The organism is Staphylococcus caledonicus (assembly GCF_016238465.1).
GTDB classification, from domain to species: Bacteria; Bacillota; Bacilli; order Staphylococcales; family Staphylococcaceae; genus Staphylococcus; species Staphylococcus caledonicus.
Genome location: NZ_JABTXV010000002.1, coordinates 1 through 57,671, shown reverse-complemented (window position 1 = coordinate 57,671; position 57,671 = coordinate 1). Strand labels below are relative to the sequence as shown.

General features: G+C 32.1%; 62 protein-coding genes and 11 pseudogenes (1 of these 73 running past the window's edge). 30 read left to right on the top strand and 43 right to left on the bottom strand.

Features of this window, described 5'->3' with window-relative positions; genetic code table 11:
* Positions 1 to 157 carry the end of a CPBP family intramembrane glutamic endopeptidase gene (locus HS848_RS06980; RefSeq protein WP_198611748.1) on the top strand. The gene continues 662 nt to the left of window position 1, outside the view, so the window shows 157 of its 819 coding nt (coding positions 663-819); the start codon falls outside the window, past its left edge; its stop codon occupies positions 155 to 157.
* A 171-nt stretch (positions 158 to 328) separates the two neighbouring features.
* Here HS848_RS06980 and HS848_RS06975 read toward each other — a convergent pair whose 3' ends face one another.
* From HS848_RS06975 to HS848_RS06960, 4 genes are all read right to left on the bottom strand, one after another.
* The gene (locus HS848_RS06975; RefSeq protein ID WP_198611747.1) at positions 329 to 949 is read right to left on the bottom strand and encodes an NDxxF motif lipoprotein; all 621 of its coding nucleotides are present in this window, start codon (positions 947 to 949) and stop codon (positions 329 to 331) included.
* Positions 950 to 1,007: 58 nt separating this feature from the next.
* Positions 1,008 to 1,841, bottom strand: a complete 834-nt coding sequence (locus HS848_RS06970; protein ID WP_198611746.1) for a CPBP family intramembrane glutamic endopeptidase — start codon at positions 1,839 to 1,841, stop codon at positions 1,008 to 1,010.
* A 159-nt stretch (positions 1,842 to 2,000) separates the two neighbouring features.
* On the bottom strand, positions 2,001 to 3,533 hold the full coding sequence (locus tag HS848_RS06965; protein ID WP_107507250.1) for a sodium:solute symporter: 1,533 nt from the start codon (positions 3,531 to 3,533) through the stop codon (positions 2,001 to 2,003).
* Between the two features lie 49 nt (positions 3,534 to 3,582).
* On the bottom strand, positions 3,583 to 4,464 hold the full coding sequence (locus HS848_RS06960; RefSeq protein ID WP_198611745.1) for an N-acetylneuraminate lyase: 882 nt from the start codon (positions 4,462 to 4,464) through the stop codon (positions 3,583 to 3,585).
* Between the two features lie 245 nt (positions 4,465 to 4,709).
* Between HS848_RS06960 and HS848_RS06955 the strand changes: the two genes are divergently transcribed.
* On the top strand, positions 4,710 to 5,573 hold the full coding sequence (locus tag HS848_RS06955; RefSeq protein ID WP_198611744.1) for an ROK family protein: 864 nt from the start codon (positions 4,710 to 4,712) through the stop codon (positions 5,571 to 5,573).
* 89 nt (positions 5,574 to 5,662) lie between these two features.
* Here HS848_RS06955 and HS848_RS06950 read toward each other — a convergent pair whose 3' ends face one another.
* Positions 5,663 to 6,469 carry a MurR/RpiR family transcriptional regulator gene (locus HS848_RS06950; RefSeq protein WP_107507247.1) on the bottom strand — a complete coding sequence of 269 codons (807 nt, stop codon included), beginning with the start codon at positions 6,467 to 6,469 and terminating at the stop codon, positions 5,663 to 5,665.
* A 206-nt stretch (positions 6,470 to 6,675) separates the two neighbouring features.
* Here HS848_RS06950 and HS848_RS06945 point away from each other — a divergent pair, with 206 nt between their 5' ends.
* The gene (locus tag HS848_RS06945; RefSeq protein ID WP_198612165.1) at positions 6,676 to 7,362 is read left to right on the top strand and encodes an N-acetylmannosamine-6-phosphate 2-epimerase; all 687 of its coding nucleotides are present in this window, start codon (positions 6,676 to 6,678) and stop codon (positions 7,360 to 7,362) included.
* A 29-nt stretch (positions 7,363 to 7,391) separates the two neighbouring features.
* Entirely contained in the window at positions 7,392 to 8,120 is a 729-nt protein-coding gene (gene nagB, locus HS848_RS06940; RefSeq protein WP_198611743.1) for a glucosamine-6-phosphate deaminase, read from the top strand.
* A 135-nt stretch (positions 8,121 to 8,255) separates the two neighbouring features.
* Here nagB and HS848_RS06935 read toward each other — a convergent pair whose 3' ends face one another.
* The 9 genes and pseudogenes from HS848_RS06935 to HS848_RS06895 form a co-directional block, all read right to left on the bottom strand.
* Positions 8,256 to 8,912 (bottom strand): SMI1/KNR4 family protein, encoded by a 657-nt coding sequence (locus HS848_RS06935; RefSeq protein WP_198611742.1) that lies wholly within the window; start codon positions 8,910 to 8,912, stop codon positions 8,256 to 8,258.
* Positions 8,913 to 9,441: 529 nt separating this feature from the next.
* On the bottom strand, positions 9,442 to 9,936 hold the full coding sequence (locus HS848_RS06930; RefSeq protein ID WP_198611741.1) for an immunity protein YezG family protein: 495 nt from the start codon (positions 9,934 to 9,936) through the stop codon (positions 9,442 to 9,444).
* Positions 9,926 to 10,380: pseudogene (locus HS848_RS06925) on the bottom strand (DNA/RNA non-specific endonuclease); the annotation flags it as partial. The pseudogene HS848_RS06925 and the gene HS848_RS06930, both read right to left, overlap by 11 nt.
* A gap of 116 nt (positions 10,381 to 10,496) precedes the next feature.
* Positions 10,497 to 10,991 (bottom strand): TIGR01741 family protein, encoded by a 495-nt coding sequence (locus tag HS848_RS06920; RefSeq protein ID WP_198611740.1) that lies wholly within the window; start codon positions 10,989 to 10,991, stop codon positions 10,497 to 10,499.
* 11 nt (positions 10,992 to 11,002) lie between these two features.
* Positions 11,003 to 11,442 (bottom strand): annotated as a pseudogene (locus HS848_RS06915) (DNA/RNA non-specific endonuclease); the annotation flags it as partial.
* A 104-nt stretch (positions 11,443 to 11,546) separates the two neighbouring features.
* A pseudogene (locus HS848_RS06910) lies at positions 11,547 to 12,040 on the bottom strand (TIGR01741 family protein).
* 11 nt (positions 12,041 to 12,051) lie between these two features.
* Positions 12,052 to 12,485, bottom strand: a pseudogene (locus tag HS848_RS06905) (DNA/RNA non-specific endonuclease); the annotation flags it as partial.
* 114 nt (positions 12,486 to 12,599) lie between these two features.
* Positions 12,600 to 13,090: pseudogene (locus tag HS848_RS06900) on the bottom strand (TIGR01741 family protein).
* A 362-nt stretch (positions 13,091 to 13,452) separates the two neighbouring features.
* Entirely contained in the window at positions 13,453 to 14,109 is a 657-nt protein-coding gene (locus HS848_RS06895) for an SMI1/KNR4 family protein (RefSeq protein ID WP_198611739.1), read from the bottom strand.
* A gap of 572 nt (positions 14,110 to 14,681) precedes the next feature.
* Here HS848_RS06895 and HS848_RS06890 point away from each other — a divergent pair.
* The 8 genes and pseudogenes from HS848_RS06890 to HS848_RS06855 form a co-directional block, all read left to right on the top strand.
* Positions 14,682 to 14,795: pseudogene (locus HS848_RS06890) on the top strand (helix-turn-helix domain-containing protein); the annotation flags it as partial.
* A 199-nt stretch (positions 14,796 to 14,994) separates the two neighbouring features.
* Positions 14,995 to 15,402: a hypothetical protein gene (locus HS848_RS06885; RefSeq protein WP_232806117.1), complete on the top strand. Its 408-nt coding sequence runs from the start codon at positions 14,995 to 14,997 to the stop codon at positions 15,400 to 15,402.
* Between the two features lie 30 nt (positions 15,403 to 15,432).
* Positions 15,433 to 15,990, top strand: coding sequence for a preprotein translocase subunit SecE (locus HS848_RS06880; protein WP_332871293.1), 558 nt, complete (start codon positions 15,433 to 15,435; stop codon positions 15,988 to 15,990).
* Between the two features lie 76 nt (positions 15,991 to 16,066).
* Positions 16,067 to 16,227 (top strand): annotated as a pseudogene (locus HS848_RS06875) (DUF4176 domain-containing protein); the annotation flags it as partial.
* Between the two features lie 78 nt (positions 16,228 to 16,305).
* Positions 16,306 to 16,971, top strand: a complete 666-nt coding sequence (locus HS848_RS06870) for a DUF443 family protein (RefSeq protein WP_198611738.1) — start codon at positions 16,306 to 16,308, stop codon at positions 16,969 to 16,971.
* A gap of 81 nt (positions 16,972 to 17,052) precedes the next feature.
* Positions 17,053 to 17,211 (top strand): hypothetical protein, encoded by a 159-nt coding sequence (locus HS848_RS06865; RefSeq protein WP_198611737.1) that lies wholly within the window; start codon positions 17,053 to 17,055, stop codon positions 17,209 to 17,211.
* Positions 17,212 to 17,217: 6 nt separating this feature from the next.
* Positions 17,218 to 17,853 carry a DUF443 family protein gene (locus HS848_RS06860; RefSeq protein WP_198611736.1) on the top strand — a complete coding sequence of 212 codons (636 nt, stop codon included), beginning with the start codon at positions 17,218 to 17,220 and terminating at the stop codon, positions 17,851 to 17,853.
* A gap of 10 nt (positions 17,854 to 17,863) precedes the next feature.
* Positions 17,864 to 18,046, top strand: a pseudogene (locus HS848_RS06855) (DUF4176 domain-containing protein); the annotation flags it as partial.
* Between the two features lie 169 nt (positions 18,047 to 18,215).
* On the opposite strand, the gene HS848_RS06850 reads toward HS848_RS06855, so the two are convergent.
* The 6 genes from HS848_RS06850 to HS848_RS06830 all read right to left on the bottom strand — a co-directional run bounded on the left by HS848_RS06850 (position 18,216) and on the right by HS848_RS06830 (position 20,343).
* On the bottom strand, positions 18,216 to 18,830 hold the full coding sequence (locus tag HS848_RS06850; RefSeq protein WP_198611734.1) for a DUF5080 family protein: 615 nt from the start codon (positions 18,828 to 18,830) through the stop codon (positions 18,216 to 18,218).
* Complete coding sequence (locus tag HS848_RS12820; protein WP_269814426.1) at positions 18,830 to 18,988, bottom strand: DUF5085 family protein; 159 nt, start codon at positions 18,986 to 18,988, stop codon at positions 18,830 to 18,832. Before HS848_RS12820 ends, HS848_RS06850 begins: the two co-directional genes overlap by 1 nt.
* Before the next feature lie 10 nt (positions 18,989 to 18,998).
* Entirely contained in the window at positions 18,999 to 19,406 is a 408-nt protein-coding gene (locus HS848_RS12920) for a DUF5079 family protein (RefSeq protein ID WP_332871292.1), read from the bottom strand.
* Between the two features lie 29 nt (positions 19,407 to 19,435).
* On the bottom strand, positions 19,436 to 19,648 hold the full coding sequence (locus HS848_RS12915; protein ID WP_332871286.1) for a DUF5079 family protein: 213 nt from the start codon (positions 19,646 to 19,648) through the stop codon (positions 19,436 to 19,438).
* 61 nt (positions 19,649 to 19,709) lie between these two features.
* The gene (locus tag HS848_RS06835; RefSeq protein ID WP_232806116.1) at positions 19,710 to 20,132 is read right to left on the bottom strand and encodes a hypothetical protein; all 423 of its coding nucleotides are present in this window, start codon (positions 20,130 to 20,132) and stop codon (positions 19,710 to 19,712) included.
* On the bottom strand, positions 20,104 to 20,343 hold the full coding sequence (locus tag HS848_RS06830; RefSeq protein ID WP_232806115.1) for a hypothetical protein: 240 nt from the start codon (positions 20,341 to 20,343) through the stop codon (positions 20,104 to 20,106). The genes HS848_RS06835 and HS848_RS06830 overlap by 29 nt, the downstream gene beginning before the upstream one ends.
* Before the next feature lie 105 nt (positions 20,344 to 20,448).
* Between HS848_RS06830 and HS848_RS06825 the strand changes: the two are divergent.
* The 4 genes and pseudogenes from HS848_RS06825 to HS848_RS06810 form a co-directional block, all read left to right on the top strand.
* Positions 20,449 to 20,562, top strand: a pseudogene (locus tag HS848_RS06825) (helix-turn-helix domain-containing protein); the annotation flags it as partial.
* A 113-nt stretch (positions 20,563 to 20,675) separates the two neighbouring features.
* A complete protein-coding gene (locus tag HS848_RS06820) occupies positions 20,676 to 21,332 on the top strand; it encodes a DUF443 family protein (RefSeq protein WP_332871291.1) in 657 nt (218 codons plus the stop codon).
* A gap of 229 nt (positions 21,333 to 21,561) precedes the next feature.
* Positions 21,562 to 22,194: a DUF443 family protein gene (locus HS848_RS06815; RefSeq protein WP_198611732.1), complete on the top strand. Its 633-nt coding sequence runs from the start codon at positions 21,562 to 21,564 to the stop codon at positions 22,192 to 22,194.
* A gap of 1 nt (position 22,195) precedes the next feature.
* Positions 22,196 to 22,540 carry a DUF4176 domain-containing protein gene (locus HS848_RS06810; protein ID WP_198611731.1) on the top strand — a complete coding sequence of 115 codons (345 nt, stop codon included), beginning with the start codon at positions 22,196 to 22,198 and terminating at the stop codon, positions 22,538 to 22,540.
* A 67-nt stretch (positions 22,541 to 22,607) separates the two neighbouring features.
* On the opposite strand, the gene HS848_RS06805 is transcribed toward HS848_RS06810, so the two are convergent.
* Both HS848_RS06805 and nagA read right to left on the bottom strand, forming a co-directional pair.
* Positions 22,608 to 22,850, bottom strand: a complete 243-nt coding sequence (locus tag HS848_RS06805) for a hypothetical protein (RefSeq protein WP_198611730.1) — start codon at positions 22,848 to 22,850, stop codon at positions 22,608 to 22,610.
* A gap of 201 nt (positions 22,851 to 23,051) precedes the next feature.
* Entirely contained in the window at positions 23,052 to 24,206 is a 1,155-nt protein-coding gene (gene nagA / locus HS848_RS06800; RefSeq protein WP_198611729.1) for an N-acetylglucosamine-6-phosphate deacetylase, read from the bottom strand.
* A gap of 210 nt (positions 24,207 to 24,416) precedes the next feature.
* On the opposite strand from nagA, the gene HS848_RS06795 reads away from it, so the two are divergent.
* The 7 genes from HS848_RS06795 (at position 24,417) to HS848_RS06765 (ending at position 31,937) form a co-directional block, all read left to right on the top strand.
* A complete protein-coding gene (locus tag HS848_RS06795; protein ID WP_198611728.1) occupies positions 24,417 to 26,030 on the top strand; it encodes a BCCT family transporter in 1,614 nt (537 codons plus the stop codon).
* Positions 26,031 to 26,323: 293 nt separating this feature from the next.
* A complete protein-coding gene (locus tag HS848_RS06790; RefSeq protein ID WP_198611727.1) occupies positions 26,324 to 27,109 on the top strand; it encodes a putative hydro-lyase in 786 nt (261 codons plus the stop codon).
* Between the two features lie 223 nt (positions 27,110 to 27,332).
* Positions 27,333 to 28,751, top strand: a complete 1,419-nt coding sequence (locus tag HS848_RS06785; RefSeq protein ID WP_198611726.1) for an anion permease — start codon at positions 27,333 to 27,335, stop codon at positions 28,749 to 28,751.
* A 633-nt stretch (positions 28,752 to 29,384) separates the two neighbouring features.
* Positions 29,385 to 29,642, top strand: coding sequence for a hypothetical protein (locus tag HS848_RS06780; protein ID WP_198611725.1), 258 nt, complete (start codon positions 29,385 to 29,387; stop codon positions 29,640 to 29,642).
* Between the two features lie 164 nt (positions 29,643 to 29,806).
* Positions 29,807 to 30,304 (top strand): HTH domain-containing protein, encoded by a 498-nt coding sequence (locus HS848_RS06775; RefSeq protein WP_107507232.1) that lies wholly within the window; start codon positions 29,807 to 29,809, stop codon positions 30,302 to 30,304.
* A gap of 119 nt (positions 30,305 to 30,423) precedes the next feature.
* Entirely contained in the window at positions 30,424 to 31,137 is a 714-nt protein-coding gene (locus HS848_RS06770; RefSeq protein WP_198611724.1) for a hypothetical protein, read from the top strand.
* A gap of 14 nt (positions 31,138 to 31,151) precedes the next feature.
* Positions 31,152 to 31,937 carry a hypothetical protein gene (locus HS848_RS06765; RefSeq protein ID WP_198611723.1) on the top strand — a complete coding sequence of 262 codons (786 nt, stop codon included), beginning with the start codon at positions 31,152 to 31,154 and terminating at the stop codon, positions 31,935 to 31,937.
* Positions 31,938 to 32,014: 77 nt separating this feature from the next.
* Here HS848_RS06765 and HS848_RS06760 read toward each other — a convergent pair whose 3' ends face one another.
* The 3 genes from HS848_RS06760 to HS848_RS06750 all read right to left on the bottom strand — a co-directional run bounded on the left by HS848_RS06760 (position 32,015) and on the right by HS848_RS06750 (position 34,927).
* Positions 32,015 to 32,392 carry a hypothetical protein gene (locus tag HS848_RS06760; RefSeq protein WP_198611722.1) on the bottom strand — a complete coding sequence of 126 codons (378 nt, stop codon included), beginning with the start codon at positions 32,390 to 32,392 and terminating at the stop codon, positions 32,015 to 32,017.
* Positions 32,393 to 32,429: 37 nt separating this feature from the next.
* A complete protein-coding gene (gene bioB, locus HS848_RS06755) occupies positions 32,430 to 33,395 on the bottom strand; it encodes a biotin synthase BioB (protein WP_198611721.1) in 966 nt (321 codons plus the stop codon).
* Positions 33,396 to 33,733: 338 nt separating this feature from the next.
* Complete coding sequence (locus tag HS848_RS06750) at positions 33,734 to 34,927, bottom strand: NADH-dependent flavin oxidoreductase (RefSeq protein WP_198611720.1); 1,194 nt, start codon at positions 34,925 to 34,927, stop codon at positions 33,734 to 33,736.
* 222 nt (positions 34,928 to 35,149) lie between these two features.
* Here HS848_RS06750 and HS848_RS06745 point away from each other — a divergent pair, with 222 nt between their 5' ends.
* From HS848_RS06745 to HS848_RS06725, 5 genes are read left to right on the top strand one after another with little or no spacing between them, the layout of a single operon-like run.
* Positions 35,150 to 36,151 (top strand): LLM class flavin-dependent oxidoreductase, encoded by a 1,002-nt coding sequence (locus tag HS848_RS06745; RefSeq protein ID WP_198612162.1) that lies wholly within the window; start codon positions 35,150 to 35,152, stop codon positions 36,149 to 36,151.
* A 21-nt stretch (positions 36,152 to 36,172) separates the two neighbouring features.
* Positions 36,173 to 36,514 carry a glycine cleavage system protein H gene (locus tag HS848_RS06740; protein WP_198611719.1) on the top strand — a complete coding sequence of 114 codons (342 nt, stop codon included), beginning with the start codon at positions 36,173 to 36,175 and terminating at the stop codon, positions 36,512 to 36,514.
* Entirely contained in the window at positions 36,515 to 37,312 is a 798-nt protein-coding gene (locus HS848_RS06735) for a protein-ADP-ribose hydrolase (protein ID WP_198611718.1), read from the top strand.
* Positions 37,302 to 38,198 carry an SIR2 family NAD-dependent protein deacylase gene (locus HS848_RS06730; protein WP_198611717.1) on the top strand — a complete coding sequence of 299 codons (897 nt, stop codon included), beginning with the start codon at positions 37,302 to 37,304 and terminating at the stop codon, positions 38,196 to 38,198. The genes HS848_RS06735 and HS848_RS06730 overlap by 11 nt, the downstream gene beginning before the upstream one ends.
* 12 nt (positions 38,199 to 38,210) lie before the next feature.
* Positions 38,211 to 39,233, top strand: a complete 1,023-nt coding sequence (locus tag HS848_RS06725; RefSeq protein ID WP_198611716.1) for a lipoate--protein ligase — start codon at positions 38,211 to 38,213, stop codon at positions 39,231 to 39,233.
* Positions 39,234 to 39,498: 265 nt separating this feature from the next.
* Here the strand turns inward: HS848_RS06725 and HS848_RS06720 are convergent, their stop codons facing one another.
* The 7 genes and pseudogenes from HS848_RS06720 to HS848_RS06690 all read right to left on the bottom strand — a co-directional run.
* Complete coding sequence (locus HS848_RS06720; protein WP_198611715.1) at positions 39,499 to 39,588, bottom strand: type I toxin-antitoxin system Fst family toxin; 90 nt, start codon at positions 39,586 to 39,588, stop codon at positions 39,499 to 39,501.
* Positions 39,589 to 40,069: 481 nt separating this feature from the next.
* Positions 40,070 to 40,171 (bottom strand): type I toxin-antitoxin system Fst family toxin, encoded by a 102-nt coding sequence (locus HS848_RS06715; protein ID WP_198611714.1) that lies wholly within the window; start codon positions 40,169 to 40,171, stop codon positions 40,070 to 40,072.
* A 96-nt stretch (positions 40,172 to 40,267) separates the two neighbouring features.
* Complete coding sequence (locus tag HS848_RS06710; RefSeq protein WP_198611713.1) at positions 40,268 to 40,582, bottom strand: DUF4176 domain-containing protein; 315 nt, start codon at positions 40,580 to 40,582, stop codon at positions 40,268 to 40,270.
* The gene (locus tag HS848_RS06705; RefSeq protein ID WP_198611712.1) at positions 40,570 to 41,241 is read right to left on the bottom strand and encodes a DUF443 family protein; all 672 of its coding nucleotides are present in this window, start codon (positions 41,239 to 41,241) and stop codon (positions 40,570 to 40,572) included. Before HS848_RS06705 ends, HS848_RS06710 begins: the two co-directional genes overlap by 13 nt.
* Before the next feature lie 22 nt (positions 41,242 to 41,263).
* The gene (locus HS848_RS12710; protein WP_232806114.1) at positions 41,264 to 41,632 is read right to left on the bottom strand and encodes a hypothetical protein; all 369 of its coding nucleotides are present in this window, start codon (positions 41,630 to 41,632) and stop codon (positions 41,264 to 41,266) included.
* Positions 41,633 to 41,649: 17 nt separating this feature from the next.
* On the bottom strand, positions 41,650 to 42,252 hold the full coding sequence (locus HS848_RS06695) for a hypothetical protein (protein WP_198611711.1): 603 nt from the start codon (positions 42,250 to 42,252) through the stop codon (positions 41,650 to 41,652).
* A gap of 83 nt (positions 42,253 to 42,335) precedes the next feature.
* Positions 42,336 to 42,626: pseudogene (locus tag HS848_RS06690) on the bottom strand (ATP-binding cassette domain-containing protein); the annotation flags it as partial.
* A 356-nt stretch (positions 42,627 to 42,982) separates the two neighbouring features.
* On the opposite strand from HS848_RS06690, the gene HS848_RS13030 reads away from it, so the two are divergent.
* Complete coding sequence (locus tag HS848_RS13030) at positions 42,983 to 43,297, top strand: CPBP family intramembrane glutamic endopeptidase (RefSeq protein ID WP_408642066.1); 315 nt, start codon at positions 42,983 to 42,985, stop codon at positions 43,295 to 43,297.
* Positions 43,298 to 43,713: 416 nt separating this feature from the next.
* On the opposite strand, the gene HS848_RS06680 is transcribed toward HS848_RS13030, so the two are convergent.
* From HS848_RS06680 to argF, 4 genes are all read right to left on the bottom strand, one after another.
* Positions 43,714 to 43,809, bottom strand: a complete 96-nt coding sequence (locus tag HS848_RS06680; protein ID WP_198611709.1) for a type I toxin-antitoxin system Fst family toxin — start codon at positions 43,807 to 43,809, stop codon at positions 43,714 to 43,716.
* Positions 43,810 to 44,130: 321 nt separating this feature from the next.
* Complete coding sequence (locus HS848_RS06675; protein WP_198611708.1) at positions 44,131 to 45,075, bottom strand: cation diffusion facilitator family transporter; 945 nt, start codon at positions 45,073 to 45,075, stop codon at positions 44,131 to 44,133.
* A 360-nt stretch (positions 45,076 to 45,435) separates the two neighbouring features.
* Entirely contained in the window at positions 45,436 to 46,368 is a 933-nt protein-coding gene (gene arcC, locus HS848_RS06670; protein WP_198611707.1) for a carbamate kinase, read from the bottom strand.
* A gap of 17 nt (positions 46,369 to 46,385) precedes the next feature.
* On the bottom strand, positions 46,386 to 47,384 hold the full coding sequence (gene argF, locus HS848_RS06665; protein WP_198611706.1) for an ornithine carbamoyltransferase: 999 nt from the start codon (positions 47,382 to 47,384) through the stop codon (positions 46,386 to 46,388).
* A gap of 756 nt (positions 47,385 to 48,140) precedes the next feature.
* On the opposite strand from argF, the gene HS848_RS06660 reads away from it, so the two are divergent.
* Positions 48,141 to 48,953 (top strand): CPBP family intramembrane glutamic endopeptidase, encoded by an 813-nt coding sequence (locus tag HS848_RS06660; RefSeq protein WP_198611705.1) that lies wholly within the window; start codon positions 48,141 to 48,143, stop codon positions 48,951 to 48,953.
* A 413-nt stretch (positions 48,954 to 49,366) separates the two neighbouring features.
* Here the strand turns inward: HS848_RS06660 and HS848_RS06655 are convergent, their stop codons facing one another.
* The 7 genes and pseudogenes from HS848_RS06655 to HS848_RS06625 all read right to left on the bottom strand — a co-directional run.
* Complete coding sequence (locus HS848_RS06655; protein WP_198611704.1) at positions 49,367 to 50,242, bottom strand: CPBP family intramembrane glutamic endopeptidase; 876 nt, start codon at positions 50,240 to 50,242, stop codon at positions 49,367 to 49,369.
* Between the two features lie 67 nt (positions 50,243 to 50,309).
* Positions 50,310 to 50,648, bottom strand: coding sequence for a nucleotide pyrophosphohydrolase (locus tag HS848_RS06650; RefSeq protein WP_198611703.1), 339 nt, complete (start codon positions 50,646 to 50,648; stop codon positions 50,310 to 50,312).
* Entirely contained in the window at positions 50,641 to 52,371 is a 1,731-nt protein-coding gene (locus tag HS848_RS06645; RefSeq protein WP_198611702.1) for a DUF2075 domain-containing protein, read from the bottom strand. Before HS848_RS06645 ends, HS848_RS06650 begins: the two co-directional genes overlap by 8 nt.
* Before the next feature lie 174 nt (positions 52,372 to 52,545).
* Positions 52,546 to 53,450, bottom strand: a pseudogene (gene rarD, locus HS848_RS06640) (EamA family transporter RarD).
* 252 nt (positions 53,451 to 53,702) lie between these two features.
* Positions 53,703 to 55,406 carry a DUF2357 domain-containing protein gene (locus HS848_RS06635; RefSeq protein ID WP_198611701.1) on the bottom strand — a complete coding sequence of 568 codons (1,704 nt, stop codon included), beginning with the start codon at positions 55,404 to 55,406 and terminating at the stop codon, positions 53,703 to 53,705.
* Positions 55,390 to 57,306 (bottom strand): McrB family protein, encoded by a 1,917-nt coding sequence (locus tag HS848_RS06630; RefSeq protein WP_232806113.1) that lies wholly within the window; start codon positions 57,304 to 57,306, stop codon positions 55,390 to 55,392. Before HS848_RS06630 ends, HS848_RS06635 begins: the two co-directional genes overlap by 17 nt.
* A partial coding sequence (locus HS848_RS06625; protein WP_198611699.1) for a hypothetical protein occupies positions 57,299 to 57,671 on the bottom strand: 373 nt, incomplete at its 5' end. The genes HS848_RS06630 and HS848_RS06625, both read right to left, overlap by 8 nt.

The following is a 57,671-nucleotide window of genomic DNA, read 5'->3' as shown; positions in this document are numbered from 1 at the left end:
GGTGGCAATTATTATGTACACTCTCATGGGCATGATTTTCTACCTTGCTTATCATCGTCGTGGTAATGTGCGAGATAGCATGATGGTTCACATGATTCATAACGGTGTGACAGGCGTCATTATGCTAGTGAGTTATTTTGTTTTATTATTTGGTTAAGTTGAAAATGTTTAATAATAGGATAGCTAAAATGAACGCACCTCCTATTAATAACTTAACAAACTTTTGTTCAATCCAACCTTAAAGGTTTCTTAAAAAACTAGTGCAATATAAAAGTGGTATTTCTATCTAATTTCAAATAGAAATAGCCACTTTTATTTAAGGTATTATTTATTCATCATAAGCAATGGTTTTAATATTTTTATCTTTTAAGAACTTTTCAATTTTTTCTTGTTCGCGTCCATTTACCACATCTTTATTTTTGTTAAAATCTTTCAACTCTGATAAAACGCCAGATTCTTGTGCTTTCTTAGAAGCGTCTAAGCCTAATTTTAAAGTATTTGTAACTGCAATCGTATAGTTACTGATTTTTTTAGTATACGTCGCATACTTTTTATCTGGCATCTTATTATTTTCTATGTATTGCGCGAAATTTTCATTATTTTGATCCTTTAAATCCTTAATATGATCATATTTTTTTTGTTGTTTTTTAGAAAGTTTCTCCTCTGAATAAAGTTTATCTCGATAAGGTTCTTGCGCATCGTTCAACTTCCTATCAGTATCTAAATATGTCTTAATATCTTCTTTGATAGTTTTTTCCGGAATCGTTTGGTTTGTTGTTGTTTTATCGAAAATGTGTTTCGGTACTTTTGCGTTATGTTTTGAACTCTGTTGAGTATCCTTACTGTCAGAAACGTTATCTTTCGTGTTGCTTTCACTTTTTGACGATGAACAACCTACAAGTGCTACGGATAAAGCAAATGTTGATAATAAAACGATTAGCTTTTTCATATCAAATCTCCTTTTATCTTTTTAAGAGCTTGCACTTTGAGTATATCGAACTTTCTGGTTATTTAAAAACTCGCTTTGTAATCATAACTTTAGGTTGTTTTAGCAAAATAAATATCACAATTAAATAACCTATAATCGATATCAATGAAACTTCATAACCGAATTGTCCACCTGTAATAGCCATATTATGGTTACGAACCACATATTCCCAAATATTGTAATGGCTTTGCTTTTCAGTAATATGTAAAACCTGGAAAATATTCCAAAAGAAATGTAACGTGATACTGGCCCATATTGTATTTGCTTTATAGGTTGCTAGACCAAACATAATCCCTACTAATGAACCGCTAATAAGTAACAAGAAAAAGCTACTTATATTTAAGCCACCGTTAAACAAGTGAATCACCGCAAAGAATATAGCCGTAGATAAGATAGCTACTTTAATATTTGTTTTCTTCTCGATATATCCCATTAAAAGTCCTCTACATACGAGTTCTTCCACAAACGCTCCAGCTATGGCTTGTACGAAAATCGGCCAAAAAAGTATGTGTAAGGTCTCATGGATAGAATTAAAGTGATGCACTTTAAAGTCTCCAGGTACAAATATTAAATAAATAGCATATACAAAGACAGATAACCCTAACCCTAGTAAGATGAATTTTGTTTGAATTCTTGGGGGTGTAATACGATAAGATATTAAATTCTCTTTCAATATTTTTTTAATAAAAAAGCGGACGATCACGAAGGCTAAAGCGATATAAACGATGGCCATTACTATAACTCCTAATCCTAGAAATGGAATAAGCGCATCAAATAGCGAAGCAATTCCGTTAGCTAGTCCCATAATTACGATAGCTAACATCAACATACCTATAATTTTCAAAAGTTTCATTGTCATTCTCCCGACTTAATTGAAATAGTATTCATTCATTATCTTAGCACAGTCCTTCGCACAAAAATGAAGAGGTTAGGAAACAAATTCCCAACCCCTTCTATTATTTAACGTAAAATATTATGATAATACGAAGTATATATAACGCTTACTTCCATTTTATTTTTTATTTACTACTTTTGAAATATAGGTTGATGCTTTATTTTTATCGTAAATTGTAAGACCAGTAATGTCTTTTGATTTATTCGCCGGTACAACTAAACTTACTAAGTAACCGAAGATGAAAGCAACTGCGAATGAAATAATTGAAACGTAGAATGGTGAGTTACCTCCACCGATACCATTTAATAGATACGCAATAATGACACCCGCAATTAAACCTACTAACACGCCAAATGTATTGGCACGTTTCGTAAAGATACCTACCGCAAAGATACCAGCTAATGGTACACCAAATAATCCTGTGATAAGTAAGAATAAATCCCATAGATTATTAGAATCTGCGGCAATTAGGTAGATTGAAATACCATAACTTAATAGTCCTGCTACGACGATAACTAATCTAGCAAAGTTAACTTCAGACTTGTCGGCCCCTTTTCCAAAGAAGCGGTGTTTAATATCTTCTGAAATACAGGCTGAAATTGAGTTTAAGCTAGATGAAATAGTAGATTGTGCAGCTGCGAAAATAGCTGCGATAAGTAAACCGCCTACAAATGGAGGCATCTGAGTAAGAATGAAGTACGGTACAACTGATGATGTGTTAAAACCTTTAGGTAATGCTTGTTCATGTTGATAGAATGAGTACATCATCGTCCCCATGCCATAGAAGATAGGCGCAGACACTAACGCTAACACCCCGTTTGTCCAAAGTGATTTTTTAGTTTCACTCAATGAATCTGACGCTTGGTAACGTTGAACGACGTCCTGACTAGCTGTATATTGATGTAAGTTATTAAAGATATTTCCCAGGAAAATAATTGGAATCGCTGCAGCAGCTGAATTTAACTTCCAATTGTCGGCGCTAATAATCTTTTTGTTTGCAATGGCATCACTAACGATTGTGCCAAAGCCACCTTTAATTTCAAAAGCACCAATAATAATAATTAATAACGCGCCTCCAAGTAAGATTACACCTTGAATAAAGTCACTCCATACCACGCCTTCAAAGCCGCCTAAGAAAGTATAAAGAATACATAAAATACCGACTAAACTTGCGACGATATATGGATTAATATCTGACACAGCTGTGATTGCTAATGTTGGTAAATAAATAACAATCGCGATACGTCCTAAGTGGAAAATAACAAATAATAACGACCCAATAACTCGAATACTTGGTCCAAATCTAGCTTCTAAATATTCATATGCTGACGTAACACGTAGCTTTTTAAAGAATGGTACATAGAACGCAATTAAGATTGGAATAATTGCCACAATCGCAATATTTCCAGCAATGTATGCCCAGTCAGTTAAAAATGCTTTTTCTGGTGTAGACATAAATGTGATAGCACTTAACGTAGTGGCATAAATTGAGAATCCAATGGCCCACGAAGGCAGACGCCCGCTCGCAGTGAAAAAACTATCCGTATCTTTCCCCGCTCGCTTCGTAAAGTAAGCACCGATGATTAACATAATTACGAGATATCCAATGACGGCAATCCAGTTCCAAGTCCCAAAACCTACTTGTTGCATAACTAACACCTCTTGTTTTACATATTCTGTTGTTTGATTTCTTTAATATCTATAAGTCGTATTTTTTAATTAAGTTGTCTAAAGTTTCACGGTTAGCTTCATTAAATGGTGTAAATGGGCGTTTAGGTAAACCGCCATCGATACCACGTGATTTCAATATTTCTTTTAATGTTGAGTAAATGCCCATACCTAGTACGGTTTCAATGATGTCGTTGGTTTCATGTTGAAGTCGATACGCGTCCTCAATCTTACCTTCACGCGCTAAATCAAAAATTTGACGTGCACGACGGCCATTCACGTTGTATGTTGATCCAATAGCACCATCGACACCAGAAATTGCTGCTTGTACTAACATTTCGTCAAAGCCAGATAAAATTAATTTGTCTGGATACGCTTTTCTAATACGTTCTAATAAGAAGAAATTAGGTGCAGTGTATTTCACCCCTACAACCTTTTCATGGTTAAAGAGTTCGCCAAACTGTTCGATGCTAATATTTACTCCCGTTAAGTCTGGGATGGCATAGATAATCATGTTATTTTGAGTCGCTTCAATAATGTCGAAATAGTATTGTTTTATTTCTTCAAATGAGAATGGATAATAGAATGGTGTCACGGCTGACAACGCATCATATCCTAATTCTGTTGCGTATTTCCCTAACTCTATCGCTTCATTTAAATCTAATGATCCGATTTGAGCGATTAAATTAGTTTGGTCGCCTACTGTTTCTTTAACTACTCTAAAGATTTGTTTCTTCTGTTCTTTACTAATTAAAAAGTTTTCACCAGAACTTCCATTCACATATAGGCCATCTAGTTTTTCAGTTTCAATCGCATTCTTAGCAATTTGTTTTAATCCTTCTTCTTTCACTTGGCCTTGTTCATCGAATGGCACTAATAACGCTGCATATAAGCCTTTTAATTTATCTTCCACGTTGTATTCCTCCGTTTATTTATTTTATGAAAACTCACTTTTATAATTTTTGAGATAAATTGAACAACAACAATTCCTATTTACATTTCGAATTGTAAACGCTATCATTTTGTTAAACAACTACTTTTGAAAAGTTTTAACAAAATATACTAAATTTAATGAAAATTATTTTCAAAATTAAATATTAAAATATATGTAAGTGTAGAGAGTGTTTATAATAAATGTGAAATGAGGAGGGACTCGACATGTATAAAATTGCAGTGGATATTGGAGGAACAAATATTAAAGTGGCCGTAATTGACGATAATTTGGAGATTGTTGATTATCAAAAAATTGCAACGCCAGATAACACTAATGTATTAATCGTAGATGAAACACATCAATTAATTGAAATGTTCATTCAAAAATATAGTTTGGAAAATCCACACATCGGCATATCAAGCGCAGGCGTGGTGAATTCAGAATTAGGCCAAATCATCTATACTGGACCGACTATTCCAAATTTTGACGGTACTAACTTTTTCGAAGCCTTTAGTGACTTGTCTTCAGAAATCACTTTATATAACGATGTAGACGCTGCCTTATTAGGAGAACTTACTTTTCATGAATATAAAGAAGATAATATTTTTTGTTTAACACTAGGAACAGGCATTGGAGGCGCGTTCTATAGTACGAGCGTTGGGATTTATCAAGGTGCACGCCATCGCGCAAATGAAATAGGCTATCTACTATATCGCGCATCGGACGAAACAACCTTTGAACAACGCGCATCGACTTCGGCATTGAAAAATTTGATGTTAAAGAGAAAGTTTGAATATGACACGGATGTGCCAAAACTATTTGAATTAGCTGAAGATGGCAATCAAGAAGCATTAGACATTTTACATGAATGGAGCGACTTGGTAGCAGAAGGTTTAGCACAAATTCAAATCGTCTATGATCCAGGGCTCATTTTAATCGGCGGAGGCATTTCATCACAAGGCAACACACTTTTAAAATATATTGAGCCTAAGATTCATAACTATCTGCCAAATGATTACGGCATCGCGCGACTTCAAACTACTCAACTTGAAAATCACGCTGCCCTATTTGGTGCGATACAACAATAAATAAGTTGGAACATGGTTGATAAGGATTCGAGCATCTCATTACTCGGTTGCTCATTCCATAACTCTTCCATGTCCCAACTTTTATATATCTATTCTTTTTCATTGCCTAAGATAAGATCACGCGTTTGTTGATACACTTGATGCATATGCGCATCCCCTAGTAATAGATAGCTTACAATATCTAATAAGAAATGCGTGGCGATTTGTGAGTTAATGAATCTTGAATCATTGTTACTGGATTGTGCCGTCGTTATTAATACTAAGTCTGCATTTTTAGTTAATGCACTACCCTCGAAGTTGGTAATTACCACTACATAAGCACCTTGAGCTCGGGCAATTTTAGTCGCTTCAATTAATTCTATCGTTTCTCCACTATTTGAAATGGCGACAAACATATCTTGTCCCGATAATAGTGATGCAGAAATTTTCATCAGATGGGCATCGGTAGATACAGAACCTTTAACGCCCATTCGCATCGTGCGATAGTAGAATTCAGTCGCGGTTAAACCCGAACTCCCTAAGCCGGCAAAGTTAACTTGTCGACATGTCTTTAAATTATGTGCTAGCCTTTTAACCTTTTCCTCGGAAATAAATTCGCCCGTTTGTTGAATAATATTTTGGTGATAGCGATGGATTAGTTGAACAAGTGGCGCATTTTCAACTACTTTTTCTGACTTTTCATGTTGCAGACTAAATTTCATATCTTGAAAATTATCATAATTCAACTTGTCACTAAAGCGCGTTATGGTTGCAGGTGATGTACCTATCGCATGGGCTAATGAACTAATTGTAGAAAAATTATCATCTAATTCATGTGTTTGAATGTACTCAATAATTTTTTTATCCATTTTCGTTAATAAATGACGGCAACGCTGAATACGATTTTCAAATTTCATCTTCTCACCTCGGTATTTGATGACTTCAACTTTAATATAAATGAAAATATTTTTCAAATTATAAATTTAAATTGATAAATATTTTCTTGATGTTATGATATGAATGAATAAATTAAACTACAACCATTTCTACCAACGTAGTAACTCTTCGATCTTAATTAGAATATGTGCTACGAGGTAATGAACTATTTACAAATTCAAAGAATATGGAGAGTGTCGATATGTTACCGCAAGGATTAATTGTTTCATGCCAAGCTTTAGAAGATGAGCCACTACATTCATCATTTATTATGTCAAAAATAGCGTTAGCTGCTTACCAAGGCGGTGCAGTAGGTATACGCGCTAATTCAAAAGAAGATATTTTAGCGATACGTGAAGAAGTATCCCTACCAGTGATTGGTATCGTTAAACGGAATTATGACAATTCTAATGTCTTTATTACTGCTACCTCTAAAGAAGTAGATGAACTGATTGAAAGTGGCTGCGAAGTGATTGCGTTAGATGCAACGACACAAACACGCCCTCAGGAATCATTAGAAGGTTTAGTTAAATATATCCGTGAAAAAGCACCAAATGTTGAAATTATGGCTGATATTTCTACCGTGGAAGAAGCCATTCAAGCTGATAATTTAAACTTTGATTACATTGGCACAACATTACGTGGGTATACTTCATATACAAAGGGCCACATTCTTTATGAGAATGACTTTGAATTTTTAAAAGAAATATTACAGAAAGTGAATGCGAAAGTGATTGCAGAAGGAAATGTCATCACTCCTGAAATGTTCAAGCAAGTCAGTGACCTTGGCGTTCATTGTACCGTTGTGGGAGGAGCTATCACGCGTCCTAAACAAATTACTGAACGTTTTATTGAAGCTATTCAATCTGAATAATGTAGTATGAGGATGGAGGCGTTAAAGCTATGAAACTAATCAACTTGAAAGATAAATCACTAGCGAGTGATTATGTCGCTATAGAATGTTTAAAATTGATTCAAGCGCAACCTAAGACAATTTTAGGATTAGCTACTGGTAACACTATGACAGAAGTGTATCCACGATTTTCTGAATTACTGAACGTAAACCATACCGATTTAAGTCAGGTTCAAACATTCAATTTAGATGAATACGTTGGCTTAGAACCAGAGCATTCACAAAGTTATTACACGTATATGCATCAACGCTTATTTGATCACAACGAGAGCTGGCAAACTTCAAATATTCATATTCCTCAAGGCCATGTGGATGATTTAGATGCAGAAGCACAACGTTATGAAGACCATTTAAAACGCATCGGCCAACCAGACCTTCAATTATTAGGGATTGGGGAAAATGGCCATATCGGTTTTAACGAGCCAGGAACATCTTTCGATAGTGAAACACGCGTGGTTGATTTAACTGAATCCACAATTAAAGCCAATAGCGTCAATTTCGACAATATCGAAGACGTACCTAAACAAGCCGTATCTATGGGATTGAACTCTATTATGCGCGCTAAACGTATTATTTTACTAGCATTTGGCGAACGTAAACGTGATGCGATTAAACGACTATTAAATGAAGAAGTTTCAGAAAATCTGCCCGCTTCAATCCTACACAACCACCCAAATGTAGAAGTAATCGTTGACGATACAATTTATAATCATCTATAAATATACTAATGAGTCCGGGACATGAACATCTGGATTAAAGAAAAAATGGTAATTTCTATTGAAATAAGATAGAAATTACCATTTTCTTCATATTTATAACATTAAGAAGTAAAAGCTAATTTATAAGCATATTAATCATTCTGTAAACCCTAAATATAACCATTCATCTAATATATCCCATATATTTTCGTCATATATTGGTTCGTCATCATCAAACCAGATAATAGCATTAGAATGCTCATTATATGCTTTTACAATTATGTATCCACCCATTCCTGTAGCAAAAACAATGATATAATCATCTAAATTAAAATCTATATGAATGTCTAAATCTGAGATGACACCCCAATCATATTCACTCATTACGTTAACATCTTTAATTTCTTGCACCCCCATAAAATTCCCAGGAAAGAAGTAAAATCCATTATGAACTTCTTGATAAAATTCCTTTAAATCATTAGGTAACATTTCTAAATTTGTATTATTGCTATCTAGTCCTCCTAGATAATAAATAGTCTCACTAGTAGGGTGTTGTAAAATATATACAATATAATACTGGTCTTTATTTTTTATCAATTCACAATCTATTAAATTTCTAGACATATAATTCAATACATTTGATAATTTTTTGCTAAATCCATTTTTCCATATATCAATAGTTAAATTGACTTTTTGTGTTTTATCTTTAGTTGAAAGTACTCTTTTCCACTTGTCTGGTATATTAGCTTTCTCATAATTTTCTACGTAAACAAATGTGGGATCAAATTGTTGAAATTCTCCTAAGTACCCCATTTTTATCTTCCTTTCGTTAATTTATTAATTTTTTGTTGTATTTCATCGTAACTTAATTTTTCAATGTTATCCATTTTAGTTATTTTCTTTAAAGGAACTATGTGATCCACCTCTAACGTTTCAGTTATAAATTTTCCAGGAATTGCTGAATCAGGTTCCCAAGTTTATTTTTTAAGTCTTTATTTATCTCTTTTCTTATTTCAACAGATGGTGTTGTTCTTCTTAGCTTTTTTAAAGTTTTTTGTGACATTTTTTGAACTTTATTTTGTATTCCCTTTTCTAACATACTGTTTGTTGCGCATATGGATTACGTCCGCCATCTTGAGGTGTTAGGTCTCCCACATATACTTCTTCAATCTTTGTGATTCATTCAATACACATGTTCATGCGGGGTTGTATATTCGAGAGTAGCTTTCCCTATAAAACATTTTATATGTATTTATTAGTAATAAAATAAAAATTTGCTATGCTTTTTAATCTAAAGAAAACTAAGCAACTTTTACATTGCTTAGTCATTCTTCACTTCATTTTACTCTTCTTCTTGTTCTTTAATGAACTGTTCTAATTGTTTTACTTCGTCTATTAATCGTTGTTGCTCTGGAAGTTCTCCAAAATACTTGTATTTAAAATAATCTATTCGAGTACCTAACGTAAAATCATTATCCAACCAATTAATATAACCAAATGAAATATTCGCTTTCCCATCATCATTCAAAATAAATGTACATGTAGTCCATACTTCTTGATTATTCTTTTTAAATTCTTTTCTCAATTCCTTAAAACATTCGTATAATTCATTTAGAATGTCTTTATAAATATGCTTTGAAACGTTAAATTTTATCGGAATATCATGAGAATAAAATATACCTTCCTCTTTTTTTAATGTATAAAAGAAATACACACTACCTCCTTCTTCTGTTACTTCACTTTCCATAAAAATATCTTTCCATTCATCTGGAATTATTTGATTGGCATTATTTGCAATTTTTTGATAAATATTATTAAGCTTATCTTCAAAGTTCATATTCAATCTCCCATCTATTTTCAATTATTTTTTCTAACAGGCTTCCATCGTGTTCATAAGACACTTCAAACTTCCATGGTCTATGACTAACATCGTCATATCTAATTACCATTTTTATTTTTTAATAGTTCCACCTTTTTCTATTATTAATCGCCATTCTTTTTCCATGTTATACCATTCACCATTCGCTTTAAATGGTCAGTTAATGTTTTTACTTAGGGGTACGAGATTATCTATATCTTTAGAACCTCCAAATGTGCGCGCAATTAAATGATCACCGTCATCATCTAGTAAACGCTTTTCTATTCCAACTGTTCGTTGCGCATATGGATTACGTCCACCATCTTAAAATGATAAATCTACTGCATAGACTTCTTTAATACGACCTTTGTGATCCGTGCGATACACATGACCATGCGGTGTTGTATATTCGATGTTTGCCTTCCCTCTAAAATGTTTTATATGTATTTATTTAATAATAAAATTAAAATTTGCTATACTTTGTAATCAAAAAAATGACTGAGCAATGTAAAAGTTGCTTAGTCATTCTTCACTTCATTTTACTTTTCTTCTTGTTCTTTAATGAACTGTTCTATTTCTTTAATTTCTTCTCTTTCATATTCAAATGCTGGTAAAATACCGAATTTTTTGTATCTATAATAATTAAATCTAGCAACTTGTCCAAGGTCTGATTTTTTCCAATCAATATATCCAAATGATACATTTAATTTTCCTTCATTAGTAAAATTAAATTCACATGATGTCCATGCTTCTTGATTTTCTTTTTTAAAAATAGCTCTTAATTTTCTGAATTTTTCTTGGACTTCTATCAATAAATCTATATATATGTCTGATGAAACGTTATATAATTCAGGAATATCACCACTGTAATATATTTTATTATCATTATTCTTAGTGAAAAAGAAAAAAGCTTCACTTCCTTCATCATTTATATATATTTTAAAATATATATTTTGCCAACTATCTGGTATCATACCACTGACTTCATTAGCTATTTCATTATAAAACTTACTTACTTGTTCTTCAAAAATCATTGCTGTTCCTCCTATATGTTGTGAATATATCTAGAGTGTCTTGCGCTACCTATTTCATATATAACTGAAAAGCCACTTGGTCTTTGACTCTCTCCTTCATATTTCACTTTAACTTTAATGTTTTTCACATCTTTGTCTTTGTCAATTGCTTTTTGCCATTCTTTCTCCATGTTATACCATTGGCCATTCTCTTTAAATGAACGGTTGATGTATTTACTTTGGGGTACGAGATTGTCTATATTTTAGAACCTCCAAATGTGCGCGCAATTAAATGATCACCGTCATCATCTGGTAACCGGTATTCTCTTCCAACTGTTCGTTCCGCATATGAATTACGTCCGCCATCTTGAAGTGATAGATTATCCGCATATACTTCTTTAATACGACCTTTGTGATCCGTGCGATACACATGTCCATGCGGCGTCGTATATTCGATATTTGCCTTCACTCTAAAATATTTTATATGTATTTATTTATTAATAAAATTTGTTATTCTTTGTAATCAAAAAAATGACTACACAATGTAAAAGTTGCTTAGTCATTCTTCACTTCATTTTACTTTTCTTCTTGTTCTTTAATGAACTGTTCTACTTTTTTCACTTTATTTATTGCATATTCTTTTTCTGGTAAAATACCGAATTTTTTATATTCATAATAATATTCTCTAGCTAAAGGTCCAAAACCTGAGTTTTTCCATTCGATATAGTCAAAGGACACATTTAATTTACCTTCATTGGTAAAATCAAATTCACATGATGTCCATGGTTCTTGATTATTTTCTATAAATAACTCCTTGAGTCTTTCAAAATTTTCGTAAAGCTCGTCCAATAATTCATCAAAATTTTTTTTGAAACATTATACTCTTTAGGAATAGCAGTATAGTAATGTAAGTCTTCACTACCAGGTATAGTATAGTAGAAAAAAACTTCTTTGCTTTCTTCTTTTATATATGCCTTTGTAAATACCTGTTCCCACTCTACAGGAATCATATCACTGATTTTATTCGCAATTTCTTGATACATTTCATTTAATTTCTTTTCAAATTCCATTTTTCTCACTCCTAAATATTTGGAATACGTTTTTCATATTGTCTATTATCAATTTCATATTCAACTTGAAATTCTGTAGGTCTTTGGCTTCTATCTTTATATTCAAATTCAATTTTAATATTTTTAATTGTTCCCTCTCTGTTTAAGACTTTCTGCCATTCTTTTTCCATGTTATACCATTTACCATTCGCTTTAAATGGTCAGTTAATGTATTTACTTAGGGACACGAGACTGTCTATATTTTAGAACCTCCAAATGTGTGCGCAATTAAATGATCACCGTCATCATCTGGTAAACGGTCTTCTCTTCCAACTGTTCGTTGCGCATATGGATTACGTCCACCATCTTGAAGTGATAAATTTTCCGCATATACTTCTTTAATCCGACCTTCGTCATCCGTGCGATACACATGTCCATGCGGTGTTGTATATTCGATGTTTGCCTTCCCTCTAAAATGTTTTATATGTATTTATTTAATAATAAAATTAAAATTTGCTATACATTGCAATCAAAAGAAAACTAAACACTTTTACATTGCTTAGTCATTCTTCACGTCATTTTATTCTTCTTGTTCTTTAATGAATTGTTCAATGTCTTTAATTTCTTTTTTTGCATAATCCAGTTCAGGTATAATCCCGAATTTTTTATACTCATAATAATATTCTTTAGAAATTTGACCAAAATCTGATTTTTTCCAATCAATATAATCAAAGGACACATTTAATTTACCTTTATTATTAAAATCAAATTCACATGATGTCCATGGCTCTTGATTATTTTCTATAAATAGCTCTCGGAGGCTTTCAAAATTTTCGTAAAGTTCGTCTGATAATTCATCAAATATTCGTTCAGAAATATTATAATCATCTGGAATAGTAGTATAGTAATGTATGTCGTTACTACCGGGTTGGATGAAATTAAAAAAACTTCGCCGCCCTCATCATCTATATAGGCCATTGTATACACTTGTTCCCATTCCACAGGAATCATTTCATTGATTTTACTTGCGATTTGTTGATACATTTCATTTAATTTATTTTCAAATTTCATTGTTTCACCTCTATATATTTTTTATATGTCTCTCAAGTTTCCTATTATTCATCTCATATTTCACTTTAAACTGAGTTGGCCTTTGACTTCCACCTTTATATTGCACTTCAATTTTAATTGTTCCCCCTCCGTTTAAGACCTTCTGCCATTCTTTCTCCATGTTATACCATTAGGTGCATTATCTTCTTTGATTATTTGTTTAGTCACTTATAATTATAAAGATATTTGTGCTTTTTTGTATCTAAATGAAAATAACGGCTAGTAAATTTTATTCACCCACCGTTATAATATACGAACACAAATTTTATTTGATTAACCTCGACAAATCTCCTGACTATTCGTAATTGTTAAATAATCTTTTTTTACTCTTCCATCCCCATTTTTATCCATTCATCACAAAAATCCCAAAAGTTTTTTTGATACATTGGAGCTTGGTCATCAAACCAAATCGTTGCGTCATCTATCCCTTTATTTATATCTACAACAATAAATCCGCCCATACCAGAATCAAAAATTATATAAGTTGTATCTAAATTTATTTCTGGTTCACCAATTTCTTCCAAAATTGCCCAATCATATTCGTTTAAATTTTTAATCATACTCAATTCCAAAATTCCCATTGAGTCACTTGCAAAATAATAAAATCCATCATGAAGATTAGAGTAAAAATTTTGTAGTGAATCAGGCAGTTTATCATATATAGAAGATATTTTTTTATTTTCATTAGGTATCTTCCCTACATATATTCCTTCTTCTTTATTTTCAGTAAGAATGTTATACAAAATATAATAATCTTCATTAACTTTTATACATTGTATATCAATTAAATGATTCTCTATATATTGAATTGTATTACTTAAATTTTTTCCCACTACTTCTTTCCAATATTCGACTACTTTCTCAAGTTTATCCTTAGATAGCAAAATATACTTCCAACTTTGTGGTATCTTTTCTAGTTCTTTTTCGTTTAAAATTTTTATATTTTGATTAAATCTTTTTAAATATTGTAAATAATCCATATTTCATCTTCCTCTCGCTATCGCATTAATTTTAGCTTGTATATTTTTTCAAGTTCTTGTTCTTTTATTATCATTTTCTCTCGAAATGTACTATCTATTTTTATATTTTCTTTCACATAATATGTCCACTCTTTATATGTTTTTGAACCTTTCGAAGTGTTCGCTGTTTTAGTTAATCCAATAAAATTATCTTTAAAATTTGCAATTTGGATTCTCTCTTTTACAGTTAATTTTTCATTTGACTAATTTTCTTCAACGACACTATGCAATCAGCTTGTAGTTTACCATCTATAAATTTTGACGGAATTGTAGGATTGGTTTACCTATTAATTAATATCTTCATTTTCTCTTATTTTTTTACTCGGTGATTTTCTTCTTAACTTTTTATATTCAGCTGAACTAATTTTACTAACTTGCTCACTAGTTCCTAGTTTATTTGAATTTTCACTAGAATAATTAGCACCCTTTACCATACTATCTTTTAGTGTGTGTCACTTGATGATTTAGTGTGAAGGTTCATTGAATATTTTGGCCTGCTTCTCTGAGTGTAACACCATTGCCCACTTGGATACGTCTATCATAGAGTCATAGAAAAGTTAAAAGAAGATAAATCGATTAGTAAGATTTCGAAAGAGGTCAATATTACTAGGGAAACAGTATACAGAATTACACACAATAAGAGATAAATGAGACAGAACTTTTGATATTTGTAAATACCATTACATATCTGTAAATAATACAGTATAATTAATTATTAAAAAATATATAATTAATAAATTTTTATATAAAGGATGTGGATCAATCCATGGGAGAAATTAAGAACGATTCAAGTAAAACTAATCAAATCTTTTCAATATTGCAAAGTGCGATAGAACAACTAAAATCTTGGAGAAATATGGTAAATACCTAGAAAATAATCCTGGGCTAACTATTAATGGTAAGACGCTTAAAGACTGTGGTGTCGGTATTGCTAAAGCAAGTAAGTGTGGAGGAGTTTATTCAGACATTACACTGGATCATAAAACAGCTGGAGAAGCTGTGGCGCATAATGGATTAACAATGGGTGCTAGTGTGGAAGCGAGGTTACTAGCAACTGCTACACTCTCTTCAATTCCTCTAGGATTAGTTTTAGTAGGTACGATATCAGCAGGTACGAAAGCTACATATGCTACCGAACAGGCATATAAACATAATTTTCTCGGTTTAAAAACAGGAACAGATCATGTTAGAAAAAAAGTAGATCAATCAATTACTACAGTTACTAATTCTTTAAATCCAATGAAAGCTTTTTAACATTATTTTAAATTAGAAAGAATGTGATTAATCATCGATAAAATAACAATAGAAACTGTCGAAAAAAATAGTAAATTTAAACTAATCCATTATGAAAATAGATACTTTATTATTGATTTGAATCGAAATAAATTAACATATATATTTCCATTGTTGAATTATTTTACAAGACAAGTTTTGATTGAAATCGATAAAGATACATTGGCTAACATAAGAACGAATCATCTAAATAAAAACAAAAATAATGTATTGGGGAGTGTAGGAACAGGTATCGGTGTCTTGTTTGCTACTCTAACAAAGCCTATTTTAGATTATATGAATTTTACTACTAACTTCTTACTAAATATTATTTTAGTATTAATATCAATAATTCCATTAATTATTTTAAAAGGAATTATTGATAGAAAAAAGAAAAAGAAATTTGAAATTCGTATGAGTAAAAATAAGATGAGCGCCTTTGTCTGGCCAAACTTTAAAGAGTTATTTAAAAACATTATAATAAATATTATTTTGAGCTTTATAATAGCTTTGGTATTAGGTTTTATAATTCAAAATCAATCAAACTATATATACTTTGCATTATGCTAGTACTATCATTTATCTTATTTCAAAATGTGTTGTTATATGCTCAAACAGAAATTACAGGAAGGATAGGTGGGATAAAGTGGAAACGATAGGAAGCATTATATATTTAAAAGAAGGCTCTCAAAAGTTAATGATTATCAATCGAGGGCCAATTGTAGAAACTGATGGTCAAAATACATGTTCGATTATTCAGCCCGTAAGTACTCAGTTGGTGTTGTAGAAGATAAAATCTATTATTTCAAGGTTGGTAGATTGTTTGAAATAAGAAGTTAAAATGGAGAAATTTTAAATGTAAAAAAGCAAAAGTGAGGGATCAAAATGGAAGTTAATGATTTAAATGATAATCAAAAATTTAAAGTAAAGATGTATCGAATCCATAAAAACCCTAGATATAAATTGATTGAACTAAACCAGAAAAAATATCTCATTGACTTGGAATCAAATTACTTTGCATATTTATTCCCACCATTGAATTGGATATTAAAAAAAGAACTAATAGAAGCTTCAAATGCTAAATTAAATGAAATTGAATATGACGACAATAATAATAAAGAACAAGCTAAAAATATAGGATGTGTTTCTGGTGGTGTATTAATAGCTACTTTAACGAGACCATTTATGGATTTGATGGATATACCCTCTAACCAATTTATTAATTCGTTAATTGTTATAGTGACGATACTTGTAATCGTTTTTATTAGAGGATCTTTAAGAAAAAAATGGGATTTAAAACTAAAATCAAATAAAACTCTTATAATTAAATGTATTGTTAGACCCAAGTTAAAACATATGTTTTTCGTAATTGGATCATATTTAATGTTTCTACTGTTCTCATTATTAATGATAGGACTTATTTTTGGTGTTAAAAACAATCTTATGATTTATATAGGAAGTCCCTTAATATTTTTCATGTTTTCATTAATGAACCTCATTACATATGACAACGAAGAGGTAATTATAAGTAAGCTAAGTCAATCAGAGTAAATAAACGTATCAAACTTGAATCAATCTAAAGTTAAAGTAAAGATAGGTGAGATAAAATGGAAACAATAGGAAGCATTATATATGAAAAACAAGGTACAGCATAGTTCTCAAGAGGTTGTAAAAAGGTTTGAAAATGATACCAACTATTTTAGTAATAAAGCAAAAAAAGTCGAAAAAAATATTGGAAAAGCTGTCAACAATGTCAAAAAATTAGCGAATCCAATGAAATGGAGTTGGTGAAGCTAAATGGAAAATGTATACACTATATATAAAAATCCTAGATATAAAATTATCCAAAAAGATAATCGCTATTTAATGGTCGACTTAGAACAAAATTGGTATTCATACCTATGCCCTATGTTGAATTGGTTTATTCCTATTAAATACACTGAGTTGACTTATCAAGAATTCAATAATTTAAATATATTTAATAACAGGGGGCAAAACAGTCAAGGTATAATGGCTGCTGGCATTGGCGTCACTATAAGTGTGCTATTAAGAAGTGTTGTGGGTTTCATGGATATTAATATTAGTCGAATTTGGGTAATGATAATGTTTTTAATCGGGTTTGTCGCTATAATAGCATTACGTTTATCTATAAAAAAGAAGTTGACTCATCCTGCATTTAATAAAAATAATAAACAAAAAGTAAGATTAATTCCATCATTCAAAAATATGGTGCTCGTGGTATTATATTATTTCATTTTAATTTATCTAATAACTGGACTATTTTATATGATGGTCATTGATAATATACAAAATATTTGGATTTATATATGTTGGTTAGGTATTGTTTTTGTATTTTCGTTTATGAACATAGCTTCAATCTTTGACAGAAAAGTACATGCCAAAATTAAAAACATAGAAAGACAGGCGAAATAGTGTAAAAACAATAGGAAGTATCGTATACCTAAGAGAAGGTTCCCAAAAATTAATGATTATTAATCGTGGTCCCATTGTAAATATAGATAATCACCAGTATATATTTGATTACTCAGCTTGTACTTATCAGGGCGGCGTTGTAGAAGATCAAATCTATTATTTCAATGAAGAAAATATAGATAATGTTATATTTTTTAGCTAATCTCTCATATCCTAAACTACTATTTAAATATTCCTGAACTATTTTTAACTTGATTTCAAATTTATAATGTTTAACCATAAAAATGCACCCCATAAAGTTAGATTTTTAGTCCAACTTTTGGGGTGCACATCATAATATTTTCTTCATTGTATTTATTTCCCTATCTTTGTATTAATAATATCACTATGAAAATAAATAACCATATTGACATCAATAATGGTCTTATAGAAATGAGTCTCCATCGTCCTTTTATTATTCTTAAAATAATATCTATGATTATGTAAATAACAAATATTACGATAAAAATATATAGTATGATAAAGTTTCCAAATGCAAAATCTTCTTTATACTGTGATGATGCCTTAATTGACATTGTGATCATAAATAAACACGACATCAGTAACGATATTATACCTTTATATTTTGCTGTTTCTAAATTAATTTTCAAACTTTCAATTTTGTCATATTTCTGTTGTGTAATCATTTTATCTGGTGTCTTAGTTAACTCTTGAATCTTTATTTTTAAGGGTTTAGACCATAATCCCCTTACACCCATAATTCCATATATCAACACACCTATATTTAATATGAGCATTAAGTTTTCAAACTGATTTGCACTTTCTTCTTTTATGAGAATCACAGATATTAAATATAAAATAATAGCTATAATATATGTCATTATTGGCAATACTTTAAGATCGCCCGAATGCATTATAGATGTAAAATGAACTAAATAAAACAGACCAAACACGATAATCACAAGTAGAATATCCATTAGGTGTTAGACACCTCCAACACCTTGACTTTTACATCGACCCAATTCACTTCGGCTATTTCATTTACTATATGATAAAATGGTGAGATTCTTCGCATATTATTATTTCTTGCAAATTCTTCAATTTCATATAATAATTTGGGTTCTTCATTTTCCATTAATCTCATCTTAAATATTTTTTAAGTTATTTTTGTCATCTTCTACGTCAGTAGAAACATTTACATACAGTAAATAACATTGAGTAACTATAAAGTTACACGCAAAAATAAATAGTATTGATAATAAAAATATAAAATGTGATTCTGCAATATTTGGAACAGTAAAATATTCTACAATTTTTTGAATGTATATTAATGAAGCTAATACCTTCAGAATAATGATAGCTACCATCTTATTCCCCTTTGACCAATTAGGAGTAAACATCATTAATAATACACTTAGTATATGAGCAGTAGAACAAAATAATAATGTCATAATTCCAAAATACCAATAGTTATCCAAATAATAATGATGCTCAGCAGCTACAAAAAAGTACAAATTATAAAATGTCATATATGCAGTATAACTACTTAATATGTTAATTATTAAATAACGCTTTGCTCTTTTTACAGGTTGTGTCTCTTTTTTTCTAAGAATTGTAATAGCCCTAGTATATTTACTATAATTGCTATTATCGTAGTTACTATTAGATAAATAGGTGTATTCGCTATAGTCAAATCAAAATTATATTGTAAACATGAAAAAAATATAAAAATTAATGAAAATATATTTAAAAATTGAACTGCCGGTTTTCTTAATTGCTTTAATGATTCATCCAATTTATTTAACCACCCTTATGAAAATATTGAACTTACTGGTGTACCAAAATTTTTCACATTATTAATAGCATCGCTTTTTTGTATATTTCCACGCTTCTGAATTTCTTATTGCAGTTACTTTTTCGTTCAACTTATCTTTGATTATATCAGTAACCGACTTTTCATGAATTAAATTTTGTTGTGATAAAGACGAAATAATTATCCCAACTCCTAGACCAACAGTTGCTCCGAGTGGACCTCCTATACTTTCACAGATAGCAGTTGATGTTCCAGTTGTAGCAGCCATAGCTCCGAGATCTACGCTAGACTCTACTACTTTTCTTTGCATAGATTTTTCAGAGGCAAAATTCGATTCAACAGCTAACATGCCAACAATTGGACCTAATATTTTGCCACCATATGTCATGCTTTTTAAAACTTTTCCTAATTTGTTTTTTGATTTGAATTCTGTAATTTCATTCTTGAAGTGATAAATCTTCCGCATATATTTCTTTAATCCGACCTTTGTGGTCCGTGCGATTCACATGACCATGCGGTGTTGTATACTCGGTGTTGGCTTTCAATTTTTTACGTTTCATAAATCCACGTTCATCATACTCATCATATTCAACCTTTGTAAGATTTGAGTCTTCTTGATAATGAACATGATTGGAACCATGACTTTGACTACTACTTACATGTCTACCTTCACTCATTACCATACTATCTTTTAGTGTGTGTCACTTGATGATTTGGTGTGAAGGTTTGTTGAATATTTTGGCCTGCTTCTCTGAGTGTAACACCTTTGCCCAATTGGATACATCTATCATAGAGTCATAGAAAAGTTAAAAGAAGGTAAATCGATTAGTAAGATTTCGAAAGAAGTTGATATTACTAGGGAAACAGTATATAGAATTAAACACAATAAGAGATAAATGAAACAGAAATTTTGATATTTGTAAATACCATTACATATCTATAAATAATACAGTATAATTAATTATTAAAAACTATATAATTAATAAATTTTATATAAAGGATGTGATTAATCATCGATAAAATAACAATAGAAACTGTCGAAAAAAATAGTAAATTTAAACTAATCCATTATGAAAATAGATACTTTATTATTGATTTGAATCGAAATAAATTAACATATATATTTCCATTGTTGAATTATTTGACGAAACAAGTATTGATTGAGATTGATAAAAATGAAATTAGTAAGGTCAAGACTGAAAATTTGGCAAAAAATAATACCAAAAATGCGATTACTAGTTTGAGTATTGGTACATCTGTACTTATAGGTTATTTAGTAAAACCTTTAGGTGATTATTTGGATTTTTCAACAACATATATACTAAACATTATATTAATTTTAATTGCGATTGTGCCTATATTGCTCATTAAAAGTGTTGTAGATAAAAACAAGAAGTTAAAACTACAATTATATTTAAAAAACGATACATTTAAAGCACACGTATTACCGAACAATAGGGAAGTTGTCAAAAACATACTTTTAAACTTCATTGTTACTATTATATTCGTTGCTATTATTTATGGGTTTATATCTCAAAAAGAATCTAATTTTATTTATTTGGTAGCAATGTCATTATTATTAACAATTATCTTGTTTCAAAATGTGTTGTTATACGCCCAAACAGAAATTTCAGGTAAAATTGGTAAGATTAAAAGTAAACCTTAAATCATTTCAAAATGTTCTCAGAGAAAGGTAGGTGAGATAAATTGGAAAAATAGGAAGCATTATATATGAAAAACAAGTTACAACATAGTTCTCAAGAGGTTATAAAAAGTGTTGAAAATGGTACCAACTATTTTAGTAATAAAGCAAAAAAAGTCGAAAAAATGTTGGAGAAGCTGTCAACAATGTCAAAAAATTAGCGAATCCAATGAAATGGAGTTGGTGAAGCTAAATGGAAAATGTATACACAATATATAAAAATCCTAGATATAAAATTATCCAAAAAGATAATCACTATTTAATGGTCGACTTAGAACAAAATTGGTATTCATACCTATGCCCTATGTTGAATTGGTTTATTCCTATTAAATACACTGAGTTAACTTATCAAGAATTCAATAATTTAAATATTTTTAATAATGGTAGTCAAAACAGTCAAGGTATGATGGCTGCTGGCATTGGTGTCACTGTAAGTGTGCTTTTAAGAAGCGTAATGGGTTACATGAATGTTAATATTAGCCAAATTTGGTTAGTACTAATGTTTTTACTCGGATTTGTCTCTGTGATTGCATTACGTCTATCTATAAGAAAGAAGTTGAATCATCCAGCATTTAATCTAAATAGCACACAAAAAGTAATGTTGATTCCATCATTCAAAAATATGATACTGGTGGTATTTTGTTATTTTATGTTCCTATTTTTATCAATTGCCCCTATTCAAATGATTTTTGATGAAAATCAAAACATATTTGGTTATGTGTGTTGGTTAGTTACGTTGCTTATGTTTACTTTTATGAACATAGCTTCAATTTCTGATAGAAAAGTACATGCCAAAATTAAAAACATAGAAAAGCAAGTGAAATAATATGGAAACAATAAGAAGTATCGTATACCTAAGAGAAGGTTCCCAAAAATTAATGATTATTAATCGTGGTCCCATTGTAAATATAGATAATCACCAGTATATATTTGATTACTCAGCATGTAAGCACCCAGTTGGTGTTGTAGAAAATCAAATCTATTATTTCAATGAAGAAAATATTAGTAACGTTATATTTGAGGGCTACTCTGATCAAGAAGAAACAAGATTTCAAGAAGTGGGATTACTTGAACAAGTTCGAACAGGTTTTAATAGACCTAATAAATTGTATTTACATGATATAGAACGCACAGCCAAACAATACGAATTATTGATAAAAAGAGAAGCGTAGAGGCGATTCGTGATTGAATCATCTCTACGCTAATATTTTGTGATTTATGTCCTAGGCTCAATATGTTTTATGAATGTTTAAATAATTTTAGAATTTGCGCAATAATTAAACTTACCACTGCAATAATCGCAAATGTGCTTAAGAAGATAATATCGTTTTGATTAAAGTTAACACCAATATTAGAAAAGTCTTTTAAATTACTATTCGCAATTAGATTAACTACTACCACTGCTAGTAAAGCAATAATTGCTAGCCATGCTAATGATGAGAAAAACTTTTTAGCGCTAGGGAACCTCAAGTCATGTTGCATCTTCTCACACCTCTTTCTCTATATATTCTCATGTTTATATATTCAATAGTTATATACACCTCTATGCATTATTTCAAACCTATTAGAATAAAAGTGTATACAATTTGTATATATTTTTATGAAAAATAAGCTGATTGAGAAGTTGTATCATGAGACGATAGTCTGCTTTCAGAAATGAAAATTTTCACACTGCGGGTAGTCTTAATAATTATGAACTGTACCTGCTTTAATCGTAGTATTAACCTTAATCGTATCATCAACAATGACGATATCCGCATCTTTCCATATGGCTAAACTACCTTTATGGGCGTCGATATTTAAAGCAATAGCTTGGTTTAAACTTGTTACACGCCATAGATTGTCTAACGTGTCATGAGTAAAGTTCATTAAATTATATAAGCCATCATTCATTTTTAAAATACTTCCTGCTAGCGCACCACTTGCTAAACGAGCTTCTTGGCCACGCACAATCACGTTTTGCCCGCCTAAATCATATTCGCCATCTTGCATGCCTTTCGCACGCATAGCGTCAGTAATTAAATACATATGTTCATTTCCTTTTTGCTTATAGGCAATTTGTACAGAAGCTGGATGTGAGTGAATACCATCACCGATAATTTCTGTGTTCAATCCTTCATTCGTCCAAGCTGCACCGAAGACGCCTGGATCACGATGTGTAAATGGAGTGGCAGCGTTATATAAATGCGTAATATGTTTAGCACCACGTTCAACCGCTTCGTTCGCTTCATCAAATGTAGCTATGGTATGCCCCATTGAAAAGATAATATCGTCATGTAACGCATTTAATGTCTCATGTGCACCATCAACTTCGGGCGCAAATGTGATGATTTTAATTTGATTTTGCGCGATTTCTTGGAAGTGTTGAATTTTATCTACTGAGGGACGTTGCACAAATTCTGGATTTTGCGCGCCAACTTTATGTTCTGAAATAAATGGCCCTTCTAGATGAATACCTCCAATTTCAGCAGCTTCGCCTCTTTGTTGTTGCGCTTGATAATCAACGATGTTTTTCAACGCTTTTTCGATGTTGGCATCCGACTGGGTCATGGTTGTCGCTAAAAATGTAGTCGTGCCTTCTGATAACAATTGTTCAGATAAGTGTTTCAAACCTTCAAATGATGCATCCATGGCATCTTCACCGTAGCCTCCATGAATATGAATATCGATAAAGCCCGGTAAGACATTTTGGCCCTTAGCATCGATTTGTTCTAATTCACCAGTATATTGACCTTCTTGGATTTCACTAATTTTGCCATCTTCTACTACAAGATAACCTTGTTCAATGACGTGTGTTTCTGTATAAATCTTCCCGTTAGTAATGACATACTTTGACATGTTTGACCTTCTTTTCTAAATAATTCTTCTAATGTAATCAATTATAGCATTTCACATTCTTCAATTTATCGTAATTCTAGTTTTGGAAAAAGTTTTCATAATGAATTTTATATATAGTTTTAAATTTATAAAAAAATGGCATTTTGTAAATTTTCAAAATTATAGGTATACTCGTAACAACCGACATATAAAGGGAGAATCAATTGAAGAATGAATGACAAGCGCAAGAAACATAACAATTTAGTCTATATTATTTCTGTAACAATCATTATTATCATTACTGCAATTGCTGGTCTCTTTCCTAAAGCGTTCGGCACCCACGCACAAAGTGTATATGATTTTATTTCTAACTCTTTCGGGTGGTTATTCTTACTTATTATTTTTGTTTTAGATATCTTTTTAATTTCTTTAGCTATTTCTCGTTATGGCCGTTTTAAACTCGGCAGTGATGACGAGAAACCAGAATTTTCATTTATGTCATGGCTCGGTATGTTATTTTCTGCCGGTTTAGGTGTAGGAATTGTCTTTTGGGGGGTAGCTGAACCACTTACCCACTATGTTCATTCCCCTTTTCCAGGAAAAGTTCCTGATCAATCACCAGAATCTGCACGTGTTGCCATGGGTTACACGTTCTTCCATTGGGGGATTTCACAATGGTCTATTTTTGCGATGGCTGGTCTTATCGTCGCTTACTTCCAATTTCGTAAAAAACGCGATGGCTTAATTTCTACAGCCATGGAACCCGTCTTTGGTGAGGCATATAAACGTCCATTCCGTAATATTATCGATATTCTAGCAATTATTGCGACAGTAATGGGAATTGCTACATCAATTGGTTTAGGTATTATGCAAATTAGTGGTGGTTTAAATCATGTCTTTCACGTACCTAATAATAATTTCACTAAGATCGCAATTACCGTCTTAATGGTGTGCTTATTCTTAGGTTCGGCGATTACTGGTCTAAATAAAGGTGTTAAATGGTTGAGCAATATCAACATTATGCTAGGTGGGTTATTACTTGTCTTTATGTTGATTTTCGGCGATTTAAAATTTATTTTCGAATCGTATACTTTAGCTATTGGGGACTATTTACGTCACTTTATAGAATATAGTTTGCGTATTGATCCTTATACCGGTAAGAATGCATGGCTTCAACAATGGACCGTCTTTTATTGGGCTTGGGTTATTTCATGGTCACCATTTATTGGTGGTTTCGTAGCTCGTGTCTCTCGAGGACGGACAATTCGTGAATTTATTATTTGTGTCTTAGTCGTACCGCCACTTATTTCCTTTGTTTGGATTGCTGGTTTCGGTGGCATGGCAGTAAAAGTTGCGATGGGTGGCGATAATATCGCTCAATTGGTCGATAAAGATTATACCGTCGCACTCTTTGAATTATTGTCTAAATTCCCACTAGCAGATGTTACAAGTATATTAGCAGTGGTCTTAATCTTCTTACTTATCGTTACGAGCGCCGATTCTACGACCCATATTGTTGCAGGCATGGCGACTGGTGGTAGTGAGAATCCGAAAGTGAAACACAAAGTTATCTGGGGGCTATTAATTGGTGCCATTTCTGTAGCGATGACAATTGCAGGCGGTTTAACAAGTTTACAAACAGCTTCTGTCGTGACAGGCTTACCGTTCTCAATTATTTTATTATTAATGACCATTTCAATTATGCGGGCATTACGTCGAGAACATACGAAACATTTCCAAATGTCTTATATTAATGATGATAAAGATTATTCCATTCCTTTAGAACAACGTGAAAAAGAATCTTCAAATAAAAAGGATGAAGATAATGAGAAAGAACAAGAATAACATTCAAAAATACTATGAACTGTTACCTTTATTCGGTTTGTTAGCGACACTATTCTTATTCATTTTATTTTTCGTTATTTACAAAGTAGACGATAATTGGATGATTGTAAGTCTTTATTGTTTATTACCTTTAATCGTCTTTAGCTGTCGGTCCCTATTTTTTCATTTATTTAAGAACTATCGAAAGTAATACACAATTTCTTATTTTTAACATCTAGATTGTTAATGGTGTAATTTTAAAATATAATAGTAATAAGAACTTGGTAGTTATTAAGGGGATAAGGGGGATGTCTATGGAGGTTAAGCATCAAACGCCACAAGCATTACGTCAATTAATTCGCGAAGGGACACTTACTGGTCATACGAGTGGTATGGCAGATGGCTATATTCAAGCTAATGTCGTCATCTTACCTTCTTCATATGCTTATAATTTTTTAAAATTTTGTTTTAGAAATCCAAAGACGTGTCCATTATTAGATGTGTCTGAGATAGGTTCACCGTCTTTTCCATATTATGGGAAAGATGCTGACATACGTACCGATGTGTCGAAATATCGCATTTACAAGCGTGGGGAGCTTGTCGAAGAAGTAGATGATATTACACACCTGTATACTGACGATATGGTGTCTTTTCTTATTGGATGCAGTTTTACCTTTGAACATGCCCTACTTGAAGGTGGTATTCCGGTTCGTCATATTGAAGAAGACCATAATGTTCCAATGTATAGAACCAATATACCTGCTGAAGCGAGTGGCGAGTTTAAAGGAAATATTACCGTGAGTATGCGTCCTATGACGATGGCTCAAGCGATTAAAGCCACAGAAATCACCTCACATTTTAAAAATGTTCATGGTACACCGATTCATATCGGATCACCTGAAACACTTGGAATCGAAAATATTAATACGCCAGATTATGGTGAAGCGGTCACTATCAAACCTGGAGAAATACCTGTCTTTTGGGGTTGTGGCGTTACACCTCAATCCGTAGCACTTGATGCTAAACCTGAATTGATGATTACACATTCACCAGGTCATATGTTTATTACTGATATTAAAGACAGTGACTTGAATAATTAAAATTATTAAATACTATCTAGCGTATCTTAAATACTATCGAAGTGGGGCTAAGAAATCTTTGGAATAAATCGAGATTTCTCCCCTGCTTTTTTACATATTAATTCTACTTAAAAATATAATGAGAAATATTCTCAATTAATTTCCTACATCCTCTGTACAACGTTTAAAATTAAGTCTATTCTATTTTATGAAATGTTCATTATCTTAGAAAGAAGGTTCAGCTATGGAGAACTCAGTAAAATATAAGAAATTTATACTTCCACTTGTTGTAGGTATTCTTATTGCTTTACTCGCACCGTTTAGACCTGAAGCATTAAACCTACAAGCTTGGATGATGTTTGCGATTTTCGTCGGTACAATTATAGCTTGTATCACACAACCTATGACGATTGGTGCCGTTTCAATCCTTGGTTTCACATTAACCGTGCTTGTTGGTGTAGTAGACACTAAAACAGCGGTTCAAGGTTTTGGTAATCCTAGTATCTGGCTTATTGCGATGGCATTCTTTATTTCTAGAGGTTTCGTAAAGACAGGACTTGGCCGTCGTATCGCCTTACAGTTCGTAAAACTTTTCGGGAAAAAGACGCTCGGCCTAGCCTACTCATTAGTCGGAGTAGATTTAATTCTAGCTCCTGCTACTCCAAGTAATACCGCACGTGCGGGTGGTATTATGTTCCCAATTATTCAATCATTGTCAAAATCTTTCGATTCAGATCCTAAACAAGGCACCGAACGTAAGATGGGAGCATTTTTAATATTTACAGAATTCCAAGGTAATTTAATTACTGCGGCAATGTTCTTAACAGCGATGGCAGGTAACCCTCTCGCTCAAAATTTAGCCGAAAAAACAGCTAACGTTCATCTAACATGGATGAATTGGTTCTTAGCTGCACTCGTTCCTGGTTTAATTTCACTTATCGTGGTGCCATTTATTATTTATAAAATGTATCCACCTACTATTAAAGAAACGCCTGACGCTAAGCGATGGGCTGAGAATGAACTTTCAGAAATGGGAACTATTTCTAAGGCTGAAAAGTTCATGATTGGAATCTTTATTATCGCCCTTTTACTCTGGATAACCGGTAGCTTTATAGGTATTGAAGCTACATTAACTGCATTTATCGCTTTATCATTATTACTTATTACTGGCGTGTTAAATTGGAAAGATATCCTTAATGAAACAGGTGCTTGGAATACATTAGTATGGTTCTCAGTACTCGTTATGATGGCCGATCAATTGAATAAATTAGGCTTTATTCCATGGTTAAGTAGTACAATTGCGCATAGTTTAGGTGGCTTAAGTTGGCCAATTGTACTTGTTATTCTAGTTATTTTCTACTTCTATTCACACTATTTATTCGCGAGCTCAACTGCTCACGTAAGTGCCATGTATGCGGCGTTACTTGGCGTAGCTGTTGCGGCTGGTGCGCCACCATTATTTAGTGCGTTAATGCTTGGTTTCTTCGGTAACTTAATGGCTTCAACAACGCATTACAGTAGTGGTCCTGCGCCTATTCTGTATGCGGCAGGTTATGTGAGTCAAAAACGTTGGTGGCTCATGAACTTGGTATTAGGTGTGGTTTATTTCATTATCTGGCTTGGTATCGGTTCATTATGGATGAAAGTCATTGGTTTAATGTAAGTATGTATTACTAATCATACAGTTATAGTCTTGAAGATGATTTCAATAGAAATCACCTTCAAGGCTATTTTTTTATCATTACTACACTTTGTTTGGCTCGCGTTCTTAGGGAGCGGGACAGAAATCTAATGTAATTTCTAAGATTTCGTAGTCCCGCCCCGGCAAGGTTGACTAGGAATGAAGAAAGTGAGGCTCGAACGCACCTTCATTTCAGACAACTACTGCCAGGCCGAGCCACGGTCTCGGCGCTCATCCTGCTCCCTCAAGAGTCTCGCCAACAATACTATGTTATTTATATGTCATTTCTCATTAGAACACTTTCAAGCTAATTCTCTTTCTTTAACAATTTTCTTTATTTATCAACTTTTCTAGGGTGAGTGACGTATGATGTCTAACATGTGATGCTGAATTATCTTTGTTTTATGTGTTGTTTTATATGTAAACGGCTCTCGGGGTCGCTTATCATGCGACCCCGAGAGTTTGTGCCGCCATTACCTCGAATCGGTAATGGCGGCATTTTTGCGTTCTTTTTGTGCTTTGTTCTGATGTTCAAAATTCCATTCTCTTTGTGAGAAAAGGAGTCGCCTCCGAGGCGACTCTAGTTTCAATCATGAAGAAATGGAGGTGAAACACATGTTATATGAACAAATAACTAATGAACTTAAACGCTATCAAACTACGCCACAATGTGTCATTAGAATTTATGAACGTATTGAATTTGGTCAAGCTCATCATAACGAAGAAACAAAACTTATGTCCTATTTTCAGAGAATTTTCCAAAAGTTAAATAGTAATGATGACACGCGTTCTGAGTTAAATTACGTAGCTACGAACGCTAGCGACTTAGCAGAGTGGTACGTATTGCAATCGTATGTACGAGGAAATATTTAGGGTATGTATTAACTAACTTACCAATATTTTTATAAATTGAATATATACCTTTCTATTAAATATTACGTGTTATTTATTAATTTTATTTTTTTATTGAAATGACCTTATATGTCTAAGGTCATTTCTTATAATAAAACTAGGTTTTGTGAAGGGAAGACCTGCCAATGGAACAAGCATATAGAGTTTTATATATTTATTCTAAATTAGTAACGAAACAAACGGTGAATAAGTCTCAATTAGCAAAGAAATTTGATGTCAACCCTAGAACGATTCAACGAGACATCGATAATATCAGATACTTCTTATATGAAATGAATTTACGTTCTGATATTGAAGAAGAGGTTTGTTTCAACCAAGGCAAAAATAGTTATTTCATTAAAAGTGCCTATAAACGTTCGGGAGAGCAAGAACAAATTATCCACGTTACATATGAAATAAAGCCTCAACTCTATCAAAAACTCAAAGATAGTTATGACATGAAAGTGATTCATCGTTCATCGAAGTCACTAACGGTCAAGTTGGAATTAACCTCAACTGAAGCAATCGAATTATGTTTCAGATATCGAAAGTCTTTACGTCTTATCTCACCTACTACCTTACTCAATCAATTCACGACTGAGCTTATTAAATTACAAATGATTTATCTACGACACGAAGTTTAACAATTAAATGTGAATTAGAGGGAGCAAGACATCAATAGTTTAACTTTGAAAAGTTGATAAACGATGTCTTAACTTCCCTTGTTCACATATTAATCATCATTTTCAGAGGAGCGAAACAGATGCGAAAAATAAAATATCTTCTTTCCTTTATTATTATCGGGCTATTAATCGTCGCGTTAACCGGCTGTAGTAAAAGTATTGAGAAGAAAAAAGAAATCTCAATCAAAGACATTATTAATGATAAAAAAGAACACATGCTTTATGTATCTACAAGTAATGATGATGAAGGGCTTGAAACGTCAGGTCTCTATTTAACTAAAAATGGTCAAATGAAAATGATAATGTTTGATGAAGATCCAGAGCTATCACCAGAACTACTTTACAAATTAGATGCCGATGAAATTAAGAAGACTTTAGACAAGAAAGATATAAAATATTACGAAACACCTTATAAAGATGTTAAGTCATATATCGAAGTAACAACTAATAGCGGTGATCCATTAATGACGTTTGTTACTACTAAAGATAGTGATGAAAAAGAAATTAAAAAGGATATCTCTAATGTATTTGATACTTTAGAAAATGGTAAAGATAGTGCGTTATTCTATACCGATGTTAATATTGGTCAATCGCAAAGTCCGAAACAGGATGTAGACTATCTTGGTCAATTTACTTTTAATCCTTCTTCTTTAAAACAAAGTGAATCATCAGAGAGTGATAATGACGCTTATATTTCTACAACAATTAAGTTAGACAATAAAGACCAAAAATTGATTCAACTACCTACTAAAGATGTTACACAAATTAAGTTTTCAGATTTAAATGTAGAATAAGGAGAATTATAATTATGGATAATACTAAAGAACAACTCATGTCCGATCTCGCCCTATTGATTAAAGGAAAAAGTCGAATTCTCGCTTTTAATCAATTAATTAATCATAAACAAAATGAAATACAAAAGTTAACTTTAAAAAATATTAAACGAAAAAATATGTTGTACTTTCTCTTACCAAGTTTAGCGCTTATTTTCTTAGCTTTTCCTATCTTTCATTCTGGTCTTTTATTCTTTATTGGATTAATACTTTTCGGAGTATGGTTCTTCCAAAATAAAAGAGTCAAAAATAAAACTCAAAACTTATTACACTCAGATAGCTATAAGAAAGCACAAAACGAAGTTTGCGAAACGTCAGAGGGTAAAGATATGGTTTCTTCAATAAATGGTGGTAAAAAAGAAATCAATGAAGTTAACCAAACATTGAATGCTTCTGGGGCTAATAATCGCATTCCAGAGAAATATGCTCATCTTCATGCACTTCAATCAATGTTTGAATATCTCTATAATCAATGTGCGGATACGTTAAAAGAAGCTATCAACTTATATGAAACAGAAGCACACCAAGCACGTTTAGAAAATAAACAACAACAAATTCTATCTACTGTGTCACAAGCAAGTGTCGATGCCAGAGCTGCAAGATATGCCTCAAGTATTGCTGCAACCAATTCAGCAATATCAGCAGTTTGGGCTAAAAAAGCATCAGACAATTCAGCTGCTGCTAGAGATTATGCAGCGAGTGCCAGTCGTGATGCAGCTGCGGCTAATCGCAAAGCCGATCAAATCAACAGTAAATTATAATCAGTTTCCATGTTGATATAATATAAAAAGTCCTTAAATTCTTGTAATAGACAAGTATTTAAGGACTTTATTTTTGTTTATATATCTAAATCTGCTTGGATGCTCGTACTCATTTCCATTTTAATATCACTAGCAAGTGGTTTAAGTGTAGGTAGATAATTATTAGCAAATCCTATAATAATACGATTCTTTATAATGGGTGCTAGTTCGCGATCTTCTGGCAATGATTGGTCGATTAATGCGATTAAGTCTTTATATTCAATATCTTCTTCATTTCTATGTGCCAAATATTTTACAAATTCGCCAAATACTCTTTCAAATACTTCGTGTTCTAAGTCCATATCTAAAAACAACAAACTTACAGACTTCGTATCAATTTGGTTTTGACCCATTTCTTCTGCCAATTCACTAATTGCTTGATATAACAATCTTGTGCTTTCTTTGTCTTGAAGCACCTCTAACACCTCACTTTAAAAAATGATTCACTATGCTTTACCCATCAATTTCGAAACCTAAATCTTCTAACATTTGATAATCAAGTTCGTTTGGTTGGCCTCCGGTAATCAAATAATCTCCTACAAAAATAGAGTTAGTTGCTTGTAGTGCTAACGGTTGTAATGAGCGTAAATTCACTTCACGTCCCCCGGCAATACGAATTTCTTTTGTTGGGTTAATCAATCTAAACATGGCGATAATCCGTAAACATTTAATCGGTGAGAGTAAATCTAAGCCTCCAAATTTTGTACCTTTAATCGGATGCAAGAAGTTGATTGGAATACTATCGGCATCAATCGCTTTTAAGGCGAATGCCATGTCTATAATATCTTCATGCGTTTCCCCCATCCCACAAATGACGCCTGAACATGGCGAAATATGATGTTCTTTCATAATTTCAATCGTATCTACACGATTCTGATATGTATGCGTGGTTACCACTTCTTCATGATAACGTTCACTAGTGTTTAAGTTATGGTTGTAGCGATCAACACCCGCTTCTTTCAGTTTATCTGCTTGCTCGTCATCCACTAATCCTAAGCAAGCACATATTTTAAGTTGAGGATGTAGCTCTTTAATATCTTGTACAGTATCACAAATATGATTCACTTCTTTATTTGTAGGACCGCGCCCGCTCATTACGATACAATACGTTCCAATATGATTATCCGAAGCGACTTGAGCACCAGCTTTAATCTTTTCTGGTTCTACTAAAGCGTATCTCTGTTTTTGTTTCATTTTTACGGACTGACCACAATACCCACAGTCTTCCGAACAGATGCCACTTTTCGCATTTAAAATCATATTTAATTTTACTTTCTTGCCGTAATAATGCTTTCTTACAATATAGGCTTCATGTAATAAGTCGAATGTGTCGATGCTTGGATTATCGAATAATTCTAACGCTTCTGTTTTAGTTAACGTCTCTTGATTTAGGATACGTTGTGCTAAGTTTAATGTCATGCTGTCTCTTACTCCTTACCTTTTAAAATTGCTCAATGCCTTCGATAAACTACATAATGTAAACTTTTTATATTTATAAGTTTACATTAAAAATAGCATAATAAAAAGGGAGCGGTGACAGAAATTTAGGGAGTGGGACAGAAATCTAATGCAATTTCAAAGATTTCGTCGTCCCACCCCGGCAAGGTTGACTAGGAATGAAGAAAGTGAGGTTCGAACGCTTCTTCATTTCAGACAACTACTGCCAAATTTCGAACATTTTATCGTCCCGCCCCGGCAAGGAATATCTTTTTTGCTCATCGTTCGGTTTCGCTCAAACCCCAAACACGTTCGTTTACTTATTTATGATCATAGTTTTGTTCTAGTTTACGTAATTCATCGCGTGTTTTCTTTTCAAGACCTTGGCCATAATCCATCATTTGAACAATATCTTTAAAGGCTGCATGTGGAATTGCCAGTTCATCTAAATCCTCAGGTTGAATATGCAAATCGATGTCTTGTTCCCGGCCTTCTGAAAGTTTGTGTACGAAATCTGGTTCCGTTACAAATGAAGATGACATGCCTACCATGTCCGCATTTTCCAAAGCATCTAACGCAGTGTCTGGCGAATTAATGCCTCCACTCGCAATCAATGGCACACGTCCATCTAAATACTCGTAAACCACTTGATTAACACGACGTCCATAATGCTCGCCCGGCGTACGCGTCTTATTCTGATAAATATTACGGCCCCAACTGGCAATTGCTAAATAATCGATAGAGGCTACGTCCATCACCCAATCTAAATGTTGATTAAATTCATCAACCGTATACCCTAAATCACTTCCTCTTGTTTCCTCAGGTGTCGCTCTATATCCGAAAATGAAATCGTCAGGCGCTTCCGCATCAATTACTTTCTGTACTGCCGCCATTACCTCTAAACCAAAGCGTGCCCTATTCTCCAATGTGTCTACGCCATACGCATCATGACGTTGGTTTGAGAATGTTGAAAAGAAAGTTTGAATGAGTAAACGTTGCGCCACCGAAATCTCAACACCATCAAATCCAGCTTGAATAGCACGTGAGGTTGCGTTCGCATATTGTGTAATGACTTCCTGAATCTTAGCGACTGACATTTCTTCTACTTCATGTTGAACCGGTGAATGTAACGTCATCGGACTTGGTCCATAAACTTTGCCATAGTTCATGATTGATGTAGTTGAAAAGCGTCCCGCATGTGCGAGTTGAATAATTGCTTTATTGCCATTGTGTTTCATGGCTTGTGCCACTTTTCTCAAACCTGGAATACAATCATCGTCAGAAATATTAAAACCATATTCGAATAACTGGCCATACGGTTCAATATACGCTGCGCCAGTAACTTGTAAGGGCGCAGAATCTGCACGTCGTTGCGCATAGCGTAAATCTTCATCAGTAATGTGCCCTTCTTTGGTCGATGAATTGGTAGTCATTGGCGATAAGACAAAACGATTTGATAGCTTTATACCATTGGGTACCGTGATAGGTTGAAGTAATGGTGCGTAGTTTGACATGTGATGACATCCTCTTTCGTATTTTATCTCTTAAATTCAAATTACCATGCGTTCTCATAATACTCAATCGACTTGTTTGTGAACGGTGTATGCTCGCTCGTATTTTATTGCCCGGGAAAAGTGTGTGATAGAAATCAAAAGTTAACAAATTTCCGTTAAACACGTTAAAATAGTAGTGGGTATTATAAAAGGGAAACAGTACGTTTTGGAGATGAACGCGACATAAAGTTAAGTATTTTAGATTATGCCTTAATTGATGAAGGCAAAGATGCAGAACAAGCGTTACAAGATACGACGCGACTGGCGAAGTTGGCAGATCAACTAGGCTATCATCGCTTTTGGTTAACGGAACATCATGATGTTCCTGCCTTTGCGGGTAGTAGTCCTGAACTACTCATGTTGCATTTACTTAACCATACAGAATCTATCAAACTAGGTTCTGGTGGTGTGATGTTGCCACATTACAGTCCCTTTAAAGTAGCGGAACAATTTAAAATGTTAGAAGCCTTACATCCTGGCCGTGTGGACCTAGGCATTGGGAATAATCCTGGAACTACTGTGGTTAAGCGTGCTATGGATGAAGATAAAAGCGCGTATCTCGATTACGCACAAAGTATTGAAGACTTACGTCACTATTTAACGAGTCCACCTGAGGAACAACGTGTTGGCAAGGTGATTGCGCAACCGCAACTTTCTCGCCATCCGGAAATGTGGCTCTTAAGTACAAGTCAGCGTTCTGCTAAGCTTGCTGCGATGCAAGGAATGGGCTACACGTTAGGTACATTTTTACTACCTAGTCAGGATAAAATAGATGCTGCCAAGAACAGCCTTGCGACGTATCGCGATCATTTTCAAAAAACAGCATTAAACATGGCGCCTAAGGTTATGTTAACGACGTTTGTGATTGTGACGGATGATGAGGATGAGGCGCAACAGCTATTACATGCATTGGACGTTTGGTTATTAGGTAAGCGTCAGTTTGCGGAATTCGAGCGTTTTCCATCTATTGAAACTGCGCAACGTTACAAACTGAGTGAGCGTGACGAACGTGTCATCGCGCAACACCGTGCACGTATCTTAGCGGGTACATTGGAACAAGTAAAGCCTCAGTTGGATGCGATGATTGAAGTGTTTGAAGCCGATGAGGTCTTGGTCGTGCCGTTATTACCGGGCATTGAACAACGCTGTCGTACTATTGAATTATTAGCACACGCGTATTTATAGATATAGAAAGGAAGTTATGAAATGGCTAAATTAGCTAATTATTTATTTGTTGAAAAAGTAGGCAACCAATATATTTATCGCATGACACCAGAATTGCAGGATGATATTGGTACAGTGGGTTATGTAGAATTTATGGGGCCAGATGAAGTCAGTGTGAACGATGAAATTGTAAGTATTGAAGCGTCTAAAACTGTCTTAGATGTGCAATCACCACTTGCTGGTAAAATTGTTGAACGTAATACGAAAGCAGAAGATGAACCTGCAATTTTAAATTCTGAAAAAGCAGAAGAAAACTGGTTAGTGAAATTAGAAAATGTAGATGAAGATGCTTATAACGCTTTACCGGAATCGGATGAAGACTAAATGTTAGATACTCAACAAGAACGTCTTGCTTATCTCATTCAATCTATGTGGGAAGAACGTTATGGAGATAAGCCTTTAGACGTCCCTGACACTGCCGACGCACAATGGGAATGTTATCGTGGGCTAGCGAATGTACGTCCACCGGAACCTATTAGTGCCGAATATATCGATGTTCAAGATGCATATTTATCTACGCTTAATAACCAACAAGATTTAACTCGTTTAAATGATTTGAACCCTATCTTAGGAACGCAACTTTATTTATGGCAAGGCGATATTACGACGCTTGAAGTAGATGGTATTGTGAACGCAGCGAACAGTCGTTTCTTAGGCTGCATGCAAGCGAACCATGATTGTATTGATAACATTATTCATACTAAAGCAGGCGTGCAATTGCGTTTAGATTGCGCGAAGATTATTGAAGAACAAGGTCGTAAAGAAGGTGTTGGCAAAGCGAAAATCACATCGGCCTACAACTTACCTTCGAACTATGTATTGCATACAGTTGGGCCTCAAATTCGTAAGCGTCCGGTGTCCCAAATGAATAAAGATTTATTAGCGCGCTGTTATCGTAGTTGTTTAGAGTTAGCTGATGAACACGGCTTACGTCATCTCGCCTTCTGTTCTATTTCAACAGGTGTCTTTGGTTTCCCTCAAGAAGAAGCATGCCGTATTGCGATTGACACTACAATGACGTATTTACGAGAAACAGACTCATCTATTAACGTTATCTTTAACGTGTTTAGCGATAAAGATTGGACACTTTACAAGGAGGCTTTCGACCAATATGACAAATGAACAATGGACTGCCCTTACTCTAGCACGCGATAAAAAAACCTCTCAAGCCGATGTGTTGGCTCAAGTCTTTGCCGAATCCGATGCTTTGGTTATTGGGATAGGTGCTGGTATGTCAGCATCAGACGGTTATACCTATGTCGGTGACCGTTTCACGAAAAATTTTCCAGATTTTATTGAAAAATATAATTTCTTGGATATGTTACAAGCGAGTTTGCATTCTTTTGAGAGCTGGCAAGAATATTGGGCTTTCCAAAGTCGTTTCGTGAAACTCAATTTTTTAGAGCAACCCGTGGGTCCTTCTTACCTTAGACTTAGGGACCTACTTAAATATATGTATGACTATTTTATCATTACTACTAACGCAGATAATGGTATTGAATTTGCATGTTTTGATGAAAGTAGAGTCCTTCATATGCAAGGTAAATACATTCTTTGGCAATGTAGCCAACATTGTCATGCACAAACCTATCGAGATGAAGATGCGATTCGTGAAATGGTCGCTAAACAAGAAAATATGAAAGTCCCATACGAGCTGATTCCACGTTGTCCTAAATGTGATGCCCCAATGGAAATCAATAAGCGTAAAGCTGAAGTGGGCATGGTTGAGGATGAAGAATTTCATGAGCAATTAGATCGCTATAATGAATTTCTCGAAGAGCATAAAGACGATAAGGTAGCTTATTTAGAAATTGGCGTAGGCTACACGACGCCTCAATTTATTAAGCACCCATTCCATCGTATGACGCGTGAGAACCCTAACGCCGTATTTGTGACTTTAAATAAAAAAGATTACCACGTTCCAAAAGCGATTCAAGATAGAACCATTCATTTAGATAAAGATATTTCATTCTTAATTAAAAAAGTTCATAAAATATTAGCAATCTAGGAGAGCAGAATCATGTATTTAATAGAACCTATTCGTAATGGAAAATATATCGATGATGGTGCCGTAAACTTAGCAATGCAAGTGTATATTAATAATAATATCTTTTTAGGCGAAGATATTTTGTTACCTTACTACTGCCAACCTAAAGTAGAGATTGGTCGTTTTCAAAATACTGCCGTAGAAATCAACCAAGATTACGTCGATGACAATGATATTAAAGTTGTGCGTCGTGATACAGGTGGTGGTGCAGTATACGTAGATGATGGTGCCGTAAATGTATGTTGTATTTTAGAACAAGATACTTCTATTTATGGTGACTTTCAACGTTTCTATCGTCCAGCTATTCAAGCGTTGCATAATCTAGGTGCCACTGAAGTGATTCAAAGTGGTCGTAATGACTTAGCTTTAAATGATAAAAAAATATCAGGTGCAGCGATGACATTATTAAATAATCGAATTTATGGCGGGTATTCCCTACTCCTTGATGTCGATTATGAAGCAATGGTTAACGTATTAAAACCAAACCGTAAGAAAATTGAATCTAAAGGAATAAAATCCGTACGCGCCCGTGTCGGTCAAATTAGAGATTCATTAGACCCTAAATATCAGAACATTACTATCGATGAATTTAAAGATTTAATCATCACTCAAATTATGGGAATCGATGACATTAAAGAGGCCAAACGCTATGAATTAACCGACGAAGACTGGGCTGGCATCGATCAATTAGTCGCTGAAAAGTATGATAATTGGGAATGGAACTATGGTCGTTCACCACGTTATGAATACAACCGTAATGAACGTTTTAATAGTGGCACGATAGATATTTCATTATCTATTGAACATAACCGTATTGCCGCTTGTAGTATTTTTGGCGATTTCTTCGGCCAAGGTAACATAAGTGATGTTGAAGCACACTTAGTCGGTACACGTATGGTTAAAACAGATTTATTCGCACGATTAAACAGTATCAACCTAAACTTCTACTTTGGCAATATTACCGCCGAAGAACTTGTCGACCTTATTTTAAGTTAACAATGTAGTTTTATTTAGAAGCGACGATAGAAATTTAGGTAGTGGTAAGAGAAATTCACTGGTGAACCTTAAAGACAGGACATTTTGCATATTGATGCCCTAGCCTTTGGTGCAAAATTATATGTAAAAAAATTTTAATTGGTATTTTGCATTTCTCTATACTATAGTGTTATAATACACTTAACAAAGAGAAATTCATAAGTTCACCAGTCCCCTTACTCTTGTAGTAATGAGGAGATTTTTATTGGTGTGGCTTAGTCGCCTATTATTTATTGTTACGTAGCCAAAACGAAAATAACGCAATGATGCAACCACTGATGACGGTGGTCATGATATGAACGAAAGTGTCGTACATTGTGTATGCACCCAATCCCCTCACTATTGCGAGTAGTGAGGGGATTTTTGGTTATGGCTAGTATCTGGTTATTCTATAAAGGAAAGTAGTTTAAGTAATATCTTTAAATACTTCTTAAAATATCAGTCTATTTCCCATTTTTTTACTAAATAAAAATAAAAAAGAGCAGAAAAGATAAATAAAATTAGGAATATAATACTTGATAATAGAGCGCTTGTTGCTCTCTCGTTATAAATACCTTTTATTATATAAAGCATAGCCGTAAAAGTAAAAGTGATAATCATTGCAGCAAAGAAAACTATTGTTAGAATTCCTATAATATTCTCTATCTTATTTCATCCTCCTATATAGATACTGATTTGCATTTCTTTATACCCTAGTGTTATAATTCAATTAACAAGAGCTTCGTGCATTATATGCACCAATCCCCTCACTACTCGCGATAGTGAGGGGATTTTTATTGGTGATGGCTAAATATCACCTATTTTTTCTTATTGTTACGTGTACGTAGCCATTGCGTAAATAACGTAACAACACAACCACTGATAACAGTGGTTATAATATGGACAAGAGCCTCGACCATTTGATATGCACCCCCTCTCTACGTCAAAATTGACGCCTGAGAGATATAGGCGACTTTTATATTTGAGTTGCATACGGCTTCCAATAAAGAATTATATTAAATTAAATCAAAATTATCTTGTTGTTTAATAACTCCTCGTTGAATATTGCTATCTAAACTATCTTTCATTTCTTCAAATAATTCTTGGAATCTTATCTCATCTTGATCAGAATAACCATTAAAAATCACTTTATCAATATTTTCTTCGTTAAAATAGTATAGTTGATCCTCTACTGCACCGATGGGATATTTACATGCTGCATAATCAAACATATATTGCTGATTATCTATTTCGACTATAGGACCTCGATTAATAATCATTAATTTCTGAGAACCGTCTTTTAAATATATAATACTCCCTATTGTTTCCATTTTATACCGCCTATCTTTCCATCGATTTCAGTTTGAGCGTATAAAAATACGTTTTGAAATAAAATAAATATCAAAGTCATTGTAATCCCAATAACAAAAATAATATTAGTACGTTCCAATGTTAATAATCCAGCTATACTTGCACTGAATAAAAATACAAAAATAATATAAAAAAAGATATTTTGAAATACGTACTTTATATCGGGTAATATAAATGCATGCGCCTGTACCTCAGTTAATCTAATATTAAGTTTAACCATTTTCTTTTTATCAACTATATATTTAAATATACATACGGGTAATATAGTTAATAATAATAAAAATATATTTATATAAATGTTCGTTGTGAAATTCAAACTGTCAAGTATAAACCTTGTTAGAATAGCAACCAAAAAGCTTAAACCTGCAACAAAGTTTGTTAGAGAACTTCTTTTTTCTTCTTTCTCTTTAGAAGTGAAAATAGTTTTAATATAGCTAAGGTCTTCTTTTTGTACTTCCATCAATGACTTTCTTGTTGCATAATTTAATAATGGAAAAATATAAGTTAACTTATTTTGATTTAAATCAATAATATAATGTGAATTTTTGTAGTGTACTAATTTATACTTACTGTTCTTTTCAATAGTCTCTATCTTTATTTTTTCGATGAATTCTCTCATTCCTTTATCAAAATATTAATTTTTACCAAGTTTTCATAGGATTCAATGAACTTCTTACATTATTTATTGATTGCCCTACTTCTCCTTTAACATAATTAGATAAGTCTATAACAATATGAGAAATTTTAGTTGCTTTATCTTTAGTGTTTCTGATAATTTGATTTGTGCTAATTTTATAGTCTTTGATAGTAACAACTGTATAATGTTGAGTATTATTTAATTTGGAAACACCATTAACTATAGAATTCGCTATTATAGAAACTACCTCATCCTTATTTAAATTTTTGCTTATATTTTTTACTTCAATGTATCCATTACTTATCATTTTGCCCTCAAATTCAAGCTTACTTTTTTCTAAAGCATAGAGTTTTTCAGCTTTATTACTTACCAAATTAAAAGCTGGGTCTATTAATTTTTACCAATCCAACTTGTCCCATCTTTTAAACCAAAAATATCATTTTTATACATTTGATCTACAAGATATGTTAAACCGATTCCACCAACAATTGCCCAGCCTATTGGATTTGAGAATAGTAATCCTGAACCTAGAAAAGTTCCTAAAGTTCCAGCCCCTAATAACAACCCATTATGTGCCACAACTTCACCAATTGTTTTATTATCTTCTTTAATATCTGTATATAATCCAAAACCAAAACCTAAGCTTCCCATAACATGTCCACCATATTTACCTACCTTGGCAATACCAACGCCATAGTCTTTAAACATTCTACCATTTATAGTTAAATTAGGATTTTTAGATAGATATTTACCATACTCTTCTAGAAGTGTGGTTGAGCTATCTACAGTTAAATCGCTAGAAATATCATTTTCATTATCTTCCATGTATTTTCGAACGCTATTAGATAATTCTTTAGAATGCGTTTGTTGTTGGTAGATTAGGATAGTAAACAAATCATTCTTACTCAATTTTTTACCATCTTCAACTTTTTGATTAATCTTTTTCATTCGAACATCAAGGGCTTTTTGTTGGCTAACTTGTGCCCATTCCATTTCTTTACCAAATGGGATATGGAAAACTTGTTTGCCTGGCTTCCAAGCCGTTTTTGCTTGATTAATTCCTTGTTGAACAGTATTTTAGTTTCATTTAGTAACTTAATATTGTCATACCCTGACATGAAAGGGTATATTCCAGGACTTTCAATTAATGCACCAATATTACTTTTTTTCTTTAATTTCAGTTACCTTAAAGTTTCCCTCTTGATAACTTGAGTATCCTAATATTACTTTCATCAAAGATGTTTTTCCTGCTCCATTTGCTCCGACAAGACCAATAATCTGCCCTGAATTCAAGGTTAAAGAAATATTTCAAGAATAGTTTTATTACCTATCTTTTTGGTTAAATTTTCTACAGTTAAAATATTCATATAATTATCTCCTTTTCTTTGAAAATGATCAATTCACAAAATTAGTTTTAACGTATCATAAACTTTTTTAACTCTTCTTGAATAATGAGATAATTGACTATAATAACTTAAAAAATAAAGAAAAATGTAGCAATAAGATCCTTACAACTATTTTAATAAAATATTATATAGTCAATAATTAAACTACTTCTTATTTTCTCTATAAATTAAATAGAAAAAAGTTAGCATAGCTGGGATTAAAATAAAAATAAATGTACTCATTTTAAAACCTCCTAATATTTTTATTTAATTGTGCTATAAAATATTGTATCATATAAGTGTGAATATTTAAGTTTATAAAATATTTATAATAAACTATATGGAGTTTTAGAGATAAGACAAATCAATATATAACAAATATCTTATTTATATTAGTCTCTACATTGTTATTTTGGTCAATACACTTAGCTCAATCACTTTTAATGTCATTGACTCATCTTTTTGCTAGTGTTACATTAGCAATTATTTTTGTAATAACCAAAAATTTATTTATAACAATAACGATACATGCTCTAAACAATTTAATTAGCTTCAACCATATTAATGAAATACAAACGTATAAGTTATTATCGGTGTTGTTAATTATTTCAATAATTGTATTTTCTTTTAGCAATATCAAAGAGAAATCTTAAACATTACATAACGTGACAGGTATTATCAATATTTTAATTATTAATTTAAAAAGATAACCAGAATAAATAAACTGAAAATTTAAAAAATATTATCCTGGTACTACACCGTAACAGGATATTTTTAATAAGAGAACTCTATGATGAGTTCTCTTATTTGTATTATTTAAATCTTTAAAAAGCGAGGTAAAATATAATGGATACCTTTACTTCTCTATCTAATGGAGTAATTCGAAATAAAGTTTATAAATTGGTAGGCCCTGTCAATAACCTTCCTCCTTTAATAATTCTTCTACTTTTGCATTTCTCTATACTATGATGTTATAATACGTTTAACGAAGATTATATGCATATATGCACCAAACCCCTCACTACTCTCAATAGTGAGGGGTTTTTTTGATGCGGCTTAACGTCGCCTTCTATTTATTGCGTTTACTACTAAGCCAGTAAGTAAAGTACGCAACTGCACAGCCACTAATGACTGGTGCAATGATATGCACGAAGATTATAAGCATATTAAGCACCTCCTCTCAACGTTGAAATTAACGTCTGAGAGACACAGACGACTTTTATATTATACTATCTTATATATCTTAGTTGTATAAGGTTTCCGATAAGTAACACTATGTTAATATAATAATTTAATATTAGCGTTATCAATCGAAAAAAATTCAATATAATTTTGTATCCTATCCATTAAAGTGTTATAATACACTTAACAAAAAAGTCTAGCATTTTATGCACCAAATCCCCTTACTATGTTCGTAGTAAGGGGATTTTTAAGTAATAAGCACTAGCTAATTAACCTACAGTTCGTGTAATATAATTCTAAATCATTAATCCTGCTTATGCTTAATCTCATCAAAATAAGGCTCATCAAGATGATTAATATCCAAATGTTCTATTTGTAGTGTCGTATGTGCTAATCCATACTTTTCTTTTAATAATGCTTCTATAGCATTGATATGAACAAACGCCTCTTTACTACTTTTACTATCTAAAACGATATGTGCACTTAGAGAGTATTGGTCTGTGGTAATGCCCCATAAGTGAAATTCGTGAACATCTATAACTCCAGGAACAGTCTTAATTGTCTTTATAACATCATCAGTATCTAAATCTTCTGGCACAGACTCCATTAATATCATCCAAGCATTACGCACAATTTTGTAGCCACCTCTAAAGATAATGATTGAAATTAGCATACTTAATATAGGATCGAACAACTGAATACCCGTGAAATGTATTAATAATACTGCTAAAATCACGCCAACTGAATTTAATAAATCTCCAATAAAATGCCATAAAGCACTTTGAACATTTATGTTTTGTTCATTCTTTAAAGAGCGCATTAGAATAATAGTTAGTATGATATTTACGACTAAACCAATCGTAGCGACAACAAGCATTAAACCACTTTCAACTTGTTTAGGATAGACGATACGCATGATAGCTTCATAAAAAATACCAATAGAAATCACTGATAAAGCTAAACCATTTAAGAAAGCTGCCAACACTTCAAAACGCAAATAGCCATAAGTGAACCGTGCTGTCGGCTTACGACTCGCAAAGTAAATGGCTAACATAGATAATCCTAATGCAAGTACATCACTTAACATGTGAAATGAATCAGACAATAAAGCTAAAGAATTAGATAATAATCCTCCTGCAAACTCTACAATTGTAAAAAACAACGTAATTAAAAGTGTTGCCCATAAAGTCAATTTAGATTGCTTTTGCACCTTACTATGCTCTACATGATGAAAATATACTTGTTTCATCTATGTCCCCCCTTTTAATTTCTTTAATGTAAGACATCTTTACTTTCCAATAACCTTAATTTTGAGTTCTTTTTTAAAAAAGATGAGATTATTTAATATTTTATTCCGTATATATTCAAATACGCGTACTTTATTATGATGTTATATTTAAATCAACAAAATTCCTAGTATATACCCACCAATTCACTCGCTATTGCCGTAGTGAGAGGATGTATCGACTCTACCTTAAATCATTCCCTTTAATTTTTAAAAAACCTGAGTTTAACTATGTAAATCACATACGTTAAGCTCAGGTTTTACTTATTTATTAAATATATAGAGGGGTATTATCATTGTGTCAAAAGTTAAACTATCTAATACTTATTTTTTAATTAATGTACCAATCTTACCATCTAACGCATCTCCCAAATCTGCTAATGATGTGATAAGCACACTACCTTCAGGATGTTTCTCGATGAATTGTAACGCAGCTTCAACTTTAGGAAGCATACTCCCTTTCGCAAATTGATTATCAGCAATATATTGTTTCATATCAGCCACTGACACTTCGCCTAGACCTTTTTGATTATCTTTTCCATAATTAATATAGACATAATCCACTGCCGTTAAGATAATCAACTGGTCTGATTGTAAATGAGCCGCTAATAAGGCGCTTGTTTTATCTTTATCAATTACGGCATCTACGCCTTTGTAATTGCCTTGTTCTTTAACAACTGGAATACCGCCACCGCCTGCTGCGATAACGAGTGTTCCATGTTTGATAAGTGTTTCGATGCTTTCTAATTCAACGATATTAATTGGTTGGGGAGAAGGCACGACGCGACGATAACCACGTCCAGAATCTTCCACAAATTGGTACCCTTTTTCCTGGATTGTTTTATCTGCTTGTTCTTTTGTGTAGAATAAGCCGATTGGTTTCGTTGGATTGTTGAACGCTTGGTCATCTCCTGCCACTTCAACTTGTGTGACAAGCGTCACCACTTGCTTATCAATACCTAAAGAATGTAATTCATTTAATAAACTTTCCTGTAATTGATAGCCAATATATGCTTGGCTCATAGCACCACATTCTGGAAATGGGAACGGCGGACCTTGTTCATGTTCAGCAGCATAATTTAATCCTAAATTAATACTGCCGACTTGTGGCCCATTCCCATGACTAATGACAATTTCGTAGCCCTTATCAATTAAGCTGACAAGTGATTTCGCTGTTCCTTTAACTAACTCTAATTGCTCTTCAGGTGATTGTCCTAAGGCGTTACCACCTAAAGCCACTACTATTTTTTTAGACATAGGCAGGTCCTCCTTATTTATTCTCCTAAAGTTGCAACCATCACAGCTTTAATTGTATGTGCTCTATTTTCAGCTTCTTGGAAGACAACAGAGCGATCACTTTCAAACACTTCATCAGTAACTTCCATTTCAGTTAAACCATATTTCTCTTGAATTTGTTTACCGATTGTAGTTTCAGTGTCATGGAATGCAGGCAAGCAATGTTCAAAGATTGCGTGTGGGTTGCCAGTTTTTTCCATCATTTCTTTCGTTACACGGTAAGGTTCTAACAATTTAATACGCTCTTCCCAAACTTCGTCAGGCTCACCCATAGACACCCATACATCCGTATAGATAACGTCTGAACCTTTTACGCCTTCATCAATATTATCAGTTACTAATATTTCGCCACCGTGTTGAGCAGCAGTTTCTTTACAACGTTGCAATAAATCGGCTTTAGGATTTAACTCTTTAGGACATACAAGGTGGAACGTCATTCCCATTATAGCTGCACCTTGCATTAATGCGTTGGCTACATTATTACGTCCATCGCCAACATAAGTGAAATTAATCTCATGATATGGTTTTTTCAATACTTCTTTTGCTGTTAAAAAGTCAGCAAGTACTTGAGTAGGATGATCTTCGTCAGTTAAGCCATTCCATACAGGCACACCTGAATATTTAGCTAGTTCTTCTACTACACGTTGTGAGTAGCCACGATATTCAATACCGTCATACATACCACCTAATACACGACCAGTATCTTTGGCAGATTCTTTTTTGCCCATTTGGCTACCAGTTGGTCCAAGATATGTGACATGTGCGCCTTGATCATAGGCTGCAGTTTCAAAGGCACAACGTGTACGCGTAGAATCTTTTTCGAAAATTAAGGCAATGTTTTTACCTTTAAGTTTCTGCTGTTCGATTCCTGCATATTTCGCTCTTTTCAAGTCCTCAGATAAGTTAAGTAAAAATTCAACTTCCTGTTGCGAAAAGTCTAAAAGTGTTAAAAAACTTCTATTTCTTAAATTTTTCATCCCGCATAACTCCTTTGTGATTAATTTCACGTTTATTGTAAACGATTGCAAATTTTAAAACAATGAATATAAAATTTATTCTGATATTATTATTGTTAAAATGACAAAAAAATTACACTTACACTATATTTGCAATTTTATTTAATCAATAGTGCTACAATAAAGATGATATGGTGTATTTCTACAATTATATTATTACACAAAAATAGAAATTATAGAAACAAAAGCAAACGCTTTCTAATTATTTTCTTTTCTCAAAGAATATAGTTTGAATAGAAATTAAAATTAAATGGGAAATTTTTTTATTATAAAATGAGAGTAATAACCTTCAAAATTTAAAGATTACTGTTGAGTGGAAAGTAAAAATGATACAGTTATTCTATTTTTATAAAACCTATGCCTCTATTTCATCAAATGCGTAACTTTATTACATATAACGACGTACTTTTTTATACTTTATCGCCTTTAATTCAAATGAATCAGACGGTGGTATAATAAGTCCGTCGTTTGACCTTCAGACGTCTACTGGACGCAGAAGGAAGGTTGGTATTATGTTGTAATTTATGATGTAATTATACACCATTATTAACTTTAGTGCAACAACTTACTTATTCTTCGCCACACTTTAATTATCGATGAGAATCTACAAAACACCATTTTAAGACGTGTTAGAGAGCAATTCTATGTATGGTATGATGAAAATATACCATGTACGATTGGTAACATCATTAAATATATAGAAAGTAGGTTAACACTTTGGAACAAACTATGGATTCAACGCGTACTTCAAGTACTCAGGCAACTCAGAATCAAGAACCACTAGAACCTAATCATCAAAAGTTGGTTAAACCGAAAGGCAATCGATTTCTTAACGTTTTAATTTTTATATTCTTTATGATTTTTGTTCAAATTCCAGCAATATTAGCACTATCAATTTTAGGACTCACAGTGGCTAAAGATAGCATAGGTTTAACCATTGGTCTATCTGTCGTTTTCATTATCGTCTCAGTGTTTGTGATTTGGGCAGTGAGAACATATTATCGTCGTCATACATATGAAAATATACATTTGAAATTACAACCTCGAGATGTTGGGATCGATATCCTTTGGTTCTTCTTATTGCGTGTAATGGCAATTGGTTTATCTCTACTAATGGGAGTTGTATACGGCCAATCACAATCTGCCAATGATAAAGCATTAATGAAGAATTTAGAACGCATTGATCATCTAACACCATCAATTATTATCGCCTTAATCGTTTTCTTTATAGCGATTACTTTTGTCGGACCATATTTAGAAGAACACACTTTCCGAGGCATTTTCAAAGAAACTATCTTTAAAAGAGGCGCATTCGTGTTGCCATTAATTCTATCATCGGCCATCTTCTCTATTAATCATGCTTCAGGAAATATTATCGGCTTCTTGATGTATATGTTAATGGGCATGGGCATGTATATGGCCTATCAACGTCGTGGTAGCTTGAAAGATAGCATTCTTGTACATATGCTTAATAACGCTTCAGCTAGCATTACCATGATCCTTGGACTAATTTATATTATTTTGAAATAAAGGTTCATTTCTACACAATTTTTAAAAAGATATTAAATTTATACATTTTATTGTTAAAAACAGTTTTAAAACAAAATAAACGGGTAAAACAAGCTAGATACATAAATTAAGTATCTATTTGGGATAACTTGGCATTATTTATAATGTGCCGGAGAATATATACTCTTTTCTTTTTCAAATTAGTTTGTACTAGACTTAGACTTCCTTAAATTTAGAGTACATTTATCAATCACCAACATCCCATACAATAAAATGTAACCCTGTCATACATTTTATTAAAACCCAAACATTTGTATATTCCCAAAAAAGGCTTTATGGCCAATACACTTATAGTCCTCCCAATGCTATAAGTGTATTTTTATTTGGAAAAATAAAGACTCGCCCTCTAACCTTTTAGAGAACAAGTCCTTAAATTAATTATCATAATTAATAGTTAGCGTTCCTGAGTTCTTCATTTTCAAAATTAAAGCTATAGCAATCAAACTTAAAATAATAATTCCAATGATGCCTGTCGGTCCTGAAATAAGAGGATTAAACACAGTTTCTTTTGTCGTAAATGTTGTTAGTGTACTGGAAAACTGATTTAAAATCCCATGTAAAATAGCTGGCACGAAAATATTCTTTGATTTGAGGTAACTATAATAAAGAATGATGCCTAATGGTATACACATACAAATCATTAAAAGATTTCCTAAAATTGGATGGTTAGGATAATTATGTCCCATTAATATTAAAGGTAAATGCCATAATCCCCATATTACGCCACCGATAATTAAACCTTTCGTCAGACCAATTCTTGTTAGTTGCGGATACATGAAAGCTCTCCAACCTAACTCTTCACCTAAATAAGCAATTATACTAAAAACTATACCTATAGTAAGGTTAAGTGCCAAAGGAATAAGTAAATTAATTAATACAGGCGCATGCGGTAAAAACACGAAAATATCTGACATTCGCTCTTGGAGTTCTGATTGGTTTAAAAATTGAGATGGATTAATTAAATATGATACGCCATATATGATAACCATAATGCCAATCATACATAGTGGATAGATAAACCAATATTTTAGCTTGCCCAATCTTAAAGCGAAAAACTTCCAAAACTTCTGATTGCGATGATAAATTAACCACACTATAATCGCTGAAATCGCAGGTAGTAACATTGCTAGATTAGCTATTATAGCAAATGCCTGTAAACCACCTATCGCATAAATTAAACCTTCTAATCCGTACGTAAGTATAAACACTAAAACAATATATGTAATTAATGATCGATTAAAGGTGCGCATATGCCCTCCTTAAGTAATATAAGATTTACTTTAAGGTTAACATAACAAATACAATTCATCCCTAGCATCACAATTCATCGTATTTAGCATTGTTGTTTTTACTTTTTTCAACTGGATATTTCTCTGCGTTTTTTCTTAATTTTTTGCGTATAATCTCATTTATATCAAAATCTAAATTATCGGCAAGCATATAACTGTAAATTAAGACATCTGCTAGTTCCTCAGCTAATCTTTCTTGTTTATCTTGTACGACTTCTTCAGATGATTTCCATTGAAATAGCTCAAGTAATTCTGCCGCTTCCAAACTGATAGATAAAGATAAATCCTTTTCATTATGAAATTGTCGCCAATTGCGTTCATCTCGAAAATGATTGATTTCTTTTAATATGTCTTTTGTTTCATTCATTATTTTCACCTTTTGCTGCGTTTTTTAGTGCTTCTCTTAATTCTTCGTCTACGGCGTAAATGTAGAGCCCATTTACTCCACGTGTTAACAATACATTCAATTCATTTTTAAGTAACATATCAGAAAAATGTTGTTTACTACCATCGTCTAACGTTCTTCTCTGTGTTGCTTTTTTATTCGCACTACTGTCTGCATCAAATATTAATTTACCGTTTCTGTATTTCACTGACGGCCCAATTACTACACCAGCAAAATTTAAATCTAAGCCTTGTATTGTATAGGTTGAACCAATTTCATTTAATGTACATTCTTTTTCAATCCAAGGCAATTTCGACTCTCTTCTGTTACTTTTTAACTGGTTATTCCAAGGCATAGACCAATCACCTATGCTTACTCTCCAATAATCACGGTCTTTTGGCGGTTTTGAGTTATAGTACCAATCAAATGTAGCAAGCATTCTTGATATACCACTGTCAGTATTTTGAGCCTTATGTCTGATAGCTTTTTCAAGTTCATCAGGTGTATCAAAAATCTTTATTTCATAACCCTTTTCATCATCAGGAATATGATTAATAGTTTGATCATCGATTAGATTTCGTATCCAATTAATTGTTTTCTCATCACTATTAATGCGCATTTGATTTCTTAACGCAACATGGTTATTCTTACTTTTAGCTTTTTCAAAATAATGTTCCAACTTATCTTGTTCCCAAATCTGTTCAGTAGTGAGCACTTGTTTTAAATCAAATACAATAACGACTACTTTTGCGCGTTCTAATAAATCCTCAAGGTGATTTTTACCTCTATAGCTTTGTTTTCCTTGTGTTAACAGTAAATGTGCTTCATCTACAATTACAACATCCACTTTATCTTCGGGATAATGATTATTAATAAAGCTAGTTGGTTTTCCTACAATACTATTATTTCTACTCGAAATTCCTAACTTAGTTGCTATTTGATTATAGATGATTACATGCTCGTCATGATTGACTAATAAATGAATATCAAGATTTCTATCTAAGTCTAAATTATATTTACCTAGTTCATAGAGAAGCGTACTCATTAATACCGTTTTCCCTGAACCTGCTTCCCCTTCTACAATGATTAATTGGCTTTCTTCTTCTGATAAGATAGCTTCTTTAATCTTAATCATAATTTCTTCTTTTGCGTTAATTTGTTCTTGCGTTAGTTTATGAAAAGGAGACGCTTTAAATATTGCTGAATCTTTAATAATACTTTCAATTGGAAAGAGTGATTTATTCTTCTTATTTAATGATTTCCATATGTCAGAAAATATTTCATCTAATTTTTCAGATGTATAATATTCATTTTGTTGGTTGGTTCTACTGTTATGAACCCGTGAGATGTTGTCGACACTTAACAAATATTGCATAAGTCTATTTTCAATATCTAAAGTTAATGACTTATTGAAAAGTTCATGTCCTATGACATACATAGAAGAGTTTTTTGATTCGGAAAAGTCTTCCCAAAATGTTTTTACTTTAGTATCTGCATTCAAATGTTGTCTCGTTCTATTTCTAATATCTGCCGTTTCGCCTACATAAACTTCAAAATTATTTTCCTGTTTTTTATCATTTATTATGTATACTGTTGGATACCTTAGTAAAAACTTACCGTCTGTAGATGTTTCCCAATCTTGTACTGAATTATTAAGGTTCTCCATCGAATACTGTATATTTTCTATTTTTAGCATTTTGCCCATATTATCACCTGTTTAACCTATCCTCTATTACTATCTATTTTATCAATTTTTGTAGTAATTTTATCCACTTTTTCAAAAACTTGTGATAAAAATTAAAATATTTTACATAGAATTGAATTAAAAAAGGAATTCCTACGTTATATAGAAATTCCTTTACGATGTATTAAATTCTCATTATTGTGGTCTAGCGTTACGTTTCATTTTCACATATTGAGAAATACTATATAACGCGATACCAACCCAAATGAATATAAACGTAATCAATTGATGAATATCGAATGGTTCTTTAAAGGCAAAGATGCCTAGGATAAATATTAGCGTTGGGCTGACGTATTGAATAAAGCCAGTTAATGATAGTGGAATACGTTTAGCGCCTGCTGAGAATAAGATTAGCGGCACTGCCGTAATCATTCCTGAAAAGAGAAGCCAGAAGCTATCCATATTTATACCTACTGAACTTTGACTTGTTTGCCATAGGTAAGCCATGTAAATAAGACCCGCTGGCGCAGTAACGATACATTCTATTGCGATACTACTCATTGCTTCAACTCGCACTAATTTTTTAAGCAAGCCATAAATACCAAATGAAAATGCTAGCATTAGTGAAATAAATGGAAACTCGCCGACACGAATGGTCATGTAGACTACGCCAACCATCGCAAAGATAATGGCCAACGTTTCAAACTTATTAAATCTCTCTTTTAGGAAAATGAACGCCAATAGAATACTTACTAATGGGTTAATGTAATAACCTAAACTTGCCTGTAGCACATGTCCATTTGACACTGCCCATATGAATGTTCCCCAGTTTATCGTAATAACGTCCCCCGCAATGATAATCACGATAAGTTGTATCGGATGTGAAACTAAATTTGTTATGTCTCGCTTAAATGTGTTCGTTTTCTTCAAAATGAAGATCATGAGCACCATAAAAATCATTGATAACACGATACGATAGGCAAGAATTTCAAACGCACTTATTCCCCCTATTAATTTCCAGTAAATAGGAAGAACTCCCCATAGCAAATGCGCCCTAACGCAAACAAGACTCCTTTTTTAAATTCAGTATTAGAATCCATACCCACACCTCCCAATTGTATTTCCACGGAAATAAAGTATTAAGATTATCGTACCAATAGTTACACCAATTGGATACATGTAAGACCTACAAAATTAGAATTCTTGCTTATTTTAAGTACAAATTCTCAATTTTAGACAACCCGCACTATACAGCCACACAACCCGAAGTCTAACTTATTCATATTCTTCTATTCATATATCATAAAAAAGTTTCTATATAAAATAGAAACTTTTTGGTATTATTTATTATTTTAATTATTATAAGTATCTTCATAAAGCTCTATCATATCTTGAATTTCGTTTTTAATCATTTTCACAAAACCGTCTTCAATATTATTAGGACTAAGTTCATAAAACTCTATTCCATATTCTTTTTTTAAATTATTGGTTTTGTGAGAATTTTTTTCGTCTTTAGGAAATAACACTACTACTTTATTGATAATTCTATGGTTTTTCCGTTTATATTCTTTAGCACCTTCTAAGTGATATATTGAACTAGGACTATCTTTGTAAGCAAACAATTGATCTAGAGACCCTTTATCTTTGTGAGTGATATTACTCAATTTTCTATATTTAACATCAATAGGTATACTTTTTAAAAATATGTGGTTAACAAATATATCTATTCTTATATCTGGTTTATTTTTTCTATTACTAGTATATAGTGGATGCGATTTACTTGTTTCGCTACTTTTCCCTTTCATTTTAGAGTTATAGTGAATATTAAGACTAATTTTATCTTTTTTTAATTTAACTATAGTTTTTTCATATAACTCTAATTCAGGTTGTTCACTATAAAGCCACCCATCTATAGGCTCATAGTTTTCTTCTATTAATTTTAATAATACTTGGATGTAACACCATATTTCATAAAGTTCATCTGTTCTTTTCCATGAGTTCTGAATGATTTCTGAAAAAACTATGTCTAATTTAGTTTTATTAAACTCTTTTACCCATTTAAATATTGTGTTGTAATTATAATCCATTAGGGCTGCTTTATTCGGTTTTATTGAATCACTTTTACTTAAAGTATTAATCCATTCTTCTCTTAATAAACTTATAATTGTATTTTTTATTGTCATAATTTGTTTATTAATAATATAAACATTATTTCTCACTCTAGTATTTCTTATTATATTAGTTTGAAATGTTGGTTTTTCTTCTTTCAAATCTTTTAATGTTGATTGAATACTATTTAATTCTTTTAATAATGAAGTTAATTTAGTTTTCAACCAAATATTTTCTGAAATATTATAATTTATATTTCTTTTATACGAATATAAATAGTTTTTCATATGTGGTGAACTACTATGTTTTTTTATACTATTTTTGTCTATAAGCGCTGTAGCATTTTTATTAATCCAATTATAATTCTTTGATACTTTATGTCTTGGATTAGTTTTAATAAAATTTAATGAATGAACAATCTGTTTATAATTTTCCATTAAATAATTTATTTTTTCATAGAAATTCGAATCATTTTTAGTTTGTATTGCTTTTGAATTAGTTTTATTAATTAAAGAACGCGAAAGACCATTTGAAAATTTATCAATTTCTTTGTAAAGTTGTTTCCACTCTAATCCATTAATATGTTTTGGTTCAATTTCAATAATAGAATAATATGTTTTCTCATCTACAACCTTAAATAAATAATAACCGGGGACTAAGATGTTATTTATATTATTACTATCTATTAGAGTAACTTCGCCGTTAAATAAATATTTATTTTTATTTTCATCGTATATCAAATTTTCATCTTCTAAAACATCAAAACCATCAAAATACAATTTAACTTTCTCTTGATTCATCACACTTAGGTGATGATACTCTTTAACTTTTACTATATCATTTTCAAAATCTATACTTTGGATATCTTCAAAAAATTTTAATTCAGTTTTAAATTCAGAATTTAGCCCCACATTTATTTTCAACTTAATATTAGAAGGTATAACCATTCAAATATAACTCCTTAGCTTTTGCTATGATATGTCTTTTTGTTTCTTTAAAATCAGAAATATCTTTATATTTTTCTATTAAACCAATTAATTCAGAAGAGCTAACTTCTTTAGTAGTAGGATCATAATTCCCTATTATTTCTGTTAACTCCTCGCTTGATCCTCGTAATTTAGTTAATATTCTTTGAACTATTTGCAAGTCCAATCCTTTTTCAAAAGTTAATGAATCTTGATTATCAGGTATGTTTTTCAAATAAGAGTCAATTTGTTTAATGACTCGTGGTCCTATTCCAAATTGATCGTGAATAGTAGTTAATAAATTATGAAATTCTTGTAAAAAATTAATTATATTCTCATCAAATGCTATTGCTTTATCATTATTTACAAAGCTTTCTATATATTTATTTGCAAAATCAACATCTGTTTTAATAGTAATTTTTTCTTTTTTAGTTATCTTTACTAAATCTTCAAATGGCATTACTTTTAAATTTATTAAGTTTGCTCTATCTAATACTTTATTCGAAAAATGATAAGTTGTGTCATCTACATTTGCTGTACCTACAAATCTTACATTTTTCCCAATAGTTATTTCATGCTTATATTTTGTAGAATTATATAATTTGCCCCCCAATTCTTTATTATAAAGAGTAAGCTTTCTATTATCTCCGTCAGATTCTAAAATTGATAAGAACTGAGAAAAATAGTGTTCTATTCTTGCTAAGTTCATTTCATCAAAACATATAATATACAACTTATTTTCATTTTCTTTTTCTGAAGCCGCAATGAGTGTGTCTACCAATCCATGGTCGTCAGGACGATAAATCATATTTAATGTATCAGCATATCCAATTATGTCAGTATCATCAGTCCAACTAGGACTAACTGGGATAAATTTAAAACTACCTTTAATTTTCAAAGCTTCAGTATAGGCTTTGACTAATTTTGATTTCCCAGTACCACTCATACCAGATAAAATAACTAAATTAGATGTTTTCATTGCTGTATGAAAATTTAACACATCTTCCTTTTTATAAATTAATTTCAATTCAGTTAATTTAGCAAATAGATAGTCTAAAAATTCTTGTTCAAATTTCTGGTTATTTATTTCTTTTTCGCTATCATTCATCTTGATTACATTCTTATTTTCTTCATACAATCTTTTCTCAATATTTTGACTAAGTTCAGTTGATATATAAACTATGTTATAATCAGTCTCAATCAAACTTCTATAATCTTCCTCATTCAATTTAATATATTTGATTTCGTTACTAAAATCATAGTTGAAACCTTCTAAATTAAAGTATTCATAATCATTTATTTCACCAATTACATTTATATCATTATTATTATCTTTATAAAAAATATATTGTGGTACATCTTCACGTTCTTTTGAAATATTCTTTATATTTCCCAAAGCCTTATTATTTTTTATATTATTTAAAAATTCTTCTAAATTATTGCTTTCTTTTGAATTTTTTTGGTTAAATAATGGGATTGGATGTAAACTTTGATTTCTGTCTAAATCTTCAGATTGTTTTTCAATAGATTTTATAAGTCCGTTATAATAATACTTATTTAAATAAGTATAATCTTCTTTTTGTTCTACATTTAGTAAAATAAATTTATCATCTATATAATCAAGGAAGTCATCTACTCTTTCATCTTCGCTTTTAGTGGGATCATCGGTATAGAAAGCTGTAATATGACTAGCAAAACAAGAAATGTATCTTGTCTTATTATTTTCTTCTGGATAATCATACGGAGTGGTTGAAATAATTTTTACATAAAATTGTATATCATTATTTTTGTTAATAAATATCCTCTCTTTATCATAAGTCCGTTTAATTTCATCACTAGTTGCAATCACACCAATTAAATTTACACTTTCCCAATTATTCATTTTCATCCGCCTTTTTTATAATAGAAATTAATTCTTCTCTATTTTTTATATTTATCACATCAGTTTTTTTCAGAACTTGTCTACTTACATATGTTGTAACATTTGGTTTAAACATATAATATGTATCTTCCGGTCTTTTATTATAACTACTAATAAAATTTTCACTTTCATCAGAACTGTAATTTCTTATTAATTTATTACAAATTGAATATAAATCTTTTGGAATACCAATAATATGTATTTTCTTTTTGAAATAAACTTTGTATTCTTCATTTTCAACTTTTAAATTACTATTTTCTATTTTATATTTCTCTAATTCTTCAATATAATTTTGTACTTTTTTATCATTTTCACTCATTTTATCC

Coding starts and splice junctions, on each gene's coding strand:
- HS848_RS06715 (WP_198611714.1), bottom strand. CDS start 40,171: ATGGTCGAGGCTCTTGTCCATATTATAACCACTGTTATCAGTGGTTGT.
- HS848_RS06965 (WP_107507250.1), bottom strand. CDS start 3,533: ATGCAACAAGTAGGTTTTGGGACTTGGAACTGGATTGCCGTCATTGGA.
- HS848_RS06765 (WP_198611723.1), top strand. CDS start 31,152: ATGGATAATACTAAAGAACAACTCATGTCCGATCTCGCCCTATTGATT.
- HS848_RS06835 (WP_232806116.1), bottom strand. CDS start 20,132: ATGCGGAAGATTTATCACTTCAAGAATGAAATTACAGAATTCAAATCA.
- HS848_RS06865 (WP_198611737.1), top strand. CDS start 17,053: ATGAAAAACAAGGTACAGCATAGTTCTCAAGAGGTTGTAAAAAGGTTT.
- bioB (WP_198611721.1), bottom strand. CDS start 33,395: ATGACATTAAACTTAGCACAACGTATCCTAAATCAAGAGACGTTAACT.
- arcC (WP_198611707.1), bottom strand. CDS start 46,368: ATGTCTAAAAAAATAGTAGTGGCTTTAGGTGGTAACGCCTTAGGACAA.
- nagA (WP_198611729.1), bottom strand. CDS start 24,206: ATGTCAAAGTATGTCATTACTAACGGGAAGATTTATACAGAAACACAC.
- HS848_RS06920 (WP_198611740.1), bottom strand. CDS start 10,991: ATGATTTTTGAAGAACAAGTAAGTAAGTTTTATAATGAAATAGCTAAT.
- HS848_RS06830 (WP_232806115.1), bottom strand. CDS start 20,343: ATGAGTGAAGGTAGACATGTAAGTAGTAGTCAAAGTCATGGTTCCAAT.
- HS848_RS06695 (WP_198611711.1), bottom strand. CDS start 42,252: ATGGAATGGGCACAAGTTAGCCAACAAAAAGCCCTTGATGTTCGAATG.
- HS848_RS06790 (WP_198611727.1), top strand. CDS start 26,324: ATGGAGGTTAAGCATCAAACGCCACAAGCATTACGTCAATTAATTCGC.
- HS848_RS06975 (WP_198611747.1), bottom strand. CDS start 949: ATGAAAAAGCTAATCGTTTTATTATCAACATTTGCTTTATCCGTAGCA.
- HS848_RS06750 (WP_198611720.1), bottom strand. CDS start 34,927: ATGTCAAACTACGCACCATTACTTCAACCTATCACGGTACCCAATGGT.
- nagB (WP_198611743.1), top strand. CDS start 7,392: ATGAAACTAATCAACTTGAAAGATAAATCACTAGCGAGTGATTATGTC.
- HS848_RS06870 (WP_198611738.1), top strand. CDS start 16,306: ATGGAAGTTAATGATTTAAATGATAATCAAAAATTTAAAGTAAAGATG.
- HS848_RS06705 (WP_198611712.1), bottom strand. CDS start 41,241: ATGAGAGAATTCATCGAAAAAATAAAGATAGAGACTATTGAAAAGAAC.
- HS848_RS06740 (WP_198611719.1), top strand. CDS start 36,173: ATGGCTAAATTAGCTAATTATTTATTTGTTGAAAAAGTAGGCAACCAA.
- HS848_RS06955 (WP_198611744.1), top strand. CDS start 4,710: ATGTATAAAATTGCAGTGGATATTGGAGGAACAAATATTAAAGTGGCC.
- HS848_RS06785 (WP_198611726.1), top strand. CDS start 27,333: ATGGAGAACTCAGTAAAATATAAGAAATTTATACTTCCACTTGTTGTA.
- HS848_RS06850 (WP_198611734.1), bottom strand. CDS start 18,830: ATGGATATTCTACTTGTGATTATCGTGTTTGGTCTGTTTTATTTAGTT.
- HS848_RS06680 (WP_198611709.1), bottom strand. CDS start 43,809: ATGCTTATAATCTTCGTGCATATCATTGCACCAGTCATTAGTGGCTGT.
- HS848_RS06735 (WP_198611718.1), top strand. CDS start 36,515: ATGTTAGATACTCAACAAGAACGTCTTGCTTATCTCATTCAATCTATG.
- HS848_RS06945 (WP_198612165.1), top strand. CDS start 6,676: ATGGAGAGTGTCGATATGTTACCGCAAGGATTAATTGTTTCATGCCAA.
- argF (WP_198611706.1), bottom strand. CDS start 47,384: ATGAAAAATTTAAGAAATAGAAGTTTTTTAACACTTTTAGACTTTTCG.
- HS848_RS06930 (WP_198611741.1), bottom strand. CDS start 9,936: ATGAACTTTGAAGATAAGCTTAATAATATTTATCAAAAAATTGCAAAT.
- HS848_RS06675 (WP_198611708.1), bottom strand. CDS start 45,075: ATGAAACAAGTATATTTTCATCATGTAGAGCATAGTAAGGTGCAAAAG.
- HS848_RS06630 (WP_232806113.1), bottom strand. CDS start 57,306: ATGAATAATTGGGAAAGTGTAAATTTAATTGGTGTGATTGCAACTAGT.
- HS848_RS06650 (WP_198611703.1), bottom strand. CDS start 50,648: ATGAATGAAACAAAAGACATATTAAAAGAAATCAATCATTTTCGAGAT.
- HS848_RS06935 (WP_198611742.1), bottom strand. CDS start 8,912: ATGGGGTACTTAGGAGAATTTCAACAATTTGATCCCACATTTGTTTAC.
- HS848_RS06860 (WP_198611736.1), top strand. CDS start 17,218: ATGGAAAATGTATACACTATATATAAAAATCCTAGATATAAAATTATC.
- HS848_RS06635 (WP_198611701.1), bottom strand. CDS start 55,406: ATGGTTATACCTTCTAATATTAAGTTGAAAATAAATGTGGGGCTAAAT.
- HS848_RS12820 (WP_269814426.1), bottom strand. CDS start 18,988: ATGGAAAATGAAGAACCCAAATTATTATATGAAATTGAAGAATTTGCA.
- HS848_RS06730 (WP_198611717.1), top strand. CDS start 37,302: ATGACAAATGAACAATGGACTGCCCTTACTCTAGCACGCGATAAAAAA.
- HS848_RS06710 (WP_198611713.1), bottom strand. CDS start 40,582: ATGGAAACAATAGGGAGTATTATATATTTAAAAGACGGTTCTCAGAAA.
- HS848_RS06970 (WP_198611746.1), bottom strand. CDS start 1,841: ATGAAACTTTTGAAAATTATAGGTATGTTGATGTTAGCTATCGTAATT.
- HS848_RS06770 (WP_198611724.1), top strand. CDS start 30,424: ATGCGAAAAATAAAATATCTTCTTTCCTTTATTATTATCGGGCTATTA.
- HS848_RS06655 (WP_198611704.1), bottom strand. CDS start 50,242: ATGCGCACCTTTAATCGATCATTAATTACATATATTGTTTTAGTGTTT.
- HS848_RS06795 (WP_198611728.1), top strand. CDS start 24,417: ATGAATGACAAGCGCAAGAAACATAACAATTTAGTCTATATTATTTCT.
- HS848_RS06780 (WP_198611725.1), top strand. CDS start 29,385: ATGTTATATGAACAAATAACTAATGAACTTAAACGCTATCAAACTACG.
- HS848_RS06805 (WP_198611730.1), bottom strand. CDS start 22,850: ATGCAACATGACTTGAGGTTCCCTAGCGCTAAAAAGTTTTTCTCATCA.
- HS848_RS06645 (WP_198611702.1), bottom strand. CDS start 52,371: ATGGGCAAAATGCTAAAAATAGAAAATATACAGTATTCGATGGAGAAC.
- HS848_RS06775 (WP_107507232.1), top strand. CDS start 29,807: ATGGAACAAGCATATAGAGTTTTATATATTTATTCTAAATTAGTAACG.
- HS848_RS06725 (WP_198611716.1), top strand. CDS start 38,211: ATGTATTTAATAGAACCTATTCGTAATGGAAAATATATCGATGATGGT.
- HS848_RS06815 (WP_198611732.1), top strand. CDS start 21,562: ATGGAAAATGTATACACAATATATAAAAATCCTAGATATAAAATTATC.
- HS848_RS06810 (WP_198611731.1), top strand. CDS start 22,196: ATGGAAACAATAAGAAGTATCGTATACCTAAGAGAAGGTTCCCAAAAA.
- HS848_RS06720 (WP_198611715.1), bottom strand. CDS start 39,588: ATGTACGACACTTTCGTTCATATCATGACCACCGTCATCAGTGGTTGC.
- HS848_RS06895 (WP_198611739.1), bottom strand. CDS start 14,109: ATGGATTATTTACAATATTTAAAAAGATTTAATCAAAATATAAAAATT.
- HS848_RS06950 (WP_107507247.1), bottom strand. CDS start 6,469: ATGAAATTTGAAAATCGTATTCAGCGTTGCCGTCATTTATTAACGAAA.